At 58.1% G+C, this 57671-nt stretch carries 44 protein-coding genes (1 of these 44 running past the window's edge); 13 read left to right on the top strand and 31 right to left on the bottom strand.

Annotated elements, in window-relative coordinates:
* From hutH (RYB09_RS25625) to hutU, 6 genes are all read right to left on the bottom strand, one after another.
* Positions 1-404, bottom strand: the 5' end (the start) of a protein-coding gene (gene hutH, locus RYB09_RS25625) for a histidine ammonia-lyase (protein ID WP_004654983.1). It extends 1144 nt beyond the left edge of the window; the window shows 404 of its 1548 coding nt (coding positions 1-404); it begins with the start codon at positions 402-404; the stop codon falls past the left edge of the window.
* Positions 405-459: 55 nt separating this feature from the next.
* Positions 460-2001, bottom strand: coding sequence for a histidine ammonia-lyase (hutH, locus tag RYB09_RS25620; protein WP_316890770.1), 1542 nt, complete (start codon positions 1999-2001; stop codon positions 460-462).
* A gap of 12 nt (positions 2002-2013) precedes the next feature.
* Positions 2014-2844 carry a glycine betaine/L-proline ABC transporter ATP-binding protein gene (locus tag RYB09_RS25615; RefSeq protein WP_007247035.1) on the bottom strand — a complete coding sequence of 277 codons (831 nt, stop codon included), beginning with the start codon at positions 2842-2844 and terminating at the stop codon, positions 2014-2016.
* Positions 2841-3692, bottom strand: coding sequence for an ABC transporter permease (locus RYB09_RS25610; RefSeq protein ID WP_058401829.1), 852 nt, complete (start codon positions 3690-3692; stop codon positions 2841-2843). Before RYB09_RS25610 ends, RYB09_RS25615 begins: the two co-directional genes overlap by 4 nt.
* A gap of 73 nt (positions 3693-3765) precedes the next feature.
* Positions 3766-4734, bottom strand: a complete 969-nt coding sequence (locus tag RYB09_RS25605) for an ABC transporter substrate-binding protein (RefSeq protein ID WP_316890766.1) — start codon at positions 4732-4734, stop codon at positions 3766-3768.
* Between the two features lie 112 nt (positions 4735-4846).
* Positions 4847-6544 carry a urocanate hydratase gene (hutU, locus tag RYB09_RS25600; RefSeq protein WP_316890764.1) on the bottom strand — a complete coding sequence of 566 codons (1698 nt, stop codon included), beginning with the start codon at positions 6542-6544 and terminating at the stop codon, positions 4847-4849.
* 651 nt (positions 6545-7195) lie between these two features.
* Between hutU and betT the strand changes: the two genes are divergently transcribed.
* Positions 7196-9151: a choline BCCT transporter BetT gene (gene betT / locus RYB09_RS25595; RefSeq protein ID WP_206743391.1), complete on the top strand. Its 1956-nt coding sequence runs from the start codon at positions 7196-7198 to the stop codon at positions 9149-9151.
* A gap of 169 nt (positions 9152-9320) precedes the next feature.
* On the opposite strand, the gene RYB09_RS25590 is transcribed toward betT, so the two are convergent.
* Entirely contained in the window at positions 9321-10367 is a 1047-nt protein-coding gene (locus RYB09_RS25590) for a LacI family DNA-binding transcriptional regulator (RefSeq protein WP_316890761.1), read from the bottom strand.
* A 173-nt stretch (positions 10368-10540) separates the two neighbouring features.
* Between RYB09_RS25590 and RYB09_RS25585 the strand changes: the two genes are divergently transcribed.
* The 4 genes from RYB09_RS25585 (at position 10541) to mgrA (ending at position 16383) form a co-directional block, all read left to right on the top strand.
* Complete coding sequence (locus tag RYB09_RS25585; RefSeq protein ID WP_316890782.1) at positions 10541-12856, top strand: TonB-dependent receptor; 2316 nt, start codon at positions 10541-10543, stop codon at positions 12854-12856.
* A gap of 35 nt (positions 12857-12891) precedes the next feature.
* The gene (locus tag RYB09_RS25580; protein ID WP_122258819.1) at positions 12892-14217 is read left to right on the top strand and encodes an LLM class flavin-dependent oxidoreductase; all 1326 of its coding nucleotides are present in this window, start codon (positions 12892-12894) and stop codon (positions 14215-14217) included.
* A 111-nt stretch (positions 14218-14328) separates the two neighbouring features.
* Complete coding sequence (locus RYB09_RS25575; RefSeq protein WP_122258820.1) at positions 14329-15264, top strand: sulfonate ABC transporter substrate-binding protein; 936 nt, start codon at positions 14329-14331, stop codon at positions 15262-15264.
* An 81-nt stretch (positions 15265-15345) separates the two neighbouring features.
* Positions 15346-16383 (top strand): L-glyceraldehyde 3-phosphate reductase, encoded by a 1038-nt coding sequence (mgrA, locus tag RYB09_RS25570; protein ID WP_004654952.1) that lies wholly within the window; start codon positions 15346-15348, stop codon positions 16381-16383.
* A gap of 177 nt (positions 16384-16560) precedes the next feature.
* Here mgrA and ntrC read toward each other — a convergent pair whose 3' ends face one another.
* From ntrC to glnA, 7 genes are all read right to left on the bottom strand, one after another.
* Positions 16561-17997 carry a nitrogen regulation protein NR(I) gene (gene ntrC, locus RYB09_RS25565; protein WP_002555721.1) on the bottom strand — a complete coding sequence of 479 codons (1437 nt, stop codon included), beginning with the start codon at positions 17995-17997 and terminating at the stop codon, positions 16561-16563.
* The gene (glnL, locus tag RYB09_RS25560; protein ID WP_002555720.1) at positions 17994-19079 is read right to left on the bottom strand and encodes a nitrogen regulation protein NR(II); all 1086 of its coding nucleotides are present in this window, start codon (positions 19077-19079) and stop codon (positions 17994-17996) included. The genes ntrC and glnL overlap by 4 nt, the downstream gene beginning before the upstream one ends.
* 283 nt (positions 19080-19362) lie before the next feature.
* Positions 19363-19980: a DUF4124 domain-containing protein gene (locus RYB09_RS25555; protein WP_058401836.1), complete on the bottom strand. Its 618-nt coding sequence runs from the start codon at positions 19978-19980 to the stop codon at positions 19363-19365.
* Positions 19981-19991: 11 nt separating this feature from the next.
* Positions 19992-20528, bottom strand: a complete 537-nt coding sequence (locus RYB09_RS25550; RefSeq protein WP_081003985.1) for a DUF4124 domain-containing protein — start codon at positions 20526-20528, stop codon at positions 19992-19994.
* A gap of 78 nt (positions 20529-20606) precedes the next feature.
* Positions 20607-21164, bottom strand: a complete 558-nt coding sequence (locus RYB09_RS25545) for a chorismate mutase (protein WP_316890758.1) — start codon at positions 21162-21164, stop codon at positions 20607-20609.
* A gap of 126 nt (positions 21165-21290) precedes the next feature.
* On the bottom strand, positions 21291-21704 hold the full coding sequence (locus RYB09_RS25540; RefSeq protein ID WP_122258823.1) for a cupin domain-containing protein: 414 nt from the start codon (positions 21702-21704) through the stop codon (positions 21291-21293).
* A gap of 164 nt (positions 21705-21868) precedes the next feature.
* Positions 21869-23275 (bottom strand): glutamate--ammonia ligase, encoded by a 1407-nt coding sequence (gene glnA, locus RYB09_RS25535; RefSeq protein WP_002555716.1) that lies wholly within the window; start codon positions 23273-23275, stop codon positions 21869-21871.
* Positions 23276-23610: 335 nt separating this feature from the next.
* Between glnA and thiI the strand changes: the two genes are divergently transcribed.
* Both thiI and typA read left to right on the top strand, forming a co-directional pair.
* Positions 23611-25065, top strand: a complete 1455-nt coding sequence (thiI, locus tag RYB09_RS25530) for a tRNA uracil 4-sulfurtransferase ThiI (RefSeq protein ID WP_004654939.1) — start codon at positions 23611-23613, stop codon at positions 25063-25065.
* A gap of 144 nt (positions 25066-25209) precedes the next feature.
* On the top strand, positions 25210-27030 hold the full coding sequence (gene typA, locus RYB09_RS25525; protein WP_002555714.1) for a translational GTPase TypA: 1821 nt from the start codon (positions 25210-25212) through the stop codon (positions 27028-27030).
* Between the two features lie 111 nt (positions 27031-27141).
* Here typA and RYB09_RS25520 read toward each other — a convergent pair whose 3' ends face one another.
* The 3 genes from RYB09_RS25520 to RYB09_RS25510 form a co-directional block, all read right to left on the bottom strand.
* A complete protein-coding gene (locus RYB09_RS25520; protein WP_002555713.1) occupies positions 27142-27963 on the bottom strand; it encodes a DeoR/GlpR family DNA-binding transcription regulator in 822 nt (273 codons plus the stop codon).
* Positions 27964-28086: 123 nt separating this feature from the next.
* Positions 28087-28860: an L-iditol 2-dehydrogenase gene (locus tag RYB09_RS25515; RefSeq protein ID WP_316890754.1), complete on the bottom strand. Its 774-nt coding sequence runs from the start codon at positions 28858-28860 to the stop codon at positions 28087-28089.
* Positions 28861-28899: 39 nt separating this feature from the next.
* Positions 28900-30216 (bottom strand): ABC transporter substrate-binding protein, encoded by a 1317-nt coding sequence (locus RYB09_RS25510; RefSeq protein ID WP_058401840.1) that lies wholly within the window; start codon positions 30214-30216, stop codon positions 28900-28902.
* Between the two features lie 281 nt (positions 30217-30497).
* Here RYB09_RS25510 and RYB09_RS25505 point away from each other — a divergent pair, with 281 nt between their 5' ends.
* Positions 30498-31397, top strand: coding sequence for an AraC family transcriptional regulator (locus RYB09_RS25505; protein ID WP_058409200.1), 900 nt, complete (start codon positions 30498-30500; stop codon positions 31395-31397).
* Here the strand turns inward: RYB09_RS25505 and RYB09_RS25500 are convergent, their stop codons facing one another.
* Together RYB09_RS25500 and RYB09_RS25495 are read right to left on the bottom strand one after the other, a co-directional pair.
* Entirely contained in the window at positions 31398-32657 is a 1260-nt protein-coding gene (locus tag RYB09_RS25500) for a sodium:proton antiporter (protein ID WP_316890751.1), read from the bottom strand.
* Positions 32658-32937: 280 nt separating this feature from the next.
* Positions 32938-33267, bottom strand: a complete 330-nt coding sequence (locus tag RYB09_RS25495) for a DUF2790 domain-containing protein (RefSeq protein WP_004663292.1) — start codon at positions 33265-33267, stop codon at positions 32938-32940.
* A 217-nt stretch (positions 33268-33484) separates the two neighbouring features.
* Between RYB09_RS25495 and RYB09_RS25490 the strand changes: the two genes are divergently transcribed.
* Both RYB09_RS25490 and RYB09_RS25485 read left to right on the top strand, forming a co-directional pair.
* Positions 33485-33709: a hypothetical protein gene (locus RYB09_RS25490; protein ID WP_004663296.1), complete on the top strand. Its 225-nt coding sequence runs from the start codon at positions 33485-33487 to the stop codon at positions 33707-33709.
* Between the two features lie 446 nt (positions 33710-34155).
* Positions 34156-35481: an OprD family porin gene (locus tag RYB09_RS25485; protein ID WP_054078158.1), complete on the top strand. Its 1326-nt coding sequence runs from the start codon at positions 34156-34158 to the stop codon at positions 35479-35481.
* A gap of 129 nt (positions 35482-35610) precedes the next feature.
* Here RYB09_RS25485 and RYB09_RS25480 read toward each other — a convergent pair whose 3' ends face one another.
* From RYB09_RS25480 to RYB09_RS25435, 10 genes are all read right to left on the bottom strand, one after another.
* On the bottom strand, positions 35611-35940 hold the full coding sequence (locus RYB09_RS25480) for a hypothetical protein (RefSeq protein WP_122258830.1): 330 nt from the start codon (positions 35938-35940) through the stop codon (positions 35611-35613).
* A gap of 232 nt (positions 35941-36172) precedes the next feature.
* A complete protein-coding gene (locus tag RYB09_RS25475; protein ID WP_122258831.1) occupies positions 36173-37228 on the bottom strand; it encodes a sel1 repeat family protein in 1056 nt (351 codons plus the stop codon).
* Positions 37229-37375: 147 nt separating this feature from the next.
* Positions 37376-38431 (bottom strand): sel1 repeat family protein, encoded by a 1056-nt coding sequence (locus RYB09_RS25470; protein WP_122258832.1) that lies wholly within the window; start codon positions 38429-38431, stop codon positions 37376-37378.
* Positions 38431-40167 (bottom strand): phospholipase D-like domain-containing protein, encoded by a 1737-nt coding sequence (locus RYB09_RS25465; protein WP_316890745.1) that lies wholly within the window; start codon positions 40165-40167, stop codon positions 38431-38433. The genes RYB09_RS25470 and RYB09_RS25465 overlap by 1 nt, the downstream gene beginning before the upstream one ends.
* A 108-nt stretch (positions 40168-40275) precedes the next feature.
* Positions 40276-41226: a sel1 repeat family protein gene (locus RYB09_RS25460; protein ID WP_371913414.1), complete on the bottom strand. Its 951-nt coding sequence runs from the start codon at positions 41224-41226 to the stop codon at positions 40276-40278.
* A gap of 69 nt (positions 41227-41295) precedes the next feature.
* A complete protein-coding gene (locus tag RYB09_RS25455; protein ID WP_046835154.1) occupies positions 41296-43263 on the bottom strand; it encodes a phospholipase D-like domain-containing protein in 1968 nt (655 codons plus the stop codon).
* Between the two features lie 3 nt (positions 43264-43266).
* Entirely contained in the window at positions 43267-46167 is a 2901-nt protein-coding gene (locus RYB09_RS25450) for a type VI secretion system Vgr family protein (protein WP_316890742.1), read from the bottom strand.
* 436 nt (positions 46168-46603) lie between these two features.
* Entirely contained in the window at positions 46604-49759 is a 3156-nt protein-coding gene (locus RYB09_RS25445) for a CusA/CzcA family heavy metal efflux RND transporter (RefSeq protein ID WP_316890740.1), read from the bottom strand.
* Positions 49760-49783: 24 nt separating this feature from the next.
* Complete coding sequence (locus RYB09_RS25440; RefSeq protein ID WP_122258835.1) at positions 49784-51040, bottom strand: efflux RND transporter periplasmic adaptor subunit; 1257 nt, start codon at positions 51038-51040, stop codon at positions 49784-49786.
* Between the two features lie 67 nt (positions 51041-51107).
* On the bottom strand, positions 51108-52334 hold the full coding sequence (locus RYB09_RS25435; protein ID WP_122258836.1) for a TolC family protein: 1227 nt from the start codon (positions 52332-52334) through the stop codon (positions 51108-51110).
* A 266-nt stretch (positions 52335-52600) separates the two neighbouring features.
* Here RYB09_RS25435 and RYB09_RS25430 point away from each other — a divergent pair, with 266 nt between their 5' ends.
* From RYB09_RS25430 to RYB09_RS25420, 3 genes are all read left to right on the top strand, one after another.
* The gene (locus RYB09_RS25430; RefSeq protein ID WP_004654919.1) at positions 52601-53275 is read left to right on the top strand and encodes a heavy metal response regulator transcription factor; all 675 of its coding nucleotides are present in this window, start codon (positions 52601-52603) and stop codon (positions 53273-53275) included.
* The gene (locus RYB09_RS25425) at positions 53272-54663 is read left to right on the top strand and encodes a heavy metal sensor histidine kinase (protein ID WP_316890737.1); all 1392 of its coding nucleotides are present in this window, start codon (positions 53272-53274) and stop codon (positions 54661-54663) included. The genes RYB09_RS25430 and RYB09_RS25425 overlap by 4 nt, the downstream gene beginning before the upstream one ends.
* A gap of 114 nt (positions 54664-54777) precedes the next feature.
* The gene (locus RYB09_RS25420) at positions 54778-55179 is read left to right on the top strand and encodes an MAPEG family protein (RefSeq protein ID WP_058402397.1); all 402 of its coding nucleotides are present in this window, start codon (positions 54778-54780) and stop codon (positions 55177-55179) included.
* Positions 55180-55226: 47 nt separating this feature from the next.
* Here the strand turns inward: RYB09_RS25420 and RYB09_RS25415 are convergent, their stop codons facing one another.
* Both RYB09_RS25415 and ligB read right to left on the bottom strand, forming a co-directional pair.
* The gene (locus tag RYB09_RS25415; protein WP_005746924.1) at positions 55227-55637 is read right to left on the bottom strand and encodes a DUF1090 domain-containing protein; all 411 of its coding nucleotides are present in this window, start codon (positions 55635-55637) and stop codon (positions 55227-55229) included.
* 39 nt (positions 55638-55676) lie between these two features.
* Positions 55677-57362, bottom strand: a complete 1686-nt coding sequence (gene ligB, locus RYB09_RS25410; protein ID WP_316890734.1) for an NAD-dependent DNA ligase LigB — start codon at positions 57360-57362, stop codon at positions 55677-55679.
* Positions 57363-57671 lie beyond the last annotated feature (309 nt).

Here is a 57671-nt window from a genome sequence, read left to right as displayed (position 1 = left end):
TCGGCATTGATCAACGCGATCAACGCATCGATCACCACCCGACGAATACCCGAGAAGCCACGGCTCAGGCTGTTGACCTTGAGCACCATGATCAAGCGCACCAGATCATCGCTGATCGGCTGACCGACACCGGCTGCATGCGACAGCACCAGCGAACGCTGCAGGTTTTCCAGGTCCTCGCTGGCGATTCGCGTCGAGGCCAGCAAGCCGAAACCGGTGTTGATGCCGTAGGCGGTGCGGTTCTCGGCCAGAATGCGCTCGACGCAGGCGACGCTGTCGTCGATCTGCTGGTCTGCGCTGCTGTCCAGCGTCAGGCTGACCGGCTGCTGATGAATGGCGCGCAATTGCGCCAGGGTCAGTTGGCCGGGGATCAGGTTCAGCGTCTTGGCAGATAAGGTGGTCACGATGCAGCTACTCCTTGATTGATGTCAGCAACGGCGTGTGGCCGTCAGCCGCTTTTTATAGGGTTGCCGCATGATCGCGGCAGTGCTGGAAAACCCTTTCCAGCGATGTTGCATCTTTGAGCAGGGCCGCGCTGCTGGCGATATCAGGGGCCAGCCAGCGGTCTTCATCGTAGGCCGGGATGCGCTCGCGCAGCAGTCGCCACGCAGCCGCCGTACCCACGCCAAACCCTTGCGCCTTGAGGAATTCGAATGCCTGGGCCGCCAGCAAATACTCGATGGCGAGAATCTGTGTGACGTTACCCAGCACCTTGTGCAGCTTCAGTGCGGCACTGGTGCCCAGGCTCAGATGGTCTTCCTGCAGGCCGGAGGTGACGTAGTTGTCGACCACCGCCGGTTGCGCCATCTGGCGATTTTCCGCGCACAGCGAGGCGGCGACGTACTGAACGATCATCATCCCCGAATTGACCCCCGGCTGACTGACCAGAAACGCCGGCAGGCCGCTGACCATCGGGTTGATCAGGCGGTCGAGGCGTCGCTCGGCGATGGAGCCCAGTTCTGCCAGCGCCATGCACAGCAGGTCTGCCGCCATCGCCACCGACTGGCCATGCGGGTTGGCCTGGGACACCACGCGCCAGTCGTCGGGTGTGCCGAGAAGCATGGGGTTGTCGGTGACCGAGTTCAGTTCGGTCTCGATCTGGCGGATGGCATGAGCCAGTTGGTCACGGGTTGCGCCATGCACTTGGGGAATCGAGCGGATGCTCAGCGCGTCCTGAGTACGAATGCCCTGGCTGCTGGCAAGCACTTCGCTGCCCGCCAACACACTGCGCAGGTTCTTGCCCACCTGCTGCATACCGGGATGCGGCTTGAGGGCAAGAATGCTTTCATCGAATGCGTCCAGCTGACCGCCCAGTGCTTCGAAGGTCATCGCGCCGATCACGTCGGCCCATTGGCTCAGGCGCTCGGCATCGGCGATGGCCAGGCAGCTCAGGCCGGTCATGCACGGCGTGCCATTGACCAGACACAAGCCGTCTTTGGCACCGAGAATTACCGGAGCCAGACCTTCTTCATTCAAGGCCTGCTCAGCCGGGACGATTTGCCCGCGATAACTGACCTGACCGACGCCCAGCAAGGCGATGCCGACGTGCGCCATGTGGGTCAGGTAACCCACCGAACCCTGCGATGGCACGTGTGGCGTAATGCCCCGATTGAGCAAGGCCAGCAGCGCTTCGACCACTTGCCGGTGAATGCCGGATTTGCCCTGGCTGTAATTGAGGATTGCGGCGCAGATGATTGCGCGAGTCTGCTCGTCGGCCAGCGGCGCACCCACGCCGCAGGCATGGCTGAGCAGGGTATTGCGTGACAGGCGACTGAGCTGTTCGCCTTGCAGCGACACGTTGCACAGCGCGCCAAGCCCGGTGTTCACACCATAGGCGCGTTCGCCGCTGGCGACGATCTGCTGCACGATGGCCTGCGCGTTATCGATCCGCGCCCAGGCGGCATCCGACAGCACCAGTTGCGCGCCATGACGGGCCACAGCGACTACATCCTGCCAGCCCAGCGGGGCTTCACCGATGACGATCTGTTCTGCTCGCGACATCTGCAACGGTCCTTAAAGGGTGGCCACGCGGCGCTGAACGAAACGGTCCACGTAATCGTCGGCGGGCGAGTGAAGGATTTCTTTCGGTGTACCGACCTGAATCAATCGGCCGTCCTTGAGGATCGCGATGCGATTGCCGATGCGTACCGCTTCGTCCAGGTCGTGGGTAATGAACACGATGGTCTTGTGCAGGCTGGCTTGCAGTTCCAGCAACTGGTCCTGCATTTCGGCGCGAATCAACGGGTCGAGGGCGCTGAAGGCTTCGTCCATGAGGATGATGTCGGTGTCCGCGGCCAGTGCTCGTGCCAGACCGACGCGCTGGCGCATGCCACCGGAAAGCTGGTGCGGGTATTTGTTTTCGTAGCCCTTCAGGCCGACGGTCGTGACCCAGTGCTGCGCGCGCTCCTGGCACAGCGCCTTGCTCTCTCCGCGCACTTTCAGGCCGTACGCGACGTTGGCCAGCACGGTCTTGTGCGGCAGCAGGCCGAAGCTCTGGAACACCATGCTGATCTTGTGCCGGCGGAATTGGCGCAGCGCTTCCATGTCGTAGCGCAGGATGTCTTCACCATCGACCAGAATCTCGCCGCTGGTAGGGTCGATCAGGCGATTGAAGTGGCGTACCAGCGTCGATTTGCCGGAACCGGACAGGCCCATGATGACGAAGATTTCGCCACTGCCGATCGACAGCGACAGGTCGTTGACCCCGACCACGCAGCCGGTTTGCGCCAGTACCTGATCCTTGCTCTGGTTCTGTTTGATCAGCGCCAGTGCTTCCTTTGAGCGGTTGCCAAAAATCTTGAATACGTTTTTAACGACGATCTTGTTCGGTTCCACGCTGCTCATTTGTGCGCCTCATGCCGTGGGCGGCCATAGGCCTGCGTGATTCGGTCGATGACGACCGCCAGAATGACGATGGCCAGACCCGCTTCCAGACCTCGCCCGACGTTGAGCGTCTGAATGCCCACCAGCACGTCTTCGCCCAGCCCGCGTGCGCCGATCATCGAAGCGATGACCACCATCGACAGCGCCATCATGGTGGTCTGGTTGATCCCGGCCATGATGCTCGGCATGGCCAGTGGCAGTTGCACACCAAACAGCTGCTGCCAGCGGTTGGCACCGAAGGCGTTGATGGCTTCCATCACTTCACCGTCGACCTGACGAATGCCCAGGTCGGTCAGACGAATCAATGGCGGTGCGGCGTAGATCACCGTGGCGAAGATGGCCGGGACCTTGCCCAGGCCGAACAGCATAAGCACCGGAATCAGGTAAACGAAGCTGGGCATGGTCTGCATGATGTCCAGCAGCGGCATCAGCACCGAGCGCAGGCGATTGCTGCGCGCGGAGAGAATGCCCAGCGGAATGCCGATCAGTACCGCAATGATCGTGGCGACCAGCATCAGCGCCAATGTCTGCATCAGCTTGTCCCACAACCCGACCGCGCCGACCAGAAACAGCAGGCCGACGATCACCACCGTGGTGACGATTTTGCGCGTCGCGTGCCAGGCGATACCGCCGACGATCATCAGCATCAGCCACCACGGAGCCATGCGCAGCAGGCTTTCGAGGTTGACGATGGCCCATAGCAGGGTGTCGGAGATGTGCCGGAACACATCGCCATACTGAGTCACCAGCGAGTCGACCCCGTCGTTGACCCAGTTGGCGATCGAGAAAGTGAAGCTTTCAGGAAACATAAGCGGCTCTCAAATGAGGTGTGTCGGGTCAACGTCAGGGCAGTCGGACTTGTCAGTCCGACTGCCCTTTCGTTTACAGCGAAGCGTCCACCTTTTTCGCGGCGTCTTCGCTGACCCATTTGTGCCAGACTTCGGGGTGCTCTTTCAGGAAAATCTTCGCCAGCTTCGGCGATTCGATGCGTTCCTTGGCCATGCGCCCCAGGTTCTGGTTGAGCAAATCGATAGGCAGGTTGACCTTTTCCAGGACTGCGACCAGTTCAGGGGCCTCGTCGTGGAACACTTTGGACACGCCGACCTTGATATCGATCGTCTTGTTGACCCCGGCTTTCTCCTCCAGATGCACCAGGTCCACCTGGCCCATGAGCGGAGTCGGCGACCAGTAGTAGGTCAGGATCGGCTCGCCACGTTTGTAGCTGGAGAGAATAGCCGCATCCAGCGCCGGGCCGGTGCCCGGGCGGAAGTTGGTGTATTTGCTTTCCAGGCCATAGCTCTTGAGCATTTCGCTGTTTTCCAGCTCGCAGGTCCAGCCAGCCGGGCAGTTGTAGAAGCGGCCTTTGCCGGGTTCTTCCTGATCCTTGAACACCGCCGAATACTGGGCCAGATCGCTGATGGATTTCAGGTTCGGCGCCTTGGCTTCAAGCTTGCGTTTGGCATCGCCTTCGATCACGTAACGCGGCACGTACCAGCCCTCGACTGCGCCGACGATGGGTGCGCCGACACCGACTACTTTCCCGGCTGCGGCGGCCTTGTTCCAGACCTCGCTACGGCCGACCCATTCTTCGGCGAAAATCTGGATGTCGTTGGTGCTCAGGGCGTTTTCCATGGCGATAGAATTACCGGGCAGGGCGTCCACGGCGCAGCCGTAACCCTTGTCCAGAATGACCTGCAGAACGTCGGTCAGCAGCATCGCGCTTTCCCAGTTCAGACCGGCGAACTTCACCGGTTTGCCTGATTCGCACCAGCCGGCAGCCTGACTTGCGCCTGCACTGGCGAGCAAGCCTGCGGATACCAAGGTGGTCAACAGGGCCTTTTTCATTTTCATTATCGATGCTCCCAAGCTTGAAATGGATGGCGGCAGCTTCAAGTAGGCATCCGGCCCGTGGGCATGTTCATGCCCGTTCCCCGAGTCTGTCGGTTTGATAACCGCAGACTCCTTAACGCCCGATCATCGGCAGGTTCAAGCCCTGCTCTTTGGCACAGTCGATGGCAATGTCATAACCGGCATCGGCATGGCGCATCACACCGGTGGCCGGGTCGTTGTGCAGGACGCGGGCGATGCGCTCGGCGGCTTCGTCCGTGCCGTCACAGACGATCACCATCCCGGAATGTTGCGAGAAGCCCATGCCCACGCCGCCGCCGTGGTGCAGCGAAACCCAGGTCGCGCCGCTGGCGGTGTTGAGCAGGGCGTTGAGCAGTGGCCAGTCGGAGACGGCATCGGAGCCATCGCGCATGGATTCGGTTTCGCGGTTGGGGCTGGCGACCGAACCGGAGTCCAGGTGGTCGCGACCAATCACCACCGGTGCCGACAGCTCGCCGCTGCGGACCATTTCGTTGAACGCTAAACCTAGCTTGGCGCGCTGACCCAGGCCGACCCAGCAGATACGCGCTGGCAAGCCCTGAAAGCTGATGCGCTCGCGGGCCATGTCCAGCCAGTTATGCAGGTGATCGTCGTCCGGAATCAGTTCCTTGACCTTGGCGTCGGTCTTGTAGATGTCTTCTGGGTCACCCGACAGCGCGGCCCAGCGGAACGGCCCGATGCCACGGCAGAACAGCGGACGGATGTAGGCGGGCACGAAACCCGGGAAATCGAAGGCATTGGTGACGCCGACTTCCTTGGCCATCTGGCGAATGTTGTTGCCATAGTCGAAGGTCGGAATGCCGGCTTGCTGGAAGGCGAGCATGGCTTCGACGTGTTCGGCCATCGATTGCTTGGCCGCCTTGACCACACTGGCCGGCTCGCTGACCGAGCGGGCACGGTACTCGTCCCAGGTCCAGCCTTTGGGCAGGTAGCCATTGAGCGGGTCGTGGGCGCTGGTCTGGTCGGTGACCATGTCCGGGCGCACACCGCGACGGACCATTTCCGGCAGGATGTCCGCCGCGTTGCCACACAGGGCGATGGAGATGGCTTTGCCTTCGGCCGTGTATTTCGCGATACGCGCCAGTGCGTCATCGAGATCAGCGGCCTGTTCGTCGACGTAGCGGGTCTTGATGCGGAAATCGATACGGCTCTGCTGGCATTCGATGTTCAGCGAGCAGGCCCCGGCCAATGTCGCGGCCAGCGGCTGCGCGCCACCCATGCCGCCCAAACCTGCGGTCAACACCCAGCGGCCCTTGAGGTTGCCGTCATAGTGCTGGCGACCGGCTTCGACGAAGGTTTCGTAAGTGCCTTGCACGATGCCCTGGCTGCCGATGTAGATCCAGCTGCCGGCGGTCATCTGGCCATACATGGCCAGGCCCTTGGCATCCAGTTCGTTGAAGTGCTCCCAGCTGGCCCAGTGCGGCACCAGGTTGGAGTTGGCGATCAATACGCGCGGGGCGTTGCTGTGGGTCTTGAACACGCCGACCGGCTTGCCGGACTGCACCAGCAGGGTTTCATCATCGTTGAGCTGAGTGAGGCTTTCGACGATCTTGTCGTAGCACTCCCAGTTGCGTGCGGCACGACCGATGCCACCGTAAACCACCAGTTCATTGGGGTTTTCGGCGACTTCCGGGTCGAGGTTGTTCATCAACATGCGCAGCGGTGCTTCGGTCAGCCAGCTCTTGGCGGTCAGTTGAGTACCGCGTGCAGCCCGTACGACGCCTTCGCGATGGCGGGTCCAGTCCTGCTTAAGGTCTTGATTATTCTCGGTCACAAAAAAATCCTCGGCGATCAATTCGAACCAGCCCGATGAAGGGCGAGCAGCGCCTGGCGAAGCAGGCCTATTCAGTTGGGTAGAAGACAGAGTGTTCAGCCTGTCTCTACTTGTACATACAAGCATATGCAATCAAAAGACCAACTTTGTGCTGTCGCTGTTTTTTGCCCATTGAATCTATCTGCAGGGCTTTATTTATGCGGGCCTGGTGCTTTTGATCAGCAAAGGGGCATTTCTCCGAAAAGGGCTGGACGTTGTTACCTGAATGACTTTTTGCGCAGTTTTGGGGCGGCAGGTAACAGATTGGTGCGGGGAATGTGTGCGCCGCGTTCGGGCCGGGAATGAACTGCCGCGGGGTGTTTGCAGGCAGCGCATTTGGCGGGCTGCAAATGGCCTCTTTAGCATGGGAACGATCCCGCTCAAGCATGCGTCATACCCAAGCCTGAGCGAGCATTCACTGGCCCCCGATTAGTCTTTACGGGCACTTTCATGTTTAAATTGAACGCTCGTTCAAGTTAAACCGGTGGTTCGCTGCCCGCTCATAACAGGAGGCTTACCCTTGCCGTATCCGCTTTTTGCAGTTGGTTTTATCAGTCCGGAGGCACGCAACCGATGAGCTCTCCGAGTACTTCTTCAAGCGGCAACGTCCGCATGAACGCTCCAGTGTTCTACTTCGCTGCGAGCTTTATTCTGATTTTCGGCATCGTTGTCATTGCCTTCCCGCAAGCCAGCGGAGAATGGCTGCTGGCGGCGCAAAACTGGGCGGCCAATACGGTCGGCTGGTACTACATGATGGTCATGACCCTGTATCTGGTCTTCGTGGTGGTCACCGCCTTGTCGGGCTTCGGCAAGATCAAGCTCGGTGCCGACCACGACGAACCCGAGTTCAGTTACCTGTCATGGGCCGGCATGCTGTTCGCCGCGGGGATCAGCATCACGCTGTTCTTCTTCTGCGTTTCAGAACCGCTGACACACCTTCTGCAACCGCCGCAGGGCGAAGGCGGTACGGCTGAGGCAGCGCGTCAGGGCATGCAATTGCTGTTTCTGCACTGGGGCCTGCATGGCTGGGGCGTGTTCGCCTTTGTCGGCATGGCGCTGGCCTACTTCGCTTATCGCCACAACCTGCCGCTGGCCCTGCGTTCGGCGCTGTACCCGCTGATCGGCAAGCGCATCAATGGCCCTATAGGCTATGCAGTCGATGGCTTCGGCATCATTGCGACCATCTTCGGCTTGGGCGCAGACATGGGCTTCGGGGTACTGCACCTGAATTCCGGTCTGGATTACCTGTTTGGCGTGGCGCATACCCACTGGATTCAGGTCGGTCTGATTACCCTGATGATGGGCGCGGCGATTCTGGTCGCGATAGCCGGTGTCGACAAGGGCGTGCGCGTCATGTCCGACATCAACATGCTGCTGGCCTGTGCGCTGCTGCTGTTCGTGCTGTTTGCCGGCCCGACTCAGCACTTGCTCAACACGCTGGTGCAGAACATCGGGGACTACCTGGGTGCGTTGCCGAGCAAGAGCTTCGACGTCTACGCCTATAACGAGCCGAGTGACTGGCTGGGCGGCTGGACCGTGTTCTATTGGGCCTGGTGGATTGCCTGGGCGCCATTCGTGGGCCTGTTCATTGCGCGTATTTCCCGTGGCCGGACCATTCGCGAGTTCGTCTTCGGCGTGCTGTTGATTCCGCTGGGCTTCACCCTGGCGTGGATGTCGATCTTCGGCAACAGCGCCATCGATCAGGTGCTCAACCACGGCATGACTGCGCTGGGCCAGTCGGCCATTGATGATCCATCGATGACCCTGTATCTGCTGCTGGAAACCTATCCGTGGAGCAAGACCGTCATTGCGGTCACGGTATTTATCAGCTTTGTGTTCTTTGTCACCTCTGCCGATTCGGGCACGGTGGTGCTGTCGACGCTTTCCGCCAAAGGCGGCAACCCTGACGAAGACGGTCCGAAATGGCTGCGGGTGTTCTGGGGTGTGGCGACTGCACTGATCACCAGCGGCCTGCTGTTCTCGGGCAGTATCGATGCGCTTAAATCAGCGGTGGTGCTGACGTCGTTGCCGTTCTCGCTGATCCTGCTGCTGATGATGTGGGGCCTGCACAAAGCGTTCGTCATGGAATCCCAGCGCCAGATTGCGCAACTGTATTCGCTGGCGCCAGTGTCCGGTTCACGACGTGGCGGCTGGCGTCAGCGCCTGAGCCAGGCTGTGCATTACCCGTCGCGAGACGAGGTGTATCGCTTCCTCGACCAGACCGTGCGTCCGGCCATTGATGAAGTGACGGCGGTGTTTGTCGAGAAGGGCTTGAGCGTGGTCAACGTACCTGACCCGTCCAACGACTCGGTGACTCTGGAAATCGGTCACGGCGAAGAGCGTCCGTTCATCTATCAGGTGCAGATGAAAGGCTTCTTCACCCCTTCGTTCGCCCGTGGCGGCATGGGTTCCAAACAGTTGAACAACCGCCGCTACTACCGCGCCGAGGTTCACCTGAGCGAAGGCAGTCAGGACTACGACCTGGTGGGCTACACCAAGGAACAGGTCATCAACGACGTGCTCGATCAGTACGAGCGGCATATGCAGTTCCTGCATCTGGTGCGGTGATCGGGGCGTGGGGGGCGGTTACAACTATCGTCCCTCACGCTCTGCGCCGCGCCTCATGTTCAGGAGAGGACGCAGAGCGTCCAGAACGGCATGCGACGCGTAGCGTCGCACGATGGTTACAGGGTCATCGTTCCTCACGCTCCCGCTTAGGCTCGAGAGTGCGGCAGGCTCACGTACTCTCTCGCTCTACCAATCTGCATTCCAGCAGGTTCAGGCGTTGTATCTCTCCCTCTACTGGTAACACTCCGAGGCTTTCAAGCACCCGCGTGGCGGCCATTACGCCGATCTGCAGTGCGGGCGGTTTGATGGTGGTCAGGCTGGGCAGCATCATTTCTGCGAAGGCGTAGTCGCCAAAACCCATCACGGCGCAATCCTGCGGAATACTCAGGCCTGCGCGCTGGCTGGCGAGCAGGGCGCCGGCTGCCAGGTTGTCGTTGGCGAAGAAGATCGCGTCAGGGCGGGGCTCTTGGTTCATCAGGGTGTCCATCGCCTGTTTGCCTGCCTCGAATGGCGCTCGGTCCGCGTCCGGGACGAAGACCCACGGCGTGATACCGAGCCCTTCCAGAGTCGCAGCGTAGCCGTCACGCCGCTCCAGTGCGCTGAAGTCGCCTGCGATGCTGTTCTGCACGAACGCTATGCGGCGGTAGCCTTTGCCGTACAAATAGCGGGCTGCCGTGACGCCGACCTCATAATGAGAAAAGCCAATCTGGATCGGGCTGCGTTCGGGCTGGTGGTCCCAGGTTTCGATCACCGGGACATCGGTCTGCTCGATCATTTTCTCGGTAGCCGGGCTGTGGAAGCGACTGGTCAGCACCAGCGCAGCCGGAGACCAGCCCAGAAACGCCCGCACTGCGCTTTCTTCCTGCTCCGCGGAAAAGTAGCTGGAGGCCAGCAGCAACTGGAAACCGTGCTGGCTCAGCGTGTCGCTGAAACCCTGAATGGTGTTGGCGAAGATCGGCCCGGAGATGTTGGGAATCACCATCGCTACTACCCGGCTGCGCGCCGACGCCAGGCCGCCTGCCACCAGATTGGGCACATAGCCCAGCGCATTGACCACGGCTGCAATTCGCTCACGCAGTTCAGGCGAGACTTGCTCCGGCTGATTGAAATAGCGCGATACGGTAATGGCCGAGACACCGGCCTCACGCGCCACTGCCGTGATCGTCACCCGGCCTGCGCCTCGGCGTTTGCGTGTCGCGGGTTTCTCGTCGGCCATGCTCGATCACTTCGTATAAAAGTAAAAAGAATATAAAACTAATTTTTCAGTATTGGACGATCTATTCGCCATTTCCTGATACTGGCGATGTTAGCGCTAACAAAGATGGTTTGTCTGCTACTCGCCACCGCGAATGCCCGGACCCCGGTTTAGCCAGCAATCAACAGGCGCCAGTGCGTATCGCATTGTCGGATCAGGGCATATTTCAGGTAGGCACGCAGATGCACACAACACATGGGGATGGCGTCAAATACACACTTCTGGCGCAAGCCATCGATCAGGCTCATGTGGCGCGGGGGCGCCGTTATGGCTGGCTGTTGATGGGGCTTGCGGCGTTGCCATGGGTTCCGGCAATGGCAGATAACGCAGCAACGCAGAGCACTGAAACGGTAGCGCTGGAGTCCGTCACCGTAACGGCCACACGCCGTGAAGAGTCGTTGCAAAAAGTACCGGTCGCAGTTTCGGTGATTCAGGGCGAGCAACTGGAGCGGGACAATCGCAACGGCGTGGCCAGCATCGTGCAGCAAGTGCCTTCGCTGAATTTCCGTACCGGTGCGTCCAACAAGGACACCTCGCTGTTCATTCGCGGTGTCGGCACCATTTCCACCTCGCCGGGTGTCGAGCCGACGGTGGCGACAGTGATCGATGGCGTGGTGTATGCACGTCCGGGCCAGGCCACGCTGGACCTGCTCGACCTTGAGCGCATCGAAGTGCTGCGCGGCCCGCAGGGCACGTTGTTCGGCAAGAACGCCTCGGCTGGCGTGCTCAACGTCACAACCAAGGCACCGACCGAAGAGACCCACGGTTACATCGATCAGTCGTACTACAGCGGCAACGAAAGCCGCACCCGTTTCGGCATCGGCGGCAGTCTGATTCCGCAAACCCTCAAGGGCTCGATTACCACGCTGTTTGGCAGCTATGACGGCAACGTCGATAACAAGCTCAACGGTCAGGAAGTCAACGGTTACAACCGCAAGGGCGCACGCGGCAAGCTGGAATTCACACCCAACGACGACATCACCTTCACCCTTGCCGCGGACTACATGCAGTCCCATGACGACGCGCCCAATGGCGTAGTGAGCAAGGCGCTGACCCCGGCGTTCGCCAGTGCGCTGTCACCGGTACGCGCCGACAGTGACAACCGCAACGTGCTCAGTGATTACCGCAGCCATGTCGAGGACGTCAACAAGGGCCTGTCCGGCCAGCTCGACTGGCAACTGGGCGATTACACCCTGACTTCCATTACCGCCTGGCGGGGCTGGGATAACACCCAGTATCAGGATGGCGACCGTCTCGGGACCGTCACTGCTGCCTTTCCCGGCACCGAAGACAAAGGCGATCTGGAGTTCAACCAGTACTCTCAGGAGCTGCGTCTGGCGTCGCCGAAAGGCCAGTTTGTCGAATACGTGGGCGGTCTGTTTTACATGCACGGCAAGAGCGACGAGACCTATCAGCGCACGCTGATAACGCCGACGACTCAGGATCGCGGCATCGCCGACTACAGCACTACCACTGACAGCTACTCGGTATTCGGCGAAACCACGTTCAACTTCACCCCGGACGTCCGTGCGATTGCCGGGGCACGCTGGACCCACGACGATCTGGAATACGATCATCGCCGCGTATCGACATCGGCTACGACCGTCAGCGGTATTCAGCCTGCGACCAGCAGTTCCGGTTCGGTGGACGAGGACGGCAAGTCCGGACGGCTGGGTCTGCAATATGACCTGAGCGACAGTGTGATGACCTACATCACCTACTCGCGCGGCTATAAAGGCCCGGCCTACAACGTGTTCTTCAACATGCAGCCGCGTGACACCGAGGCCTTGAAACCGGAGACCTCGAACACCTGGGAAGTCGGGGTCAAGGCCACCACCTGGAACAATCGCCTGACCACCAACCTGGCGGTGTTCCACAGCGATTACGACAACTATCAGGCGAACTTTTTCGACAGCGTTGCCGGGCAGGTTGTCACGCGCCTGATCAACGCAGGCAGTGTCAGCACTGAAGGCGTCGAGCTGGATTACGCCTTGCAGGCCACCCGTAACCTGAAATTCTCCGGCGCGCTGTCCTACACCAAGGCGCGCATCGACAGCTTTGCCTGCCCGGCCGGTGCAGCGGCGTCGTGCAACGTCGATGGCAAAACCCTGCCGTATAGCCCGGACTGGAAAAGCTACGTTCGTGCCGACTACACCATCCCGCTGGACAACGGTCTGGATATCGAGCTGGGCACCGATTACAGCTGGCAGAGCGAAGTGCAGTACGACATCAGCCAGAACCCGGACACCAAGCAGGGCGCTTACGGCATCTGGAACGCCAGCGTTGCGCTGGCCGATTACAACAGTGGCTGGCGCGTGGCACTGCTCGGCAAGAACCTGGCAGACAAGTCCTATTCGCCGATGCTGGCCACGGGTGGCAGCTATGTTTACCGGTCTGTACCGCGTGATGACGAGCGTTATTTCGGCGTACAGCTACGCAAGGATTTCTGAGTCGTGGCCCGCGGTAACACAGTAAGGAGTGAAGAATGAGCACGACAGCTCGACAGATGAAACTCGGCGCTTTTCTGATGGCCACCGGGCACCATGTTGCGGCCTGGCGTCACCCGGATGTGCCTGCCGATGCAGGGCTGGATTTCAAGCACTACCGGCACGTGGCCAAGGTCGCGGAAGCGGCGAAATTCGATACGTTGTTCGTGGCCGACAGTGTGGCTGCCGCCACCGGCGATATCGCCAGCCGCATGGCCCGTTCTGATCATTTCGAGCCGCTGACCCTGCTCTCGGCGTTGAGCGCGGTGACCGATCACATCGGTCTGATCGCGACGGCGACCACCACCTACAACGAGCCGTATCACGTTGCTCGCAAGTTCGCCTCGCTGGATCACTTGTCCGGGGGGCGAGCGGGCTGGAATCTGGTGACCTCCGATGCCGCCGCCGAAGCGCAGAACTTCGGTCGCGCCGAGCATGTGGGGCATGCCGAGCGTTATAGCCGCGCACGGGAGTTTCATCAGGTGGTGACCGGCCTGTGGGACAGCTGGGCAGATGACGCGTTTACCCGCGACAAGACCAGCGGTGAATATTACGACCCGGCCAAATTACATGTGCTCAATCATCACGGTGAGCACTTCAGTGTCAAAGGCCCGCTGAACGTGGCGCGTTCGCCGCAAGGGCAGCCCGTGGTCGTGCAGGCGGGTTCCTCTGAAGTCGGCCGCGATCTGGCGGCGCAGACCGCGGAAGTGGTGTTCACCGCACAGACCTCGCTGGCCAGTGCCCAAGCGTTTTATGCGGACATCAAGGGCCGCCTTGGCGCCTACGGACGTGACGCAGATTCGCTGAAAGTCATGCCCGGCGTGTTCATTGTCGTGGCCGAAACCGAGGCGTTGGCAAAAGCGAAATTCGAGTCGTTTCAGGAGTTGGTCGAGCCCCAGGTGGGTGTCGCCCTGCTAGGCCGTATGCTGGGCAATTTCGACCTGTCGGGCTACCCGCTGGACGGCCCTTTGCCAGAGCTGCCGCTAACTGACAGCGGCCAGCGCAGCCGGCAGAAACTGCTCACCGAACTGGCCGATCAGGAAAACCTGACCCTGGCGCAACTGGGACGGCGGATTGCCGGTGGGCGAGGGCATTACAGCCTGATCGGTACGCCTGAGCAGATCGCTGATGAGCTGCAACGCTGGTTCGAGCAAGGCGCGGCGGATGGCTTCAATGTGCTGGTGCCGCATCTGCCGGGTGGTCTGGAAGATGTCGCGCAGTTGCTGGTGCCGGAGTTGCAGCGGCGCGGGCTGTTTCGTACTGAATATGAAGGCACAACGTTGCGCGAAAACCTGGGGCTGCAGCGGCCTGCTTATGGATTTTGATAATTCCCGTACCAGATACCGAGCCTGGCTGCAGAGAGGTGACGCGCAGCGTCACGGGATGCATGCCAACGCAGAGCATTGGCACGAGAGTCGACCGAGAAAGGATTACCCATGAAACCATTCACCTTCATCGCCGCCATTCTGGCTTTCAGCGGCTTGCTCAACACAGCTTCTGCCGACGAACCTGACGCGCTACGCATCGGCTATCAGAAGGGCTCGATCACGCTGGTGCTGGCCAAGGAATACGGCCTGCTGGAGAAGCGCTTTGCTGATACAAAAATCAAATGGATCGAATTCCCGGCCGGGCCGCAGATGCTTGAAGCACTGAATATCGGCAGCCTGGACATTGCCTCTACCGGTGACATTCCGCCGATCTTTGCTCAGGTTGCCGGGGCAGACCTGGTCTACATCGGCGCAGAACCGGCCAAGCCACAGGCGGAAACCATCCTGGTGCGCAACGAAAGCCCGCTGCACAGCGTGGCAGAGCTGAAAGGCCGCAAAGTGGCACTTCAGAAAGGCTCCAGCTCGCATAACGTGGTGTTGCGCTTGTTGAACAAGGCAGGGTTGACGTTCAAGGATATTCAGCCGATTTACCTGACCCCCGCCGATGCCCGCGCCGCCTTTGAAAACGGCAGTGTCGATGCCTGGGCAATCTGGGATCCGTACTACTCCATCGCCCTGAACGAAGGCCATAGCCGCCTGCTGGCCAATGGCGAAGGGCTTGGACTGTCCGGGCCGTTCTATACCGCACGCCGGGCTTTTGCCGAGAAAAATGCGGCGTTTGTGCAGCAGGTTCTCGACGAACTGACCGTCGCCGATGGGCTGTCGCGCTCGCAGCGTGCCGAGAGTATTCAGATACTGGCGCGCAGCATGGGCTTGTCCGAAGCGGTCATGACTCAGTATCTTGACCATCGGCCCGTATCACCCAGCCTGCCGATCACGCCGGAGATCGTACGCGCGCAACAGGCGACCGCTGATCTGTTTTACGACAACCACTTGATACCCAAGCGGGTCGACATTCAGCAGGTTGTCTGGCAAAAGCCATGATTCCGGCGTTGCGAACAGGCGTCGCCTGTTCGCAAACGCAATCAAGACGCCTCGAATATCCCCCAGACAAGAGAGGATTCAATGACCTACATTGCTGCCGAAAATCGTTACGAAGACATGCCTTATCGCCGTACCGGCCGCAGCGGGCTGGTGCTTCCGGCGCTGTCGCTCGGCCTGTGGCACAACTTCGGTGACAGCACGCCGATCGACACTCAGCGCGCCATGTTGCGCACGGCGTTCGATCTGGGCATCAACCATTTCGACCTGGCCAACAACTATGGCCCGCCCTACGGCAGCGCCGAGATCAACTTCGGTCGCCTGCTGCGCGAAGACTTCAAGCACTACCGCGATGAACTGATCATCTCCAGCAAGGCTGGCTGGGATATGTGGCCAGGGCCGTACGGGCAGGGCGGTGGTTCGCGCAAATACGTGCTCGCCAGCCTCGATCAGAGCCTGCAGCGCATGGGCCTGGATTACGTCGATATTTTTTACTCGCACCGCTTCGACCCGGACACCCCGCTGGAAGAAACCGCCAGCGCGCTGGCTACGGCAGTGCAGCAGGGCAAGGCTTTGTACATCGGCATCTCGTCGTATTCCGGGGCCAAGACCCGCGAAATAGCGGCGTTGCTCAAAGAGTGGAAAGTGCCGTTGCTGATTCACCAGCCGGCTTACAACCTGCTCAACCGTTGGGTTGAGAAAGACCTGCTCGACGCTACCGAAGAGCTGGGCGCGGGCGTGATCGCCTTTACCGCGCTGGCCCAGGGGCTGCTGTCGGACAAGTACCTGAACGGCGTGCCCAAGGATGCGCGGGTCAATCGTCCGGGCGGCGGCTCGTTACAGGCTTCGCACCTGTCCGAGCAGAACATCGCCCACGTGCGTGCGCTCAACGAAATCGCCCAGCGTCGTGGTCAGAGCCTGGCACAAATGGCCCTGGCCTGGACGCTGCGTGACCCGCGCGTGACGTCAGCGCTGATCGGTGCGAGCCGTCCCGAGCAGATTGTCGAAAACGTCGGCGCGCTGAAGAACCTGGCGTTCAGCCCGGAAGAACTGGCCGAGATCGACAGCTTTGCGGTGGAAGGCGGAATCAACCTGTGGGAAAAACCGTCACTGGCTGAGTGATGCGGTGCTGAGCTGCGCGTTACACGCAATTCCTGAGATGACTATCGTTCCCACGCTCTGCGTGGGAATGCAGTTCTGGACGCTCTACGTCCTGCCTTGAATAGTAGGCGCGGCGCAGAGTGTTTCGAAATGCATGCCAATGCGGAGCATTGGCACCAATGACCATCATATAACCACTCAGCCCTCATCAGCCTCGTCGTCATCCCCACCGTCGACCTTCATGCCCAGTTCCTTGATCTTGCGGGTCAAGGTGTTGCGGCCCCAGCCCAGCAGCACGGCGGCGTCGCGGCGGCGACCGGCGGTGTGCTTGAGGGCGGTTTCGATCATGATCCGCTCGAAGGTCGGCACGGCGCTGTCCAGCAGGCTGGACTGACCACGAGACAAGGCCTGATCGGCCCACTGGCGCAGCGCCTGTTCCCAGTTGGTGACCGGCGCAGCGTCCTGCGGCAGGCTCAGCAGTTCCGGTGGCAGGTCGCTGATGTGCACTTCACGACCCGACGCCATGACCGTGATCCAGCGGCAGGTGTTTTCCAGCTGACGCACGTTGCCAGGCCACGGCAGATGCTTGAGGTATTCCTCGGTCTCGGCCTTGAGCAGCTTGGGTTCGACCGCCAGTTCCTGAGCCGCGCGGCTGAGGAAGTGCTTGGCCAGGGTCGGGATGTCTTCACGACGGTCCGACATGCGCGGAATGTGGATACGGATCACGTTCAGGCGGTGGAACAAGTCTTCACGGAATTTTCCGGCCTGTACCAGGGTTTCCAGATTCTGGTGTGTCGCGGCAATGATCCGCACATCGACCTTGACCGGCGTGTGCCCGCCTACCCGGTAGAACTCGCCATCGGCCAGCACGCGCAACAGACGGGTCTGGGTGTCGGCTGGCATATCGCCAATTTCATCGAGAAACAGCGTGCCGCCGTCAGCCTGTTCAAAACGACCGCGACGCAGGTTAGCCGCGCCGGTGAATGCGCCTTTTTCGTGGCCGAAAAGCTCCGATTCCATCAAGTCCTTGGGAATCGCCGCCATGTTCAGCGCAATGAACGGCGACGCCGAGCGCGGGCTGTGGCGGTGCAGTGCATGAGCGACCAGCTCCTTGCCGGTCCCCGACTCACCGTTGATCAACACGGTGATGTTGGAATGGCTCAGGCGCCCGATGGCGCGAAACACTTCCTGCATCGCTGGCGCTTCGCCAATGATTTCAGGGGTGCGGGTCAGCGTCGGAGCGACGTCCAGGCCTTGCTGTTCCTGGGCGTGCTGATTGGCGCGTTTGACCAGCGAGACGGCTTCATCGACGTCGAACGGCTTGGGCAGGTACTCGAAAGCGCCACCCTGATAAGACGCCACGGCGCTGTCCAGATCTGAATGGGCGGTCATGATGATCACCGGCAGACGCGGATGCTGCTCGCGAATCCGCGCCAGCAGGTCCAGGCCACTGGCGCCGGGCATGCGGATGTCGGAAATGATTACGTCCGGCTGCTGACGGGCCAGACGGCTCATCACCCCGTCGGCGCTGTCGAAGCTTTGTGTGGTCATGCCTTCCTGTTGCAAGGCCTTTTCCAGTACCCAGCGGATAGAACGATCGTCGTCTACGATCCAGACAGTTTCACTACGGCTCATGTCGAAGCTGCTCCTTGTTCCAGCGGCAGGAAGATCGAGAACGTGGTGTGGCCGGGATGGCTGTCACACTCGATCAGGCCCTGGTGCTGGCTGATGATGTTCTGGGTAATGGCAAGACCTAGCCCTGTGCCATCCGGGCGGCCACTGACCATCGGGTAAAAAATGGTTTCCTGAAGTTCGGCCGGAATACCGGGGCCGTTGTCGATGATTTCGATCTTGCTGACCAGTCGATGGCGAACGTGGCCGATGGTGAACTGGCGCATGGCGCGGGTGCGCAGGGTGATCCGTCCCAGGCGCAGCTCGTTCTGGCCGCTGATGGCCTGCATGGCGTTGCGCACGATATTGAGCACGGCCTGGATCATTTGCTCGCGGTCGATCAAGACGTCGGGAATGCTTGGGTCATAGTCGCGCACCAGCGTGATGCAGCCCTGACTTTCGGCCTCGACCAGGCTGCACACTCGTTCAAGCACTTCGTGCACGTTGGTCATCGCCAGCGACGGCAGCTTGTTGGAACCCAGCATGCGGTCGACCAGATTACGCAGACGGTCGGCCTCTTCGATGATCACGTTGGTGTAATCCTTGAGGCTTTCTTCAGGCAGCTCGCGGGCCAGCAGCTGTGCGGCACCGCGAATTCCGCCCAGCGGATTCTTTATTTCGTGAGCCAGGCCACGCACCAGCATCTTGGTGGTTTCCTGCTTGGACAACTGGGCCTCTTCCTTGGTAATGCGCAGCAGCCTGTCACGTGGGTGCACTTCAAGCAGCAGCAGGGTATCGCCCTTGCTGAGGATCGGCGTCACGGCATAGTCGACAGTCAGTGTCTGACCGGTCAGTGCGGTGAGCATCGCTTCGCGCTTGGTGAAAGGATGAGCCTGTTCCACTGCCTGACGCAGCGAACTCAGTGCCTCAGCCGACTCGGTGAACAGCTCGCTGATGAATTGCCCATGGCTGCGCTGCCCGCTGATGGCGAGCAGCATTTCCGCTGCCGGGTTCATGTACTCAAGTCGCAGGTCGGCGTTGAGCAGAATGGTGGCAGTGGTCAGGTTATCCAGTAACAGTCTGTGCAGCGCGTCGCTGATAGTCATGAATCGTGTTGACCTCTTTTGGCACATTGCAGTTGCGCAATGCTGGTGCTGGTTGGTCTGCGCCAGCAGGAGCAAGGCCACCAATACGGTGCTGTCTCAGTGAAGTTGCAAAAACCAAACCAAGGCTCCGAAAAGAAGCGCTTTATCTGCAAAACCGGGCCGTTTTTCGAGCGAGTGCCCGCATACGGCGCTACTTACACCGCGTTCCTGAACCAAATTGGACTGTATTGTTGCGCAGGCGTGCAGATGGCGCACCAAAAAGGTGCTTCGACTTTGCCGAGGATCACAAGAAAGGCAGGATGCTGCTTTTAGGCTCGGGCTTGTCCTTGAGTGGGCACTCGGGACGCACGCCGTAGTCATCCTCCTTGCAGGGATGAGTCGCGCGTTTTTGCGCCAGGGAAATACGCTGCAGATGAAACGGCTGGTTCGGCGTTTTTTCCAGAACACGGCCAAGCTCGTCGAAAATCTCTACCGACAACTGGTGTGTGCCGCGATCCACATTGCTCAGCGGGAAGACAGGGCTGCGGCCAGCCTCGCCGACGGCAACGCCATCCAGCAGTAGCCGGTAGCTGTGTCCCGGCTGTAACACCGGTTCGCTGGTGACGGTAACGATCAGATCACCACTGGGATTGACCAGTGTGGCGTCCGGCTCGGGCACCAGAATTCTCAGCAGTTGATAATGAAACATCGGCTGCACGGCGGGTTTGGCAGGGTGTGCTTTCAAGGTTCGGGTTGGCGGCGTGCCGGTCATGTTGTTGCTGGGTGGAATATCGACGCGCTTGGCGTTCTTGCGCGGCTGGTCGGTAAACACCCGATTGCCTTGCGCGTCGATGTAGGTATAGACGTCGGCAGCGGCTGGCAACGCCATTAGCAGCAGCAGGCAGATCAGCGCGCTGTGCATTCTGTGTCTGTTCATGGTTTACCGAGGTGCACGCGCTGAATAGTCAGCGTAATGGTCTCGCTCTGCTGAATAATCCGCTCGCCGTCTTTTACCACTACCGCGAAGCTGTGCTCGCCACGATCGATGTTGACCACTTGAAAGCGCGGCAGGTTGGAGGGCTGCCCGTACAGGTTGCCGTCCAGCAGCAGTTGCAGGCTGTGAGTCGGTTGCAGACGCGGCTGGATCTTCACGCCAATGATGAACGTGCCGTTGTTGGCACGTAATGCTTCATCGGCTGGCAGGTCCGTCAGTTCCAGTACGTCGTAGGCCGTTTGTGGCTGTGGCTGAGGTTGTGCAGGGGCCGGTTGCGGGGTGCTGTTGACGACCGGTCTGGCGGGCGTCTGCGTTTCTATGCTGTTGAGTGGCGGCAGCTCGACCACTTCGGTTTTGGTGCCGTTGGGTGGCTGATTGCTGAACGCAGTGTTGCCGTTCGCATCGGTGTACTTATAGATCTGCGCCAAGGCAGGCAGGCTGATCAACAGCAGCAGGCAAATCAGGCTTTGACGCATGAGACTCTCGACAGCAATGGCACAATTGGCCGTCAGCATAGAACACATCGCCCTATGCTGCGCTATCCGCCTGATGTGTCAGAGGTTTGCCGAGCAAAGATCGGCGGTGGCCAGTACCAGTGCCTGATCATGAATCGGGTCGGTCTGATAGCGCTTGAGCGCCATATCCAGCTTTATCCTGCAGTCTTCGGTCTTGCGCAGTGGCTGGAAGTCGGCGTAGGCCTGGAGCAGTTGGGTTTGCAGGCGATCCAGCTTCGGACGGATGTCATCGACCAGGCTGAGTCTGACCGTGTCGGGCGCTTTGCCTGCCGCGTGCCACTGGGCGAGCAGGGCGTTCTGCACCTGTTTATTGGCTTCGATCTGGGCGCGGAACAGACGTTGAATATCATCGGGGTTGAGCTTGAACTCGGCAGCGCGGGCCTGGGCGGCGCTGATCACTTGCTGTTCGCGTGGCGGGTCCTCGACCGCCTTGCCGCTGTCCCATTTGCTCAGGGCAACCTGATCGGCGATGGACAGGCGCTCGCTGATGGCTTGCAACAGCGGCTCGATAGCAGAGGGCTTCTGCTCGGCGGCGAAGGCGAAGCAGGAAGACATGCACGTCAGGGTCAGCAGGGAAGAGGCCAGAAGCAGGCGCATATTCAACTCCATATTGATCGGGGCGGGTTCAGAGTTAAGCCCGATTCTTGGGTATGCAGCCAGTGCCCGGTGGTGAAAAGAATTTCACGTTGCAAGGCTGCATTCCGCGTACGTGCTGGTGAGAGCTTATTGCGACAACGGCGTTGCTTCTGTCGCGGCGTAGAAGACGATAAGTTCGACCGGTGTGTCGCCCGTCTTGCCGCGGTGCACGATATCAACCATCTCTGCGAGTGCGTCGCCTTTTTTCAGGCGGATTTCCTTGTTGCTGTCCCGTTTTTCGACGGTGATTTCTCCTGAGGCCACGTAGGCGGCGTTGGGGATCGAATGGCTATGCCATTTCAGCGCGGTGTTTGCAGGAATGTTGATTTTCAGAACGGTCAGCTCGGGCTGGCCTTTGGGGTAGGCAATGTAAGGCGTGCCATCCCAGGAAGTTTTGCTTTTCAGCAGAACACGGGATTCGACGGTGGGGCTTGCCTGTTGGGCAACGGCGTTGCCTGTCAGTGCTATCAGGGCAGCTGTGATCAGAAGTCTGTAGGGCATGTCGGGATGGCCTTGCTGGCTGAAATTCGAGCCAGAAGTTTGCCCGGTATTTTTTTTCTGATGCGGTATCCCGTTATTGCACAAAATAAAAAATCGGTCCTCAGAAACAAAGAAACCTCCCGAAGGAGGTCTCTTGTTACGCCATCAACGCTGGCGCGGCTGGATTAGCAGCTGTAGTACAGCTCATATTCCAGTGGGTGTACGAAGGTACGAACGCGGATTTCTTCTTCGCTTTTCAGTGCGATGTAAGCGTCGATGAAGTCGTCGCTGAACACGCCGCCTTTGGTCAGGAACGCACGGCCCTTGTCCAGTTCTTCCAGCGCTTCTTTCAGGCTGCCGCAAACTTGTGGGATCTCTTTGGCCTCTTCAGGCGGCAGGTCATACAGGTTCTTGTCAGCTGCGTCGCCAGGGTGGATCTTGTTCTGGATGCCGTCCAGGCCAGCCATCAACAGAGCCGCGAAGGCCAGGTACGGGTTGGCCGAAGGATCCGGGAAGCGTGCTTCGATACGACGGCCGCGTGGGCTGTTGACGTAAGGAATACGGATCGAGGCGGAACGGTTACGCGCCGAGTAGGCCAGCATGACCGGCGCTTCGAAGCCTGGAACCAGACGCTTGTACGAGTTGGTGGACGGGTTGGTAAAGCCGTTCAGCGCCTTGCCGTGCTTGATGATGCCGCCGATGAAGTACAGAGCGAGGTCGGACAGACCGGCATAGCCTTCACCTGCGAAGGTGTTCTTGCCATCTTTGGCGATGGACATGTGCACGTGCATGCCTGAACCGTTATCACCGTACAGAGGCTTTGGCATGAAGGTCGCGGTGCGGCCGTAAGCGTCAGCAACGTTGTGAACAACGTATTTCAGGGTCTGAACTTCGTCAGCCTTTTTAACCAGCGTGTTGAATTTCACGCCGATTTCGTTCTGGCCAGCGGTCGCCACTTCGTGGTGGTGAACTTCAACGGTCTGGCCCATTTCTTCCAGAGCGTTGCACATGGCGGTACGGATTTCGTGGTCATGGTCGAACGGCGGAACCGGGAAGTAACCGCCTTTGACGCCTGGGCGGTGGCCTTTGTTGCCGCCTTCCACGTCCTGGTCGGACATCCACGAACCTTGCTCAGAGAAGATCTTGAACATGGAGCCCGAGATGTCGGACTTGAATTTCACTTCGTCGAAGATGAAGAATTCTGGCTCAGGGCCTGCGAATACGGTGTCACCGATACCGGTGGACTTCAGGTATTCCTCGGCGCGACGAGCGATGGCGCGTGGGTCACGATCGTAACCTTGCATGGTCGACGGTTCGATGATGTCGCACACCAGGATCAGGGTCGGTTCTTCGGTGAACGGGTCCAGAACAGCGGTTTCGTCGTCCGGCAGCAAAATCATGTCGGAAGCTTCGATGCCTTTCCAGCCAGAGATGGAGGAGCCGTCGAACATCTTGCCGACTTCGAAGAAGTCATCTTCCAGCGCATCGCGAGCTGGCATGGTCACGTGGTGCTGCGTACCTTTAGTGTCCGTGAAGCGCAGATCAATCCACTTAACGTCATGATCTTTGATGAGTTGAACCGACTTCGACATGGTGTCCTCCGGGTGGCTAAGAACCGCCTTCTATAGGCTGGGTCCCTTGAATTTGGGTGATGCCGGCGCGAATATTCTGCCAAGGCAACCTGCCTCACAAGGGAGCAATTTGCATGCCAGTGCCCCGTGTTGGGTTTTTTGCTTCAAAAGCAGGCTTTCAGGGGATTTAAACGCGTCTGCCGAGAAAAGTACGCACTGTTATGGCGCTGCAATTTGGTGCGTCGACTCTTTTTGGTGCGTTGATGGTCGGGTGTACGATAACTGGTTAAACGTTGAGCAATTTCCGCTATAATCCGCGCCCCCCTTTTTCAGTCGGCACCTCACGCGCTGTTTCCATGAAACTAATCGTTAAAGTTTTTCCAGAAATCACCATTAAAAGCCCGCCGGTGCGCAAGAAATTCATCCGGCAACTGGGCAAGAACATTCGTACCGTGCTCCGTGAACTGGACGCGGACATTGTCGTGGGTGGCGTATGGGACAACCTTGAGGTGGAGACCCGCCAGACCGACCCCAAAGTGCTGCAGGGCATCAGGGACCGGCTGAGTTGCATGCCGGGCATTGCCAACTTTCTGCAGGTGGCCGAGTACCCGTTGGGCGACATGGATGACATCGTCGCCAAGTGCAAACTGCACTACGCCGACCTGCTGCCCGGCAAGATGTTTTCAGTGCGTTGCAAACGCGCCGGTCGTCACGATTTCAGCTCGATGGATGTCGAGAAATACGTCGGTAGCAAGTTGCGAATGCAATGCGGCGCTGCCGGAATCGAGCTGAAAAAGCCCGATCTGGTCGTGCGCATGGAAATTCGCGACCAACGGTTGTTTGTCGTTCATGACCAGCATCAGGGCATGGGCGGCTACCCGCTGGGTGCGCTGGAGCAGACCCTGGTATTGATGTCCGGCGGGTTCGATTCGACCGTCGCAGCCTACCAGATCATGCGCCGCGGCCTTATGGCGCACTTCTGCTTCTTCAATCTGGGCGGACGTGCCCATGAACTGGGCGTGATGGAAGTCGCTCACTTCATCTGGAAGAAGTACGGCAGTTCGCAGCGGGTGCTGTTTGTCAGCGTGCCATTCGAGGAAGTTCTCGGAGAAATTCTGCAGAAAGTCGATAACAGTCATATGGGTGTAGTTTTGAAGCGTATGATGTTACGCGCTGCATCCGCCGTGGCTGATCGTCTCGAAATCGACGTGCTGGTAACTGGCGAAGCGATTTCACAGGTTGCCAGCCAGACGCTGCCGAACCTGTCGCTGATCGACGCGGCGACCGACAAGCTGGTCCTGCGACCGCTGGTTGCGAGCCACAAGCAGGACATCGTGGACCTGGCGACTGAAATCGGCACTGCCGATTTTGCCCGGCACATGCCTGAGTATTGCGGGGTGATTTCGGTCAACCCGAAGACCAACGCCAAGCGAAATCGCGTTGAGTACGAAGAAAAACAGTTCGACATGGCGATTCTCGAGCAAGCGCTTGAACGCGCGAAGCTGATTTCGATCGATCGGGTCATCGACGATCTGAGCCGCAATGTCGACATAGAAGAAGTCAGCCAGGCGCTGGCCGGTCAGGTCATCATCGACATCCGTCACCCGGATGCCCAAGAGGACCAGCCGCTGCAAGTGCCTGGCGTGGAGATACAGACGTTGCCGTTCTACGCATTGAACAGCCGTTTCAAGGCACTGGATGACACGCGCCAGTACCTTTTGTATTGCGACAAAGGCGTCATGAGTCGCCTGCATGCTCACCATTTGCTCAGTGAGGGGCATGCCAATGTGCGCGTTTATCGACCGAGCTAAGTGCCCGGGGCTGTTTGCCTGTGGCTTGCGTCACCGGCCCCCCGACACCAGTCGTCATGCCGTAACGGCTTTTGCCGACTCGAAATAGTTAATCGCTGCCTTATAAACAGTCAGCAGACCGAATCCTCTGATCGAGATACACAAGTGATCGAAAATCTACGCAACATCGCCATCATTGCCCACGTTGACCATGGTAAGACCACCCTGGTAGACAAACTCCTGCGCCAGTCCGGCACCCTTGAGCGCAACGAGCTCAACGACGAGCGCGTGATGGACTCCAACGACCAGGAAAAAGAGCGCGGTATTACCATTCTCGCGAAGAACACCGCGATCAACTGGAATGGCTACCACATCAACATCGTGGACACCCCTGGCCACGCCGACTTCGGTGGTGAAGTAGAGCGCGTGATGTCGATGGTTGACTCCGTACTGCTGCTGGTTGATGCCCAGGACGGCCCTATGCCGCAAACCCGTTTTGTGACCAAGAAGGCTTTCGAAGCCGGCCTGCGTCCAATCGTGGTCATCAACAAGGTTGACCGTCCAGGTGCGCGTCCGGACTGGGTTCTGGACCAGATCTTCGACCTGTTCGACAACCTCGGTGCTACCGAAGAACAGCTGGACTTCAAAGTCGTCTACGCCTCGGCCCTGAACGGTATTGCCGGTCTGGAACACACCGACATGGCTGAAGACATGACTCCGCTGTATCAGTCGATCGTCGACCACGTTCCTGCGCCAAAAGTTGACCGTGACGGCCCGTTCCAGATGCAGATCTCGGCTCTGGACTACAACAGCTTCCTGGGCGTCATCGGTGTTGGCCGTATCGCTCGCGGTCGCGTCAAGCCAAACACCCCGGTTGTTGCTATCGATGCCGAAGGCAAGAAGCGCAACGGTCGTATCCTGAAGCTGATGGGTCACCACGGTCTGCACCGTGTGGACGTTGAAGAAGCAGCTGCCGGCGACATCGTCTGCATCAGCGGCTTCGACCAGCTGTTCATCTCCGACACCCTGTGCGATCCGCTGAATGTTGAAGCGATGAAGCCGCTGACCGTCGACGAGCCAACCGTTTCGATGACCTTCCAGGTTAACGACTCGCCGTTCTGCGGTAAGGAAGGCAAGTTCGTCACCAGCCGTAACATCAAGGAACGTCTGGACAAGGAACTGCTGTACAACGTTGCCCTGCGCGTTGAAGAAGGCGACACCGCCGACAAGTTCAAGGTCTCCGGCCGTGGTGAGCTGCACCTCTCGGTACTGATCGAAACCATGCGTCGCGAAGGCTTCGAAATGGGTGTTGGTCGTCCGGAAGTGATCATCCGTCGCGTAGGCGACGTGAAGCACGAACCGTATGAAAACGTGACCATCGACCTGCCGGAAGAATCCCAGGGCGCGATCATGGAGCAAATGGGTCTGCGTAAAGGCGACCTGACCAACATGGTTCCGGATGGCAAGGGCCGTGTTCGCCTTGAGTACAACATCCCGGCCCGTGGCCTGATCGGTTTCCGTAACGAGTTCCTGACCCTCACCTCCGGTGCTGGCATCCTGACCTCGATCTTCGACCGTTACGACGTGATGAAGTCCGGCGACATGTCCGGCCGTCAGAACGGCGTTCTGGTTTCGGTTGAAACCGGCAAGGCGTTGACCTACTCCCTGGAAACCCTGCAAGCGCGCGGCAAGCTGTTCGTCGAGCACGGTCAGGAAATCTATGGTGGTCAGATCGTTGGTCTGAACAGCCGCGACAACGACCTGGGTGTGAACCCTACCAAAGGCAAGAAGCTCGACAACATGCGTGCTTCGGGCAAAGACGAAACCATCGCTCTGGTTCCACCTGTCAAGTTCACCCTTGAACAGGCTCTGGAATTCATCCAGGACGACGAGCTGTGCGAAGTAACGCCGAAATCCATCCGTCTTCGCAAGAAGATCCTGGACGAAAGCGAGCGTACCCGCGCTGCCAAGAAAGCCAAGGCTTGATACTTAGCCCGCGCTGAATAAAAAACCCCGGTCGAGAGACCGGGGTTTTTTTATGCCTGATGGATTATCGGGACACGCAGCCGGCTGAAGCTCAGGGCGGGTATCAAGTGTCTAGCGCTTGCCACCCACCGGGGCCAGCAACAATTCGATACGCTGCTTACGGATACCATCCGCTGCCGCTTCAGCCAGTGCGGCATCGGTGATGATGGTGTCGAACTGCTCGAGCCCTGCCACCTTGTACATGCCGAAGGTGCCGTATTTCGAGCTGGTCGCGACCAATACGGTTTGCGAGGCTGACTGCATGGCGGCCTGTTTGACCTCGACTTTCAGCGCCGACGGCGTAGTCGTGCCGCGTTGCAGGTCCCACGAGCTGGTCGACATGAAGGCCACGTCGGTCGCCAGTTGCCGCAACGTCGCTGCCGCCAGCCCGCCTACGCTGGAGCGGTTCGGATGATCGAGCAGCCCGCCGGTGTGAATCACATCTACATGCGCAGCATCGGCCAGTGCGTTGACTACGCCGAAATCATTGGTCACCACTGTCATGCCTGACAGCGCGATGATATGCGGGACGATTTCCAGTGTGCTGGTGCCCGCGTCCAGGTAAATCGTCATGTCCGGATGCAGCAAACCCGCCGCGAGCCTCGCCATGCCCTGTTTGTGCGGCAGCTCTATAACCGCCTTGGACTGATGGCTGGGCTCGCTGTGCACCTGGCTGGCGATACGCACGCCACCGGTGACTGAATAGGCCCGGCCTTCCTGTTCCAGCTGGGCGATATCGCGGCGGATGGTCATGTGCGAGCAGTCGAACATCTCCATCAACTGATGAACGCTGAGCACCTGATGCTTGCGCAATTGACGCAGCATCAGCTCCCGGCGCTGATCGGGGATCATAGGTGTACCGCCGGAAATGGCGATCTCCTCTTCAGTGGACATTCGTGCTCCTTGATGAGCCGCCAAGACAACAGGCGGTCCGCGCATCTTAGCCAATCGCTCCGGCAATGGAAGCAGCGACGGGCCTTTTTGCACGGACTTGCTCATCTTTGCAGGCAGTCCACCTCAGTTCATCCAGTTGCCACCATCGACGTTATAGGTCTGCGCGACCACGTATTCACTGTCCGGCGAAGCAAGGAAAATCGCCATGCCGGTCAGGTCGTCCGCCGTGCCCATACGTCCGTATGGCACCTGCTCGCCGACCAGTTTCTTCTTCTCGCCCAGCGGGCGGTTTTCATAGCGGGCGAACATCGCATCCACGCCATCCCAGTGTTCGCCATCGACCACGCCCGGTGCGATAGCGTTGACGTTGATGCCATGCCTGATGAGGTCCAGTCCGGCCGATTGGGTCAGGCTGATCACCGCAGCCTTGGTCGCGCAGTACACCGCCACCAGCGCCTCGCCACGCCGTCCGGCCTGGCTGGCCATGTTGATGATCTTGCCGCCGTGTCCCTGGGCAATCATTTGCCTGGCTGCAGCCTGCAAAGTGAACAGGGTGCCCGCGACGTTGATCGAAAACAGCCGTTCGTAACTGTCGCGGGTGATATCGACAATTGGTGCCAGATCAAACAGCGCGGCGTTGTTGATCAGGATATCCAGCTTGCCGGTCTGTGTGACCACAGCGGCGATGGCCTGATCGATGGACGCCTGATCCGTGACGTCCATCCGCACCGCATAAGCGTTGGGGCCCAGTTCGGTCGCTGTCGCCTGTGCGCGCTGCAGGTCGATATCGGCAATCGCCACGCGCGCACCTTCGTGAATGTACGCCTGCGCAAACGCCCGCCCGATGCCTCGCGCCGATCCGGTGATCAGCGCGCTTTTACCTTCAAGTCGTTTCATGGGTTCATCATCCTTCCAATACAGTTGAGGGCCGCAGCTTTACTTCGGATAACCGGCGCGTTTCATTTCGCGCTCGGTGACGGCCTGTGCAGCGCTGAGCGCCTGTTCAGTGGTGGTCTGGCCGGTCACGGCGGCGGAGAACAACTTGCCGACCGAGGTGCCGATGGCCTGGAACTCGGGAATGGTCACGTACTGGATGCCGACGTAAGGCACAGGCTTGGCCGATGGGTGCGCCGGGTCGGCGTGTTGCATCATTTGCAGCGTGACGCTGGCAAACGGCGCAGCCTTGAGATAGGCCTCGCTGTAGGTAGAAGTTCGAGTGCCTGGCGGTACATTACTGATGCCGTCTTTCTCGGCGACCAGCTGGATATAAGCTTTGGACGTCGCCCAGGTGATGAACGTCTTGGCCGCGTCCTTGTGCTTTGAGGTGGTCGGTATCGCCAGCGACCAGGCGTAAAGCCATGACGAGCCCTTGTCGGTCACTTCAACCGGCGCAGGTGCGAAGCCGACGCTGTCGACCACCTTGCTCTGTTCCTTGTCCGTTGTGAAGGAACCGGCCACGCTGGCGTCGACCCACAAGGCGCATTTGCCGCTGTTGAACAGCGCGAGGGTTTCGTTGAAACCATTGCTCGACACGCCCGGCGGGCCATACTTTTTCAGTGTATCGACGTAGAAATTCGCCGCTTTGCTCCATTCCGGGCTGCTCAGTTCGGGCTTCCATTGCTCATCGAACCAGCGCGCGCCAAACGCGTTGGCCATGGTGCTCAGCAGCGCGATGTTCTCGCCCCAACCGGCCTTGCCCCGCAGGCACATGCCGTAAATACCTTTGTCGGGCTGATGCAGCTTCGCCGCGAACTCACCCAGTTGGGTCCAGGTTGGCTGCTGCGGCATGCTCAGATCTGCCTGCTTGAACAGGTCGGTGCGGTAATAGGTGATCGTGCTTTCGCCATAAAAGGGCAGGGCATAGAGCGTGTCCTTGACCGACAAACCCTGCCGCACCGAGGGGAAGATATCTTCCAGCTCATACTCGGGCGCAAGGCCGGTGATCGGCTCCAGCCACTGCTTGGCGCCCCACAGTGGCGTTTCGTAGGTGCCGATGGTCAGCACGTCGAACTGGCCGCCCTGGGTGGCAATGTCGGTGGTCAGGCGCTGGCGCAGGACGTTTTCTTCCAGCACCACCCAATTGATTTTGATATCAGGATGCTGCTGTTCGAAGATTTTCGACAGGCGCTGCATGCGGATCATGTCGCCGTTGTTGACGGTGGCGATGGTCACGGTCTCGGCGGCCTGCGCGGCCATGCTGCTGAGGGCGACAGACACGCCCGCTGACAGGAAAAGCGCTTTGCGGATCTTCATCTCAGGGCACTCCATCCCGCGCCTTGGCTGGCGGGAGTCATTGTTTTTGTTGTTGGCCACGGCTGAATCACCATGGTGGACGGCTTGATTACAGCAGCCTGTTGCGGCCTGAACAAACGCACTGCGAATGATCGACTGATACTTTTTTAACCGCTGGCCACGCGGCGCTCTGAAAGCAAAAAAGTATCAGTGGCGGATTAATTGTGAGCTAGCACTGGCCGAGCGGCAGGGCGTATGTTTAGTTGTCCACAGCGCATTCATAACGATAAAAGGGGCGTCCAGTGCCTGACAGCCGAGCGGCTTTGTTTGAGCAGCGTCCCGCCGAACTTGAGGTTATTCTCCCGCAACCAGACCACTGCTTTCGCTGGTACGAGCACGACTATCCCTACTCGCTGGCCCGCTGGAACCACCATCCAGAATTTGAAATCCACCTGATCCGCCAGGGCAGTGGCAAGCTGGTGGCCGGTGATTACATCGGTGAGTTCGGTGCCGGTCATGTGGCCCTGATCGGTCCCGATCTGCCCCACGACTGGATCGGCGATCTTGCCCCCGGCGAGCACCTGGCCGGGCGTGACGTGGTGTTGCAGTTCGATGGCGCGGCGTTGCTGGCGCTACGTGGCACGCTGCCGGAACTGGGCGACTTGCAGCGTCTGTTCGAACAGGCACGTCGCGGGTTGGAGTTCACCGGCGAAACGGCCATGCAGGCTGCGCAACTGCTGGAGCAGATCGGCCCGGCACAAGGCCTGGAACGGCTGATTCTGTTTCTGCAACTGGTCAACACACTGATGAAGGCACCTGCGCAGGAGGCTCGTCTGCTGGCCAGCGCCTGGTATGCCCCAACCCTGGATGCGCGCAGTTCCGAGCGGATCAACAAGGCGTTCGATTATCTGCTGACTGAATTGACCAGCGATATTCGTCTGTCAGTCATCGCGCAACGGCTGGACATGAGTGATCCGGGCTTTTCGCGCTTTTTCAAACGCACCACCGGGCATTGTTTTATTGATCTGATGCGCAAGCTGCGGGTTCAGCGGGCTTGCCGGTTGCTGCTGCACAGCGAGATGTCGGTGTCGGACATCTGCTTTGAAGTGGGTTACGCCAACCTGTCCAACTTCAACCGGCATTTCCGCGTGGAGATGCAGCAGACGCCCAGTGAGTACCGGCGCGCCGCTGCATCCGGCTGATCAATGCTCTGTGGGCTCTTTCGCCTGAGGCGAACGGGTCACGGCATGCACCAGCTTGCCGATCGTCAGGCCCTGCAAGAGGATCGACAGCAACACCACGATATAGGTGATGCTCAGCAGCAGGTCACGCTCCGGCCCGGTGGGCAAGGCCAGCGCCAGTGCCACCGAAACACCACCGCGCAAGCCGCCCCAGGTCAGGATGCGGATCGTACCGTGTGGCACCTTGCGCCAGCGACGCAGCAGCAGAATCGCCGGGGCCACGGTGACAAAGCGCGACAGCAGAATTGCCACAGCCAACAGGCTGGCGGCAATCAGGTGCTGCCAAGAGAACGGCAGCAGCAACAGCTCCATGCCGATCAGCGCGAATAGCAACGCGTTGAGCATGTCATCCAGCAATTCCCAGAAACCGTCCATGTAACGACGGGTCATGTCGTTCATCGCCAGATTACGCCCCAGGTTGCCGATGATCAGCCCGGCCACGACCATCGCGATAGGGCCTGACACATGCAGTTCAGACGCCATCGCCGAGCCGCCGATCACCAGTGCGAGAGTCAGCATGACCTCGATCTGGTACTGCTCGATGCTTTTGATCATCAGGTACACGGCATAGCCGATCACGCCGCCGAACAGCACACCGCCGACCGCTTCGTGGACGAACAGCAGAGCGGTTTCGCCAACCGTCGGCGTCTCGCCCAACTGGGCGATACCCAGCAGAACGGTGAACACCACCACCGCCGTGCCATCGTTGAACAGGCTTTCACCAACGATGGTGGTTTTCAGCGGTTTGGAGGCGTTGGCGGTACGCAACACGCCGAGTACTGCAATCGGGTCGGTGGGCGAGATCAGCGCACCAAACAGCAGGCAGTACAGCGGGCTGACGTGCCAGCCGAACAGGGCAAAGATCCAGTAGGCCAGCGCGCCGATCACGGTGGTGGCAATCAGCACACCGAAGGTTGCCAGCAGGCCGATGGGCCAGCGATAGCTTCTCAGGTCGGCAAGGTTGACGTGCAGCGCGCCGGCGAACAGCAGGAAGGACAGCATCCAGTTCATCAGCAGGTCGCCGAAGTCGATCTGACCGATCAGCTGCTGGACGCGATCTTCCAGGCCGGGATAGCCCAGAAAACTCAGCCCTTGCAGCAGCAAAGAGAACATCAGCGCGGTGACCATCACACCGATGGTGGGCGGCAGACCGATAAAGCGATAGTTCACATAGGTCAGCAGCGCAGTGAGGCAGATAAAACCAGCAGCAAGTTCAAGCATCCGTCATTCCAGAATCCGTAAGTGCAGTGTCTCGATCACCGTAACCGAGCCTGTGTTTGATGGACCGGATCCATGTCCAGACACATCGCGACACGACACAGTGGGGTTTGCGTTGACCACGCAGATACGGTGATGTTGCAAAAAAGGCAGGAATCAGTGAATGAGGCAGCGCTTGAAAGCGCAAGAAGCGGGGCATTGCAGACACAAAAAAGTCAGCCCGGATAACGGTCCGGGCTGACGGGGGATGTAACGGTGGGTGGCCTCCCTGGCAGGTTCAGAATCACTGGCTGTTTCTGCACCCGCTCAGGACCTGGTACTGCACGGTGTTCAGCTTGCCTTTGGAGTCCTCGTAGGTCATCAGTTTCGGCATCACGCTACAGGTTTGCAGATCCGGGGATTTGCGAATGACCTTGGCAACGTCGAGCTTCATTCCGTATTTGTACTCCTTGATCTCCGGCATCGGCTTGTTATGGATAGCCGCGTATTTCTGCACGCTGGCCTGGTGTTCCTTGATCACTGTGGTGGCTTTGACTTCATCCGTGGTGTAAGCGTAAGCACTCAGTGGCGAAAGAATGACCAGAGCAAGTAACAACGATTTGGCGGTACGCATTTTCTTTTGTCTCCGTTTGAATGTGGTTCAACCTTACCAAGTGCGCACTAACCGGAAAGTGGCTGAAACATTACAAATCGGTAATCTCGCAGATGTCAGCTTTCTAACAGTATTGTCATTCTCTGCTCACCTTCCTGTTAGCTACCCGGACGTAAGCTTGTTTCATCCCTGACGAGCACTGCGCTTTTAAGGAACTCCTTACACACCGAAAGAGGTAATGATGATGAAACTGATCAAGTCGATGGTTTTCGCCGTAGCTGCCTTGTCCGCCACTGCAGCCTTCGCCGACGACGGCAACGAGTACGCAAGCACAGCGGCTGACAAGATGCGTCTTGCACAGGAACTGCGCTTCAAGGAACAGAACAGCAGCAACAAAGCCGAGCGCTACGTCAACACAGACGACAACGCCAAGGCCGAGCGGTCGACCAAGTCCGAAGGCTGATGCCTTTGATGCCCGACCCGCTGCACCCCCATTCGCCCTTGGTAGCTCCCTGCTCCTTTGGTCGGGGCGAATCTTTAAGCGTCCTTCGGGGCGCTTTTTTTATTCCCGCCAAAAACGTCGCTTGAAGGTGTGACACAGAGCGTCACGAACTTCATGCCAACGCGGAGCACTGGCACGACACATATCGTTCCGCACGCTCCAGCGTGGGAATGCCGTTCTGGACGCTCTGCGTCCTATCTTGAATGTCTGATTACACCGGTCAAAGCGTATTTTGTTTTATTGAGCAACGGCGTGCTGTAATGCACTTCCTTTCATATTTGTAATCTTTCCGTCACCTCGGCGTTATCTTCGCCACTTCAAGATTGTGCCCCACTGGCAGCGCTCGGGTTAATAAAAACAGCCAGATCGACATGTTTATAACAATCTGCCGATTAGACGGAGCGCACATGACTCAACTTAAAACTCTATCACTGGCCCTGTGTTCGACCCTCGCCGGTGTCGCACCGGCTGCCGTATTCGCTGAAGAGCAGAAAGAAGGCTTCATCGAAGGCAGCACGCTGACCGTACTCAACCGCAACTTCTACATGAACCGCGACCACCGCAACGGCGAATCCAGCCCTACCGGCAATGGTTACTCCGAAGCGTGGGCGCAAGGCATCATCGGGCGATTCCAGTCAGGTTTTACTCAAGGCACCTTCGGCGTCGGGGTCGATGCATTTGCCATGATCGGTATCAAGCTCGACACCGGTGACGGCCGCAACGGCGGCCGCAGCGCGTTCGACGTGCTGCCGGTCGATGGGGAAGGCCGCGCCCGTGACGAATACACCAAGGTAGGTGGCTCGCTGAAGGCCAGAGCCTTCGACACCGTCGTCAACGTGGGCGATGTGTTTCCCTCCACCCCGGTGGTTGCCTTCGGCGACTCCCGACTGCTGCCGGAAAGCTTTCGCGGCGTTACCGCCGTCAACAACAGCATCAGCGGCCTGACCCTGCAAGGCGGTCGCCTGCACTCCATGAGCCAGCCCGTTTCCAGCAACATGCGCGACGGTTTCGTCACCTTCTACGGCGGTGCCGTGGACTCTCCATGGGTTGCCTACTTCGGCGGTGACTATCAGGCCACCGACAGGCTGAGCCTTGGCCTCTACACCAGCCGACTCAAAGACGCCTGGGATCAGAAATACGCTTCAGCGTCCTACGTGCTGCCGCTCTCTGATGACCTGTCGCTGACCAGCAGCCTGAACTATTACAACGCCACTGACGAAGGCAAAAAGCTGCTCGGCGAATTCGACAACGACATCTGGAGTGCAAAAGTCGCCCTGCAATACAGAGCACACACCCTGTCGCTCTCGCACCAGCGCAACGAGGGCGATGATGACTTCGACTACCTCAGACAGTCCGACTCCATCTACCTGGCCAACTCCATCCAGTACAGCGACTTCAACTCACCCAAAGAACGCTCGTGGATGGTCACCTACAACCTCGACATGTCCACCTTCGGCGTGCCCGGCCTGTCATTCATGACCCGCTACGGCAAAGGCACCGACGCCGACTACTCCAACGCCAACAGCACCTACATGCGCCGCGACGCGCAAGGCAACCCGCTGACCGACCAGAAACGCTGGGAGCGCGATATCGAAGCGAAATACATTGTGCAGACCGGATCACTCAAAGACCTGTCGCTGCGCGTGCGTCAGGCAACGACTCGGGCCACGGCGTTTGAATCGGACCTGGATGAGGTGAGGGTGATTGTGGAGTATCCGTTGAGTGTGCTTTGAGGAGGGATGATTGAGTGAGGCGTCCTTTGGGGCGCCTCTTGGTGTTAGCCACGTTGTGTGAACGATCAACACCAAAACTCGATAGGCTGACCCATGATTTTTCCTGCGCAAAAAGCTTACCGGCCATCGCTATTTCGAAAGGAGTTTCATCAATGCAGCTAATGCCAAAACCGATGCCGCGTAAAGGCAAAACTTACTGAGACTCAACATGGCATCCATAAGCTGTTGACCTTCGGCACTTCCTCCTGAACCGCTGATTGCGCTAGCTGTGCCGCCTATAAATACTGCGACTGAAGCCACACACAGGACCAAAAAAGCGCACGCCATTTTAAACAACGTGGCTGGGGTAAGCACATTTGAAATCCGGCCTTTTTCATCGGTGCTGATGATCCGAAAAATGACACGACCTATATAAAAAACTGCAGACAAGACACATAGGAAAAGTACCAAAGTGATCATGGAAATTACCTTGAGCAGAAAGTGTTTGATAGTCGCTCACCCCAAGATATTCTTGATGGCTGCGATAGTTTGATATCGATTTTAACGTTATTCTTCCTGTACGATCCATGCTAAGACATAAAACGCATAAATGGCGTTCTGGACGGCTTTAGACGTGAGTAAAAGTTTGCATATGCCGCCCGCTATAGGCATATGCAGAATCTCTTCCGGATCGGCGTCATCAGACTTTTGATCAGTCTCCCTTGCTGTAAACCGGCGACTCCGGTAACGGCCTGCCTGTTTTAGGATCAAGAATCATGGCCTTGGCCAACTGCTCGATCAGCGCTTCGGAAGGCTTGGGCGGCGGGATGTTGGCTTCACGCTCTTCAACCCATTTCAGCTTGCTATCCCAGGCCGGGAGTTTGGCTGGTGGCAGGGGGACGATTTCGTTGATTTCAGGGACGCTTGGATTTGCGTAGGACCAGTTGCCTAGTAATTTACTGATTCTTTTGTAACGGTCAGCACGTTCTTGGTCTTCCTGCTGCTCAAGATAGTACATGCGATTGTCTGGCTTTGGACCACTGAAGCTTTTACTCAAAGAAGCCGCTGAAAACTCGTCACCCGCTGCAACGCCCAACTGGAGAGCCTCAAGAGCAGCTCGATAACTCTTATTTAATTTCTGATCTACACCTAAAGCTCTAGCTGCTTCTCCGTTGCCCTGCTCAGCCGCGCAACTACGCATTTCGCGAGCAATCTCAAGAGCAGTATTGGCTGCCTCAAACTTGTCAGCTACATAGCTTTGTGCCTGAGCACTTCCTTCGTCTGCTGCTTTACGGAAGTAACGCAGTGACATATCTTCATCTTGTTGCAGCCCAGCCACGCCCTTTTGAAGGTAGATGGCGATCATGTAGTAACCTGTAGCCACGTGTGCATCTATCAGTTGCTGGCTAAGACGCAAGCGTTCCTCGCCAGTCAGCTTGAACTGGCCACGCATGGCACCGTTCTGCAGGTTGATGTTGGCCTTGTAATGATTGTTCTCTGCCGCGATGCGGTACAGTCTTCCGATCTCAATATCGACCGTTTCATCCTGCTGAATCTGATTGTTTTTCTGCAGCCAGCGCGCGTACTGAAACAGCACATCCGTTTCTGACGAAGGAACCGGGATTTTCTCGTGTACGCAGGTAAATGCCAGTTTGGTGCTGACTTCGCTCAACTGATTCAGCGGCGCGTCCTTCGTCCGTGAGGTAACGGCATTGCCGGAGCTGCAGGCGGCCAACAGCAGGATCGAAAGCAACAAAGTCAGGCGCATCAGTCATGGTCCGTCATAGTCGCGTCGCTATAATAAGGTTCAACGAGAGCGTGTCGGGTTTGAGTTTGGGCAGAGATTTGCATGTGCAGATCACTCTAGGCACATGCAGAATCTGGCTCGTAACAGAAAGCCTCTACCGCCCTATATTCAGTCTTCCTTGCTGTAAACGGGAGAGCCTGGCAACGGCTTGCCTGTTTTAGGATCAAGGACCATAGCCTTGGCCAGTTGCTCAATCAGCGCTTCAGAAGGCTTGGGCGGAGGGACGTTGGCTTCACGCTCTTCAACCCATTTCAGTTTGCCATCCCATGCGGGGAGTTTGGCTGGGGGCAGGGGGACGATTTCGTTGATTTCGGGGACGCTTGGGTTGGCATAGGACCAGTCACCTAGCAACTTACCAATTTTTTTATAGCGATCTACACGCTCCAAATCTTTCTTCTGATCTATGAAGTACAAGCGATTAACCGATGCAGGATCATCAAAACCACTCTCTAAAAAAAATGCTGCAGTTTCATCGCCCGCTGCAACACCAAGTTGATAAGCTTTAAGTGCCTTCTGATAATTTCCATCAATTGTTTGATCGTTACCTAATGCTGTCGCGGCCTTTCCGTTACCTTGTTCAGCAGCACACCAGCGCATCTGTCGTGCAATGTTCGGAGCAATATCGATCGGTTCTAGTTTGTCTGCCACATAAGCTTGGGCCTGGGCACTTCCCTCATCCGCCGCTTTGCGAAAGTAACGTAAGGCCATTTCCGGATCTTTATGCAAGCCAGCGGATCCCCGCTCAAGAAATACAGCGATGAAGTAATAACCAGTCGCTATGCGCGCGTCGATCAACTGCTGACTTAATCTTAGATGTTCTTCGCCGCCTAACTTAAATTCGCCACGCATGCCGCCGTTCTGCAGATTGACGTTCGCTTTATAATGCTGGTTTTCAGCGGCAATTCGGTACAGTCGCTCGATTTCGAGATCAACTGTCTTGTCCTGCTTGATCTGGTTGTTTTTCTGTAACCAGCGAGCATGCTGGAACAGCATATCGGTTTCTGACGAAGAGGCCGGAAACTTCTCGTGTACGCAGGTAAAGGCCAGTTTTGCATTAATATCAGTCAGCTGATTCAAGGGGATGTCCTTTGTTCTTAGATTAACGGCATTGCTAGTGCCGCACGCGACCATCAGAACGCTTGAAAGCAAAAGAGTCAGACGCATTAGTCAAGGTCCGTCATAGAAGTATCGCTGTAATAAAATTCGTTAAGGGGAGCGTATGGAGACATTTTTTTTGACTGCAGTCTCTTGTTATTACCAATGATAGCGCTCCAGGCTTTAAATGCTATTTCAGGCTCATCCTGCCCCCCTAACCCCTTCGTATGCAAATCCCACAACCGCCGCCGCAACGGCTGACTAAACTCCGGATGCTCATGGCAGATGTTCAGTTCACTATCAACCATCATGCTTCGAGTGTTGATGTTGGCCGAGCCGTGTGTGGTGTAGACGTCATCGACGATCATCAGCTTGGAGTGGATGTAAACCGGCATCCACGGCTGGCCGTCCTGCAAATCGCGCGCGACCAATGAGCAGACATGAATCTTCAAGCCTGGCACTTCCTTGGCTACCAAGTTGGAAGTTTCAATCTCCTTGGTTTTCCGGTCTATCTCCGCTTGCCATTCGTCCAGCTTTTTCTGCCCGGCACGGTCATTTGGCCCGTCCGGCCGAGGTCTGACCGGGGCTTCACTTTTCATCTCCTTGATCATTCGCAGCTTGGTGATGGCCGGAATGGTTTCTGCCCGACCCAGGCTGGCGAGCATTTCCTGGGTCTTGGCCGTGCCCATTCCGACCCCGTCCTTGGTGTCATTGGTGACGACAAAAAGATAGAGGGGCTCCTTGCGGCCTGCTTTGAAGTATTTCCCTGCCAGGGTCTTGAGGTGATCAGCCAGCGGCGGCCAGCGGAAGTACTGGTTCTCGATGTAGATGAACTGGGTGACGTTATTGGCAGCCACCATGTAACCGCTTTGGATGTCAAAGACAGGTTTTTCATGGTCGCCTACGTCATCCTTGTGCTTGCGGTTGGTTTTGGGCTGGCCCACCTGAGCCTGGGTGCGCAACAGTTGCATCATCAACCGCGTGCCGCTCTGGAACTGGAGACGATTGGAGGTCGGATCGCAATCGCGACAGGCGAGCAGGTCCTCGCCGGTTTCCTTGCGCCAGGCGATGGCGAAGTTCTGGTGCACATCGTGGAGAATCGGCCCGGACAACATGCACGAGATGTCCTGGCGTGGCGTAGAGCCGCGCGAGCCGAGATAGGGCTCAGGCTTGGTGCCTTCTTCACGGTTCAGTGCAGAGTGTTGATCGGTGTCCCAATACTCGTCCAGCGAATTGTGGCCCATGACAAAGCCGACCGCGCTGGGCAGTTCATAGTCGACCAGTACACTTTTCTGGTGGTGCGAGGCGCTGGCGCTCAGGACGAGGCGCATGCCCACGCTGATATTGGGATCGAGCGCTTCATACTTCACCCAGTGCTTGATCTCTAACCGTTCATTGGCGCTGAAGCCACGACTCACGAACACTGGAGATTTGCCTTTGACTCGCTCAGTCGCCTTGCCATCGGACACCGCGCATTCGGAGAACCAGTCGCGATCGTAGTCATACTGATCAGGCGTGGAGCTTTGCATGGCCCGGGATTTTATCCGGATTACACCTTTGCCCGGCAGATTACCTTCGCCTGCTACGCCTGCGGAGTTGAAGGGCATTTCCCAGCCCAGTATGCGCACCTTCACACCGTTGGCAGCCTTGATCCTGAGCAGTTCGCCAATGCAGGGGTGGGATCCGTCGCGGATGAAATATATGGAAGGCTGAAATCTCGAGAGGAGCAACGCCTGATACTTGGCGTCTATACCACGGAAAAATACAAGTAGCAGGGTGCGCGCTAAACAAATTGAGTTATGCATAACTTTATCCGTGCTCTTGCATATCTAGCGGTACTTACGTCGCCGGTATTCAGCGCCGTTTTTAATGTCCGCCGCTACAATGACGGCGGGCATTAATATTGTATGTGATCAACCGCTGGATAATGGAAGGCCTGTAGTGAAATCGAGGTTCTTATCCTTGCTTAGACGTTGAATTAATATGTTGTCGGGCTTTTTTGGAAGGGCTTCTGCTTCACGTTTTTTTTGCCACTGGAATGTCCCGTCCCAAGCGGGAAGTTTGGCTGGAGGCAAAGGAACAATAGAGTCTATATCTGGAAGTTTTGAACCCAGTTGTTCATTTTTTTTAAGAAATTTGCTTATCAAACGATATCTATCTGCCCGCTCCTTATCTGAATCTACACCTAAATAGTAAAGTTCCTCTGTTGGAGGCGGACCTTCGAATGCTTTGCTCAATCGTCTTGCGGATGCGGAATCACCAGCTTTAATACTAATCTGATAAATAAGTACTGCTTCTTTAAATTTTTTAGATTCACGTATATATCCTGCTAGCTCCCTAGCGGCGCTCGCATGGCCTTGATAAGCAGCACAATGCAGCATTTGCTCCATGATGTCTACTCCACCTTTTACTCGCCCCAGTAATGTAGCAACGTAGTACTGAGCATCAGGGCTACCTAGGTCAGCCGCCTTTCGAAAATATGCATTAGCTTTTTCTTGATCTTGCTCGACTCCATAGCCTGCTTCAAGATAGTGGCCCATGTCATAGTAAGCACCTGGAACACCTAAGTTCATAAACTTCTCTACAAGCTCGATAGTTTCCTTTTGGCCATTAGTTGAGCTTGCCAAGCCTTGTGTGATTAGTGCCTGCAAATTAGTCGCAGCTTTGTAGTGTCCATGAGCAGCTGCAATTCGATAGTAGCGGGCTACGTCGTTAAAGTCTTTTGGTCCCTCTTTTGTTTGTAGGAATAGGCCGTATTTATAAAGTATATCTGCTTCTTGATTAATGTTTGGTAGGATGTCACTTTCGCGATGGCATTCAAACTTAAGACTGCTCTTGACTGTTTCTCGGTCATCTTTTTGCATGGCGTTTAACTCGGAAGAGAAAAGTACAAAAATTAGCGCGGATATGAGGGTTTTTAAAGTGTTCATGGTCTAATCCAAGTTGGTTCGCGTTACGCTCTCTCGATAAAATTCTATCAGCGATGCATAAGGAGGCAAACCTTTGAAAATAGATTCGCCCTTGTTTGTTCTTTGGCGAGATTTGTTCTTTTCAATGATGTCTAGCCAGATGTCGAAAGCATCTTCTACATCATCTTGTGCACCCATATGGTTGGTATGTATATTCCATAGTTGCTGTCGGAGTTTCTTGGATAACTCCGGGTGTTCATGGCAAATATTTAATTCACTGTCGACTTCCATGCTGCGTATGTTAATGTTGGCTGACCCTAATGTTGTGAAGACATCGTCGATAATTGTCAGTTTGCTGTGGATATAAACTGGCATCCAATCATCGGGAGGAGAGTCTGGTGCAACCAATGTACAAATATGTACTTTTAAGCCTTGGATCTCTGTAAAATTTATGGCCTTGCTTTTTTTGAACGGTATAGTCGCTTCCAGCTCTTCTTGGCGCTGTTGAGCAGCCTCGACTTCAGCGCGACGCTCTATTTTGAGATTCTCAAGTAACTTCGGGTTTATATAGGCTTGCCGGATACGGGGATCGTCTAGCGCTGCTAGCGATTGTCGGGCATTAGTAGTTTTCAGTTTTGCAGCATCCAGCTCGCGATCCAGCGCTTCATTCCTTTCAAGCTTGGCTATTCCGGGCAATACATCTTTACGTCCCAAACTGTCCAGCATCCTGTAGGTGTTCATTGAGCCGTCTCCCATCCCCTCATCGCTGGAGTTGGTTACGACAAAAACATGGATCGAACCATGCTCTGCATGGCTGCGCCCACCTATCTGCTGTTTTTGTACTGCCGTTTTTATCGCAGATGCAATAGGTTCCCATCTGAAATACTGGTTTTCCATATATATATAATTTGTGACGTTGTTTGTGGCTTTCAGATAGAGTTCACGGATGTCGTGAACTCCATCTTGCTGTTGCGTTCGTAGCAACTGTGCCATGATGGCGGCTCCAGCATCACGGCGTGGTTTTAACTGGCTGAAAAGTGCGGCCCGAGCCCCTAAGAGATCGCCCCCGGTTTCTCGATCCCAGGCTTCGCAGAAATTGTCATTCAGGTGAGCAAGAATCGGTCCGGTTACTTTGCTTGAGATGTCTTGCCTTGGGGTCTGTCCGTTTCTTCCCTCACGGGGCCCCCTCCTTGTATAGCTGTGATCATCTTTGTCCCAGTAGGCATCTAGCGTATTATGGCCCATGACAAAACCGACGGCTTCATCAGGGCTTTCATAATCGATCAATACCATTTTTTGATGGTGCGTTGGCGCAGCCGACATCGCCACAGTGCTCTGAAACTTATTATTTATTGATCCGTTCTGGTCTTCACCGTTAACCAACAGTTGCCAAGCAATTTCTACCCGCTCGATAAATCCAAAGCCACGAGTTACAAATTCGATATTGTCTATGACAAGTGTTTTGTCACGCCCATACCAAAGCAGATCCCATTCTCTTTGTATTAGCTCTGTGACGCCGTTGTTCGCACCAGTGTTTTTCAATCGTGCCTTGAGATACCAGTCTTGGTCTAGTTTTCTCTGCTCGTCATCTCGATTTTGTCTGCCTTTCTCGAACCAGCTTATAGTGTTGTCACCTGGGGTTGGATTCTCCATAAATTGAGCGAGGTGCATGTACCAACAAATAACACGAACTTTAACCCCTTTTTTTGATTTTTTTATCAGCAGGTCGCCAATGCATAACTCATCAGGATTTCCTGTTCTTTTGAAGTACATGGAAGGCTGGAAGCCCCAGCACACATAATCGATGCTTACGTTAGCGTTCATGATCGCGTCGTACAAGGCACCAAACGCACGTTCCCCATTTACCAACGGTTCAAACGTAGCAGGAACAGGCCCGTATTCAGTACACTCGACGAACCATGGTAAATTTAGCTTGACCTCCGTTCTTTTACACATTGCGATCGGAGATGTAATGCTTCTCGATGTCGACATTATTTAAATCTCCGGCTCTGATTCTGAATTGTCAAGTGACGCATATTGAGCTCTGAAATCACGTTTACTTCCTGAGTTTGCTACACCCCGGCGCGATCCTACTTGGTGATGATGAAGTCCGCTATTAGCAAGCTCGGCGTTGTTTTCTTCGCCTTTATATTGGCCGCCGACAGGTATTTTGTAGCTAATGCCATTAGCTAACTCTACGACATATTCAGCAATGGTCGGATTGTGATCAACATCAATTGTCCCTTTTTTGTTCATGACGTCTTGTTTTATCAATGCGCCCCCGGCAAACAGTTTGTAAGGCATACCAGCCCACGCACTGGAGCTTCCGGCGTTGGTTTGCCCAGCATAAAAGGTAAGCGCTTGGGTTACAGAGGACTCGGGCCAGGCGGGATGGTCGCGATTAAGCTGGGCTGGCCCACTAAACGTCTTCTTCGCCCCTTTGACATCAATCGTCCCCGGCGCATGAATCTCGATATTCCCGTCCTTGATGCGGATGTAGCCGCCACCGCTGGTAAGGAGGATGCCTTCCTGGGCGGCGATTTCTATTCCGGCAGCGGTCGAGGTGATTTTCACCCCTTGCTGCGCGGTCAGCTCCATCGCATCACTTTGCGCCTGTAGCTCAATCTTGCCCTTGGCAGCAAACAGTTTGGCTCCGGCGTTCTGCGCGAACAGGCTGATGCTTTGCGCGACGCTGGCCAGCAGGGATTTGCCGCTAGCAATGCTGACGTCTTCGCCGGTGCTCAGGGTCAGGTGTTTGCCGCTGTGCAGGTGCGTGCTTTTCGGCGTGGCAGTGGCGATGTCGGCGGGGGAGGAGGCGATCAGCAATGGCTGCTGGTAACCCGGTGTCTTGCCGCGTCCGCCGCTGCGGATCGCCCAGGCGGTATCGCCGCCGTTGCGTTGCTGCTCGCCGGGGCCTTGGCTCGGGCTGCCGTCGTCACTGCCGTAGGTCACGTCGGCATCGCTATTGAGCTGGGTGAGGCTGTCCAGGCCTTCCTGCATGGGCAGGGCGTTGTGCTGTTGCGCCGTGTCGGACAAGGTCTTGACGCGTTGCTCGCTATTTTTCAGTTGCTGCTGCGCTTCGCTGGCATCGATCTGTGCGCCCTGGGCACCGCTGCGTTTCCAAGTGCTGAGGTACAAACCCTGCTGGGCGCGCAAAGCACCGTAAGCATCGGTGCGCAATTCAAACCCGGTACCGCGCAGGCCTCCGCGATTGTTGCCGCGCTGGTCGATCAAATAACCGAGGTTGAGTTGGGTGTGGCCATGACTGCTGTGGATCTGGGTGCGGACCTGGCCGGTCGAGTCGTCCATCACCCAGTGGTTGAAACCACCGCCGCCGACTTCCTTGCTCTTGTAGCCGGCCATCAGACCGCTGGAGTGCCAGGCGGGTTTGTGGCCGCCGTAGACTTGCCCCATGACCAGCGGTCGGTCGATGTCGTTGTCCAGAAAAGTGATGACCACCTCTTCACCGGCACGCGGCACATGCACACTGCCCCAGTCCGGGCCGCTGCTCGGTTGCATCATGCGCAGCCAGCAGGAACCCAGTTCGCCTTCTTGGGAAAGCCGGTCCCAGTGAAAGCGTACGCAAATCCGGTTCAAGGTATCGGTAAACACTTCATGGCCGCTGGGCGTGACGACCACGGCGGTCTGTTGGCCGAGGCTTTTGGGTTTGAAATGCTCCGACGGGCTGCGGAACGGCACGCTGTGCAACTGGCCTTCAAAGCGATTGAGGAAGAAGCCGTGGCTGCCGACGCCCAAGGTGTCCGCTACCTTGTTCACGACGCCAAGCCCTGAAGGCTCAGGGCGCACCGATCTGAACAGCGCCGCCAGACTACCCGGCACTTCGCGGCGCTCCTTGGCCAGTGGCAAATTGCTCTCGGCGAACATCTCGACTTCGATCAGCAAAAACTGACGCTCTTCGGCTGCCTTGCGCTCGTACAGCGGATGCTGGGTCAGCTCAAACCAGCGCCCGGCTTCCATCTGCCGCACGCCGCTTTGACCTTGCACACGACGTGCCTGGGATTCACGCTGTTCGATCTGTACGCGGCTCAGCCACTCGCCCCGGTCCTGCTTCTGCCAGCCGTACTGGCCCTGATACTCGTAACGCTCAAGCGCCTGCGGGGCCGAAGCGGCCTGTAGGGCAGGCATCACGGTTTCGCGTGGCTGGCCGTGGGCCAGGTAATCGACACTGCGCCAATGCAGCTTGCCGCTCAACAACTGCGAACCACTGCTCCACTGGGTAATGCCGTCCTGTTTTTCAGTGGCGTTCTGGGTGTGAAAGCGAATGCTCTGCGGTGCCAGCGCGGGCAGGGTGTCGACGGTGTCAGTGAAGACAATGCAGTGCTTGTCCGCTGTGTGCTCGACGTACCAGAAAAGACCTTCCTGCTCGCACCAACGCTGCACGAAGTTGGCGTCGCTCTCGTTGAACTGAGTAACGTAGGAAAGAGGTGCATATTCGCGACGCAGGTCCAGGCGGAAGTTGCCTTTGGCCTGCTCATAAAGAGAGAACACCGCTTCCAGAATCGCCGGCAGGTTCTTGTCCTGCCAGATGCGGCAGTCGAGCCGGTATTCGAGCAGGCTGAACCAGGGCGCGAAGACCAGTTGCCAGTCATGCAGACCGCCGTCATTGCCCAGATAGCGCACGCTCTCGACCAGGCCATGACGCTGCGCGGGAGAACCGTCATCGCAGAGAATCGCCAGGCTGACCGGCTGGCCGATGAGTTTTTCAGGATCGTATTCGGTGTCCTGCACCACTACGTCGAGGGTGTAGCGGGGCACGCGCCCGATGCGCTCGACCCCATGCATGCGCAGGGCCTGAAGCTGATGCTCGCCCAGCGGCGTGGTGAGTTGCAGAAGGCGTCCGCTCTGGCTGAGAGGTGTGCCAAAGGTCAGGTCCATTGTGTAACTCCTTTACTTGCGCAAACTGTACGTCCTGTCTTTCAAATGGCCACTTCGTGTGGCGAATTGAAAAGAAACACAACGTTCAGCGTCGATCCTGTTTGCCGCCGATGCGCAAGCGACTGCGCTGTTAGTGGCCGATCCGGGGAATGAGTTCCCACACTGGCGGGAAATTCATGATCTTAAGTATCTTCGGCGCAACGCGTTCTGCGCTGGATGATAAGGCTGCATTTCAACACATTTGGCAACTAGTGAGTAACGTGTTCCATGGTTCGAAATATCATTGCTCAAGGCTGCGGTGTCTACCTGAATTGTTCGCCAGCAGGTGTGCTGCGTTTCTGGAAATGGAGTAAGACTTTGGCTACAGACAGTGCCGACTGCGCTGGGCCAGTTGACGGTAACATCAGCTGGATCAGCGCAATTTTTACTTAAAAACCTATTTCAACGCCTCAACCGCCTCCTCATCCTCCCGCCTATGCGCCCACTGATACAACGCCGGTAACACCAGCAACGTCAGCGCGGTCGACGACAGAATCCCGCCAATCACCACCGTCGCCAGTGGTCGCTGCACTTCGGCACCAGTCCCGGTGGCGAGGGCCATGGGGATGAAGCCCAGCGAGGCGACCAGTGCGGTCATCAGCACCGGGCGCAGGCGGGTGAGGGCTCCTTCGGTGATGGCGTCGTGCAGCGAGCGGCCTTCTTCGCGCAGGCTGCGGATGAAGGCGATCATCACCAGGCCGTTCAGCACCGCCACACCCGAGAGTGCGATGAAGCCCACGCCTGCGGAGATCGACAGGGGAATGTCGCGCAGCCACAGGGCCATGACGCCGCCGGTGAGTGCGAACGGTATGCCGGTGAACACCAGCAGGCCGTCCTTGAGGTTGTTGAACATCATGAACAGCAGCGCCAGTACCAGCAGCAATGCCACTGGCACGACAATCTGCAGGCGTTTGGCGGCCGATTGCAGTTGCTCGAACTGGCCGCCCCAGTTGGTCCAGTAGCCGGCCGGGATCTGCACGCCGTTATCGATAGTGGTGCCTGCTTCTTCGACAAACGAGCCGAGGTCTCGGCCGCGCACGTTGGCGCTGACGATGACCACACGCTTGCCGTTCTCGCGGCTGATCTGGTTCGGGCCGAGCACCAGGTCAAGGCTGGCGACCTGGGACAGCGAGATAAAGCTGATCTGCTGGTTGCTGTTGGCGCTCGCAGGCACCGGAATGAGCAGGCTGGAGAGCCCGTTCACATCGGTGCGCAGTTGCTCGGACAGGCGCACCACCATGTCGAAGCGGCGATCACCTTCATACAACGTTCCCGCCTGACGACCGCCCAGCGCAATGGCGATGGCGTCCTGCACATCGGCCACGTTGAGGCCGTAACGCGCGGCCTTGTCGCGATCGATGTTGATGGTCAGTACCGGCAGGCCGGTGGTCTGCTCGACTTTCACTTCTGAAGCGCCTGGCACTTTTTGCAGGGTGGCGGCAATTTTTGCGGCGGTCTGGTTGAGCACGTTCATGTCGTCGCCGAACACTTTCACCGCGACGTCACTGCGTACACCGGAAACCAACTCGTTGAAGCGCAACTGGATCGGCTGGGACAGTTCGTAGTTGCTGCCCGGCACACTGGCGGCGGCCTTTTGCAGGTCGGCTATCAGTGTTTCACGGGACTTGTCCGGGTCCGGCCATTCACGTTGCGGCTTGAGCATCACATAGCTGTCAGAGATGTTGGGCGGCATCGGGTCGGCGGCGATCTCTGCGGTGCCGGTGCGGGCGAACACGCGCTGCACTTCCGGGACCTTGTCGATGATGGCTTTTTCCAGACGCTGCTGCATGTCCACCGACTGGGTCAGGCTGGTGCCGGGCACACGCAGCGCCTGCAAGGCGAAGTCGCCTTCGCTCAGGCTCGGGATGAACTCGCTGCCCATGCGGCTGGCGGTGAAGCCCGACAAGACAATCAGCACCAAGGCCATTCCGAATGCGATGGCGCGATGCCCCAGCACCCAGCTCAGGATCGGCGCGTAACGGTGGCGAACGGTGCGCATCACCAGGCCTTCTTCTTCCTTGACCTTGCCGGTGACGAACATGGCGATGGCGGCAGGCACGAAGGTCACCGAGAGGATCATGGCACCGAGCAGGGCTATGACCACAGTGAAGGCCATAGGGTGGAACATTTTGCCTTCCACACCGGTGAGGGCGAAGATCGGCAGGTACACGACCATGATGATCAACTGGCCGAAAATCAGCGGCCGACGGGCTTCTCTGGCGGCGGCGAAGACCTCGTGGAAACGCTCGGAGCGGGTCAGCATGCGGCCGTATTTCTTCTGGGCATGCGCCAGCCTGCGGATGGCGTTTTCGACGATCACCACCGCGCCGTCGACAATGATGCCGAAGTCCAACGCGCCCAGGCTCATCAGGTTGGCGCTGACCTTGTTGGTGAACATGCCGGTGAAGGTAAACAGCATGGCCAGCGGAATCACCATGGCGGTGATCAGCGCAGCACGGATGTTGCCCAGAAACAGGAACAGAATCACGATGACCAGAATCGCGCCTTCGATCAGGTTCTTTTTCACCGTCGCGATGGCTTTTTCGACCAGGTTGGTGCGGTCGTAAACCGTTACCGCTTCGACGCCTTCGGGCAGTGTGCGATTGATGTCGGCGAGTTTGGCGGCCACGGCCTGTGACACCGTCCGGCTGTTTTCACCGATCAGCATGAACACCGTACCAAGCACCACTTCACGGCCGTTTTCGGTGGCTGCGCCGGAGCGCATTTCCTTGCCGATACCGACCTCCGCCACGCTGCTGATTCTGATAGGCGTGCCCTGCACGTGGGCGATGACGATGTTGGCGATATCGTCCACCGTGCCGAGCTGGCCCGGTGCGCGTATCAGCAGTTGCTCACCGCCGCGCTCGATGTAGCCTGCGCCGACGTTGGCGTTGTTGCGCTCAAGCGCAGCCACCAGATCGTTCAGTGTCAGTTTGTAGGCCGCCAGCTTCTTCGGATCGGGCGCAATCTGATACTGCTTGGCAAAACCGCCGATGGTGTTGATCTCGGCCACGCCCGGCACGTTGCGCAGTTGCGGCTTGATGATCCAGTCCTGAATCACTCGCAGGTCGGTCGGCGTGTAAGGCGTGCCGTCTTCTTTCAGTGCGCCCTCTCGGGCCTCGACCGTCCACAGAAATATCTCGCCAAGGCCGGTGGAAATCGGCCCCATCATCGCGTCGACGCCTTCAGGCAACTGGTCCTTGGCAATCTGCAGGCGCTCGCCCACCAACTGCCTGGCAAAGAACAGGTCAGTGCCGTCTTCGAAAATCACCGTGACCTGAGACAGGCCCGAGCGCGACAGCGAGCGCGTCTGTTGCAGACCGGGCAGGCCTGCCATGTTGGTCTCGATGGCGAACGTGATGCGCTGTTCGGTTTCCAGCGGCGAGAAGCCGGGTGCCGACGTGTTGATCTGCACCTGTACGTTGGTGATGTCGGGGACGGCATCGATAGGCAGTTTCTGGTAACTGGCAATGCCTAGCCCAGCCATGAGCAGCACAGCAAGCATCACGACGATGCGCTGTTCAATCGCGAATTGAATCAACCGTTCAAACATGGAGGTGTACTCGTGTGACGCAGATCAATGGGCGTGCTCGGCGGAGCCTTTGCCCAGCTCCGACTTGAGGATGAAACTGCCCGCGGCAGCCACTTGTGTACCGCCAGCCAGGCCTTTGACGATTTCCACATGGCCGCCATCGCGGCGACCGAGCGTTACCGGTGTCAGTTGAAAGCCTTCAGCGTTGCGTACGAAGACCGAGGGTTTGTCCTCAATCGACTGAATCGCAGACTCGGGAATGCTGACCGCCACGCTGGTCTGCTCGGCGGCGACTTCCACCGACACGAACAGGCCGGGACGCCAGGCACCCTGCGGGTTGGCAAGGGTCACGCGCACGGCGGCGGCGCGGGTCTGCTCGCCCAGCAGGCTGCCGACGTAACCAATCTTGCCTTCGACCCGCGCATTCAGATCGGGCGCGCTGACGATGACCGGACGACCGACCACCACCTTGTCCAGATCCTTGGGCGCTACGCCGAAGGTGGCCCAGACACGCGACAGGTCGGACAGCGTGAAGGCATTGCTCGCTTCGCTGACCATCTCGCCGATGCCGAGGTGTTTCTCCACGACCATGGCGTCAAATGGCGCGATCAATTCGTAGCGATTGCCCGCGGATGGGTTCAGGCTGGCACCGATGGCGCTGATCTTCTGTCGGGCGTTGGCCAGGTTGATGTCGGCCTCCTGAAACTCCTGGCGCGCTTGCAAGTAGTCCTGCTCGGCGGAAATCTTGTCTTCCCAGAGTTTTTTCTCGCGCTGTAGCGTCAGGCGTGCCAGTTCCTGGCGGCGTTGTGCGGCGTTCAGTTCGCTGCGTTGATCGGAGATCTGCTGGCTGGCAATCACCGCCAGCACCTGGCCCTTTTTCACGGCTTGACCCAGATCGACCTTCACTGATTCGACCACACCGCTGACCCGAGGCACGACATGCGCGGTGCGGTCCTCATCAAAGCGGATTTCGCCGGGGAAGGTCACAGTGGTGCTCATCTGTCGAGGTTCTGCGCTTGCCAGCTCGATGCCGGCAGTCTTGATCTGCTCGGCGCTCAGTTCGATGTGTCCTTCTTCCTCTTCTTTATGGGAAGACTCGGAGGCTGCGGCGTCCGGTTTTTTCGCCTCGTTGCCGTGGTCTGGCTCTTCAGCATGGCCCTGCTCGGATTCATGCGCGTGCCCATCGGCTGACGGCTCTGTTTCAGTTGCGAATGGCAGCATCTGCGGGTTCAGCGTCAGACTGCCCAGACCAATGATGGCCACCACCGCCAGCGTGATGGCAATGCTTCGTTTGTTGTTCATAAAGGCTCCCGGCGATCAGGTGCTTGCGGCACCTTGCGATACGCTCGATACAGGCGGAAAAGGAAAGTCAGGGGTTGAAGCTGAACCGGTTGAGATCACCGTGAATTCGCTCGACAGCCACTCGGGCTTCGGTGGCAGTCGCCAGTGATTCCAGGTACTGGCTGCGCGCTGAAATCAGCGTTCGTTGCGCATCCAGCACTTCCAGAAAACCGAACTTGCCCATTTCGAAACCGCGCGTTGCGGTGTCGACGGCGCGCTGCGCGGCGGGCAGGATGACCTGATTGAAGGACTCGACTTCCTGCGCCGCGGTGCTCCACTGATCGAGGGCGGACTGGGTCTGGGTACGCAGCTTGAGCTCAACGGCATTGCGCAGGTCGCGTGACTGGTCGGCCCGGCGGGATGCTGCGAGCACGTTGCCCTGGTTTCGATCGAATAGCGGCAGTGGCATCGACAGGCCCACGACATTGACCCGTTCGCGCTCTTCGCGGCTGTACTGGCTGCCGACGCTGACGGTCAGGTCCGGGATGCGCTTGGCGCGTTCTGAACCCAGCGCGGCTTCGCGCTGTTCTATTTGCGCCTGAGCGAGGCGTAGCTCTGCGGACTGGTTGATGGCGCTCAGTAGCTTTGCGCTCGGTGGCAGCTTGCCCGGCGACAGATCGGTGTATTCCAGACGCTCAAAAGAGGCGACCGGCGAACCTGTGGTGCGCGCCAGTTCACGGTTGCTGTTGATCTTCAGGGTCTCGGCGCGCCGTACCAGCAGGTCGGTTTCAGCCAGTTGCACCTGGGCGCGCGTGCCCTCCACCGGTGACACCTTGCCCGCCCGAACACGCCCTTCGGCAACCTGCAGGCCGCGTTCGGCCAGTGTTCTGGACTGGCGCGCCAGGTCCAGACCTGCCTGCGCCCGCGCCGCTGCGTAGAACGCCTGAACCACTTCGGCCCGCAGTTCGTTGCCGCGTCGCTCAAGCTCCAGCCGGGCGGCGTCCTGGCCCTTGCTGGCGGCTTCGATGCGTGCTCCGCGCTTGCCGCCCAGTTCCAGTGCCTGGCTGAGCATCACGGTGGTGGTGCTGGTCTCGCGGCGTGTGTCTTCAACCTCCCACGACACCACCGGGTTGGGAATCAGCCCGGCCTGCTGGCGATCACCTTCGGCAACGCCGATCTCCCATTGCGCGGCGGCGAGTTCCGGGTTGCGCGCAAAGGCTGCGTCCAGCGCCTGAGCCAGGCTGATGCCCTGGGCTGCTGCGATGCCGGGAGCAGCAAACGGCAACAGCAGCAGGCAAAGTGCAGCGACTTTCATGCCGGGCACCCTGTTACCAGACCGGTACGCCGAGTGCGTACGTTGTTCTTCAGTCGCATGAATTACCCTGTCCATGAAGCACCCCATCAAAACAAAAAACAAACAGGCACCTTGGCGCTGAAGTTGGCTGTGGGGACTTTATGTAACCGGAGCTATCAGAGGGATTGCTGGAAAATTACGATTTTGTTATCCAGCAAGATAAGCGTTTCTTTTCAGTACACTGCACGGCATCGTCATCATCCGTTCATCAAACAGGAAGCCTGGTTATGCGAATCCTTGTCGTAGAGGACGAGCCGAAAACTGCCGAGTACATGCATCAGGGTCTGACCGAAAGTGGCTATATCGTCGATATCGCTGCAACCGGGCTCGATGGCCTCTATCTCGCGCAGCATCAGGCTTACGATGTGGTGATACTGGATGTGAACCTGCCGGAAATGGACGGCTGGGAGGTACTGAGTCGCCTGAGGAAGACTGTCAGTACGCGCGTCATGATGGTCACTGCACGAGGGCGCCTGGAAGAGAAGGTCAAGGGCCTGGAATTGGGCGCAGATGACTATCTGGTCAAGCCGTTCGAGTTTCCCGAGCTATTGGCAAGGGTCCGCACGTTGATGCGGCGCAGCGAGCAGACCACCACCTCCAAGGTGTTGCAGGTTGGCGATCTGGAGCTTGATCAAGGGCGGCACCGGGCGTTTCGCGGCAGCCAGCGCATCGACCTGACCACCAAGGAGTTCGCGCTCCTGCACCTGCTGATGCGTCACAGCGGTGAAGTCATGTCGCGTACCCAGATCATTTCTCTGGTCTGGGACATGAACTTCGATTGCGACACCAATGTGGTGGAAGTGTCGATCCGTCGCCTGCGGGCGAAGATCGACGATCCTTTCGAGACCAAGCTGATCCACACGTTGCGCGGCGTGGGTTATGTGCTGGAAGTGCGTGAATGAAACCGACGCGTCTGTCGACGCGCCTGGGGCTGACCGTTACTGCGCTGATTGCGTGCCTGGTGCTGGTAATGGAAATGCTCGCTTATGCGGCTATTTCCCGTCAGCTCGATCTGCGCGCCGAAGACAGCCTGAACGAGAAGTTCGCGCAGATCGAACACAGCATGAGCGAGGGATTTCTCGGCATCGAAGACATTGTTCAATACCCTCATACCCTGCGTGACCAGATCATCGGACACGACAGCTATTCGTTGATGGTGCTCGACGCGAGCAACCCTCGGCAGCAATTGATGATGGTCGGTAACGAGGAGGGCCGGAACCTGCCTGTCCCCGAGGCAGATCACATACCTCAAGGCTTTCAGGAATTGCAGTCGGTACACGGCCACAAGATTCTGATGGGTTATAGGGAAATACACCTCAAGACAGGGCAGGACATTCTCGTCAGGCTGTCGATGGATCGGGAAAGCGACAGCACGCTGCTGCACGCTTATTTGAAATCGACTTTCCTGATACTGCCGGTGATCTTGCTGCTGGTCGGCTTCGGTGCCTGGTGGGTGGTGCGTCGTGGTCTCAGGCCGTTGGGCGCTTTCAGAAAAGTAACGGCGCTGATTTCAGCCCGTGACCTGTCTCATCGCATGAAAGTGAAGGGGATGCCTGATGAATTGCGCGACCTGGCGCATGCGGTCAATTTCATGCTGCACCGGCTGGACGGCGATGTGCAGCAGCTGGCGCAGTTCTCGGACGACCTCGCGCATGAGTTGCGCTCGCCCATGAACAACCTGATGGGCAAGGCGCAGGTCACGCTTTCCAGGCCGCGCCCTTCGGAAGAGTACAAGCAGGCGCTGGAATCGTGTACCGAGGAGCTGGAGCGCATGTCGCGCATGATCAGCCAGATGCTGTTTCTGGCCAGTGTCAGCCAGCCTGCCGCGCCGCTGCCGGTTGAGGTCATCGACCTGCGCGAAGAGGCCGACAAGGTCGCCGAGCTGTTTTCATCTTCGGCGGAAGAGCGCGACATCACCTTGCAGGTTCAGGGCAACGCGAAGGCAACAGGCGACCGGCTGATGATTCAGCGAGCGATTTCGAACCTGCTGTCCAACGCTATTCGCCACGGTCTGTCCGGCAGTGTCATTACCATCACCCTTGCCACGCATGCAGATGAAGTGTCACTGGCGGTGCGCAATGCGGGCGAGGGGATCGATGCCGAACACCTGCCGCGGCTGTTCGATCGCTTCTATCGGGTTCATGTCAGCCGCGCGCGACAGCAGGGCGGGACGGGGCTTGGGCTGGCGATTGTGCGTTCCATCATGAGCCTGCATGAAGGGCAGGTGACGGTCGAGAGCGAGCCCGGACACTTCACTACGTTCAGCCTGATCTTTCCTAAACTGGTGTAATGCGTCAGGTTGCTGGTCGTTCTTCAAGAACCTTTCGCTGCCCCCCGGCTCATAGCTTGTGAGCGGGTATTGCCCGGATGCTTCAGATGAAGCTGAACCTATAAGGATGGACGTATGACAGTTGCTTTCTGGTGCGTGCTGGTCGCGATCCTGCTGCCGATTATGTGTGCCGGTATCGCCAAGTTCGGCAGCGGCAAATTCGGCAGTGGGCACAATCATGACCCGCGCGCCTTTCTCGACAAGCTGGAGGGTTTCCCGCGCCGTGCGCATGCTGCCCAACTGAACAGCTTTGAAGTGACCCCGGCGTTCGCAGCAGCGGTCATCATTGCGCACATTGCCGGCAATGCGCAGTTGGTGACCATCGATGTACTGGCCGTGCTGTTCATCACCAGTCGTCTGCTTTACATCATCTTCTATCTGGCTGACCTCGCCGCACTGCGTTCGATAGTCTGGCTGGTGGGCATGGGGCTCATCGTCGCGCTGTTCGGCGTGTCGGCTTTCCCGGCCGTATCCTGACAGCCAGGTTGCGGGGCTGCCGATAAGCAGCAGCGCCGCGACCTTGATCAATCGTCCGGCTGGACTTTCTCAAGGTCGGTCTGGGCTTCTTGCAACTCTTTACGCGACTCGGCCAGCTTGTCCTTGCGCTTGTTGATCTTCTCCGGATCACCCTTGTCCATGGCCTTGTTCAAGTCGGTCTGGCGGCGGCTGACTTCCTGCTTGGCGTCCAGCACCTTCTGCTTTCTCTGCTTGATCAATGAGGTCTCGGTGCAGTTGGCATTGACCTCGGCGAGGGCCTTCTCAAGCCCGGTCTGCTCGGCCTTGTTACCCTCAGTTTTGGCGTCCTGAATCTTGCTGCTGATTTCCTGGCTTTTGATCTGGCACTCGGAAGGTGCGGGTGCCTGCTCATCTGCCAGCAGCGTTGTAGCCAGCAGCGTGCAACTGGTGAAAAGGATCAGTGGTGATAAAAACTGCATATGAACTCCGTTTGAACACGGACAAAAAATGGACGTCCGCTACTTAAAACCTGAAATACCCTGAGCCTGCAATTGATGGCTCAATGCCTGCACCTCTGGGGCCTGAAAAAAAGACCTCAGTGTCGCTGCCCGGCCAGGCCCTATGCCCGGCTCTGCTTGCCATTGCTCAACGCTACGCCCGGCCAGTTCCTGCCAATTGTCAGGAAGTGTTGCGCTTCCTGTAGGCGGCAGTCCGATGGCCTTGAGCCACGTCTGAAACGGCCGTTCACGCGCTGTTTGCAGGCTGGCGAGCAGTTTAGCGCTGCTGCGCTCTGCGAAGCCGGGAATGTTAGCAAGCTCAGCATGATTCAGGGTCATCCAATCGAGCAGGCTCTCTATTTGGCCGTTTTCAATAAGCTTGTCCCAGGTCCCCGGACCGACGCCGGGCAGCGCAAGGCCTTTCTTGCCGCTGAGCCAGATCAGTCTGGCGCGGAACTGGCTTTCACAGCCTGGTGTGGCTTGCCAGCAGCTCAACTCATGAAAGTCATCGGCTTGCGGAATGATCATTTCAACTCGCTCGGCCGCGCGGGATATCACGCCGTCGAGTCTCGGAATCGTCAGCCCGGCCAAGCTCACGGCTACCTGATCGCCAGGTCTTATATCCAGCGTTTGCCAGCGTTGCAGTGAACCGGTGCTGATGCGGCTGACGGTACGGTCGTCGAGACGTACCGGGGTCAGCTCCAGCACAGGGGTAATCCTGCCGCTGCGGCCAATCTTGAAGCTGACCTTGCGCACCTCGGCCAGTGCCTGGGCGTAAGGGTGCTTCCAGGCCGCAATCCAGTAAGGCGCACTGGCTTGCCAGCGTTGCATCGGTGGGCGCTGGCCCTGACGCATGATCACGCCATCTGTCGCGAATGGCAGAGAATTGCGGTACCAGTGCTCGCGCCATTTCGCAGCCTGAACATGATTTTCCAATGGGTGCGTGTACGCCTCGCTGTCCTCAACGCCCATGGCTTGCAGGCCTGCGAGTCGTTGAGCCATATCGTTAGGCCCGTTCGGCCAGTCCCAGACGAACAGCCCGATGGCATCAGCCTGCTGCGGGCTGATTGTCTGCCGGGCCAGCATGCCTGCCACCTTGCTGCGCGCGTTGACGCTGCCGGATATTGCCTGAATATGATCGGTCAACCGCCAGTACAGCTCGCCTTGCAGGATCAGGGAGTCATGTTGGGGTAGACGCTGAGGAATGGCCTTTATCAGTCGTGCCTGCGAAGTCCAATCCTGGCCCTTGCGCCCATCGCCGCGACTGATCGCCTGCACCAGCTGACCTTTTTCGTAAACGAGTGTGACTGCCACGCCGTCGATCTTGGGCTGAATCCACAGGTCGTTGCGGCCTTTCAGCCAGGCCTCGACACTGCTTTCGTCCGCCAGCTTGTTAACGCCCGTATGCGGTACGGGATGAGGCAGCGGGCCAACAGCTGTCGTTAGCGGATCGGACTCGGGTGTGGAAACGGCAAAGCACGAGCGCCACACGCTCAGCTTCTGCCGCGCCTGATCGTAAAGCTCGTCCGGGATTTGCGAGAGGCCCTGGCGATGGTAGCTGTCGTCCCACGCGGCAACCTGCTGTTGCAAGGCCGTGACCTCGCTGCGTGCCTTGGCTGCAGACCAGCCAGGGCATTGGCTGGCATGGCCGAGGCCGGGCAGAAGAAACACAAGAGCGAACGTCATCAGGCGAATGGTGGGCAGCATCGAAGCATCCTTGCTTTAGGAATGGGCTCGATGAGGCTAGTCGTTGTCGTATGGTGAAGGGGTAAGGCTTGGTTACCGGGTTTTGCGATAGCGCAGGGCGGCACGCCCACGCGGAGTGCTCAGCGGCTGCACCGGCCTCTTCGTGAGCAAGCGCACACGCCCTTCAGGCAGAAGCGCAGAGCATCGGGCACGATAGTTGAGGTTATCGTTCCTCACGCTCCAGCGTGGGAACGCAGTTCTCGACGCTCTGCGTCGTCAAGAGGACGCGGAGCGTCCAGAAAGGCATGCGACGCAGAGCGCCGCACGATA

The organism is Pseudomonas syringae group sp. J254-4 (assembly GCF_032586855.1).
Lineage (GTDB): Bacteria > Pseudomonadota > Gammaproteobacteria > Pseudomonadales > Pseudomonadaceae > Aquipseudomonas > Aquipseudomonas amygdali.
The sequence above is the reverse complement of the archived record's forward strand: the minus strand, read 5'-3'. Positions and strand labels throughout refer to the sequence as shown.

Coding starts and splice junctions, on each gene's coding strand:
- RYB09_RS25610 (WP_058401829.1), bottom strand. CDS start 3,692: ATGTTTCCTGAAAGCTTCACTTTCTCGATCGCCAACTGGGTCAACGAC.
- RYB09_RS25440 (WP_122258835.1), bottom strand. CDS start 51,040: ATGAACAACAAACGAAGCATTGCCATCACGCTGGCGGTGGTGGCCATC.
- RYB09_RS25550 (WP_081003985.1), bottom strand. CDS start 20,528: ATGCGTCAAAGCCTGATTTGCCTGCTGCTGTTGATCAGCCTGCCTGCC.
- ligB (WP_316890734.1), bottom strand. CDS start 57,362: ATGCTGCCCACCATTCGCCTGATGACGTTCGCTCTTGTGTTTCTTCTG.
- betT (WP_206743391.1), top strand. CDS start 7,196: ATGAACGCTCCAGTGTTCTACTTCGCTGCGAGCTTTATTCTGATTTTC.
- RYB09_RS25465 (WP_316890745.1), bottom strand. CDS start 40,167: ATGCATAACTCAATTTGTTTAGCGCGCACCCTGCTACTTGTATTTTTC.
- RYB09_RS25455 (WP_046835154.1), bottom strand. CDS start 43,263: ATGTCGACATCGAGAAGCATTACATCTCCGATCGCAATGTGTAAAAGA.
- RYB09_RS25580 (WP_122258819.1), top strand. CDS start 12,892: ATGAGCACGACAGCTCGACAGATGAAACTCGGCGCTTTTCTGATGGCC.
- RYB09_RS25425 (WP_316890737.1), top strand. CDS start 53,272: ATGAAACCGACGCGTCTGTCGACGCGCCTGGGGCTGACCGTTACTGCG.
- RYB09_RS25615 (WP_007247035.1), bottom strand. CDS start 2,844: ATGAGCAGCGTGGAACCGAACAAGATCGTCGTTAAAAACGTATTCAAG.
- RYB09_RS25485 (WP_054078158.1), top strand. CDS start 34,156: ATGACTCAACTTAAAACTCTATCACTGGCCCTGTGTTCGACCCTCGCC.
- RYB09_RS25420 (WP_058402397.1), top strand. CDS start 54,778: ATGACAGTTGCTTTCTGGTGCGTGCTGGTCGCGATCCTGCTGCCGATT.
- RYB09_RS25495 (WP_004663292.1), bottom strand. CDS start 33,267: ATGCGTACCGCCAAATCGTTGTTACTTGCTCTGGTCATTCTTTCGCCA.
- glnL (WP_002555720.1), bottom strand. CDS start 19,079: ATGACTATCAGCGACGCGCTGCACAGACTGTTACTGGATAACCTGACC.
- RYB09_RS25470 (WP_122258832.1), bottom strand. CDS start 38,431: ATGCGTCTGACTCTTTTGCTTTCAAGCGTTCTGATGGTCGCGTGCGGC.
- glnA (WP_002555716.1), bottom strand. CDS start 23,275: ATGTCGAAGTCGGTTCAACTCATCAAAGATCATGACGTTAAGTGGATT.
- RYB09_RS25590 (WP_316890761.1), bottom strand. CDS start 10,367: ATGGCCGACGAGAAACCCGCGACACGCAAACGCCGAGGCGCAGGCCGG.
- RYB09_RS25475 (WP_122258831.1), bottom strand. CDS start 37,228: ATGCGCCTGACTTTGTTGCTTTCGATCCTGCTGTTGGCCGCCTGCAGC.
- ntrC (WP_002555721.1), bottom strand. CDS start 17,997: ATGAGCCGTAGTGAAACTGTCTGGATCGTAGACGACGATCGTTCTATC.
- RYB09_RS25510 (WP_058401840.1), bottom strand. CDS start 30,216: ATGAAGATCCGCAAAGCGCTTTTCCTGTCAGCGGGCGTGTCTGTCGCC.
- RYB09_RS25435 (WP_122258836.1), bottom strand. CDS start 52,334: ATGAAAGTCGCTGCACTTTGCCTGCTGCTGTTGCCGTTTGCTGCTCCC.
- RYB09_RS25480 (WP_122258830.1), bottom strand. CDS start 35,940: ATGATCACTTTGGTACTTTTCCTATGTGTCTTGTCTGCAGTTTTTTAT.
- RYB09_RS25605 (WP_316890766.1), bottom strand. CDS start 4,734: ATGAAAATGAAAAAGGCCCTGTTGACCACCTTGGTATCCGCAGGCTTG.
- RYB09_RS25515 (WP_316890754.1), bottom strand. CDS start 28,860: ATGAAACGACTTGAAGGTAAAAGCGCGCTGATCACCGGATCGGCGCGA.
- mgrA (WP_004654952.1), top strand. CDS start 15,346: ATGACCTACATTGCTGCCGAAAATCGTTACGAAGACATGCCTTATCGC.
- RYB09_RS25520 (WP_002555713.1), bottom strand. CDS start 27,963: ATGTCCACTGAAGAGGAGATCGCCATTTCCGGCGGTACACCTATGATC.
- RYB09_RS25500 (WP_316890751.1), bottom strand. CDS start 32,657: ATGCTTGAACTTGCTGCTGGTTTTATCTGCCTCACTGCGCTGCTGACC.
- RYB09_RS25545 (WP_316890758.1), bottom strand. CDS start 21,164: ATGCGCCTGCTTCTGGCCTCTTCCCTGCTGACCCTGACGTGCATGTCT.
- RYB09_RS25430 (WP_004654919.1), top strand. CDS start 52,601: ATGCGAATCCTTGTCGTAGAGGACGAGCCGAAAACTGCCGAGTACATG.
- hutH (WP_316890770.1), bottom strand. CDS start 2,001: ATGTCGCGAGCAGAACAGATCGTCATCGGTGAAGCCCCGCTGGGCTGG.
- RYB09_RS25575 (WP_122258820.1), top strand. CDS start 14,329: ATGAAACCATTCACCTTCATCGCCGCCATTCTGGCTTTCAGCGGCTTG.
- RYB09_RS25490 (WP_004663296.1), top strand. CDS start 33,485: ATGATGATGAAACTGATCAAGTCGATGGTTTTCGCCGTAGCTGCCTTG.
- RYB09_RS25445 (WP_316890740.1), bottom strand. CDS start 49,759: ATGTTTGAACGGTTGATTCAATTCGCGATTGAACAGCGCATCGTCGTG.
- RYB09_RS25460 (WP_371913414.1), bottom strand. CDS start 41,226: ATGCAAAAAGATGACCGAGAAACAGTCAAGAGCAGTCTTAAGTTTGAA.
- RYB09_RS25450 (WP_316890742.1), bottom strand. CDS start 46,167: ATGGACCTGACCTTTGGCACACCTCTCAGCCAGAGCGGACGCCTTCTG.
- thiI (WP_004654939.1), top strand. CDS start 23,611: ATGAAACTAATCGTTAAAGTTTTTCCAGAAATCACCATTAAAAGCCCG.
- RYB09_RS25540 (WP_122258823.1), bottom strand. CDS start 21,704: ATGCCCTACAGACTTCTGATCACAGCTGCCCTGATAGCACTGACAGGC.
- RYB09_RS25555 (WP_058401836.1), bottom strand. CDS start 19,980: ATGCACAGCGCGCTGATCTGCCTGCTGCTGCTAATGGCGTTGCCAGCC.
- RYB09_RS25415 (WP_005746924.1), bottom strand. CDS start 55,637: ATGCAGTTTTTATCACCACTGATCCTTTTCACCAGTTGCACGCTGCTG.